General features: G+C 65.6%; 51 protein-coding genes, 2 tRNA genes and 2 pseudogenes (2 of these 55 only partly in view). 23 read left to right on the top strand and 32 right to left on the bottom strand.

From position 1 onward, the window contains the following. The 6 genes from U4012_RS22140 to U4012_RS22115 form a co-directional block, all read right to left on the bottom strand. Nucleotides 1–5840 carry the 5' portion of an SDR family oxidoreductase gene (locus tag U4012_RS22140; RefSeq protein WP_321801501.1) on the bottom strand. 205 nt of this gene lie to the left of the window's left edge, so 5840 of the gene's 6045 nt are visible here — the first part of the coding sequence; the start codon lies at nucleotides 5838–5840; its stop codon lies off the left edge, out of view. 75 nt (nucleotides 5841–5915) lie between these two features. Then, nucleotides 5916–7520: an acyltransferase domain-containing protein gene (locus tag U4012_RS22135; protein WP_321801499.1), complete on the bottom strand. Its 1605-nt coding sequence runs from the start codon at nucleotides 7518–7520 to the stop codon at nucleotides 5916–5918. Further along, entirely contained in the window at nucleotides 7502–8929 is a 1428-nt protein-coding gene (locus U4012_RS22130; protein WP_321801496.1) for a TolC family protein, read from the bottom strand. The genes U4012_RS22135 and U4012_RS22130 overlap by 19 nt, the downstream gene beginning before the upstream one ends. A gap of 3 nt (nucleotides 8930–8932) precedes the next feature. Continuing rightward, complete coding sequence (locus tag U4012_RS22125; RefSeq protein ID WP_321801494.1) at nucleotides 8933–11155, bottom strand: peptidase domain-containing ABC transporter; 2223 nt, start codon at nucleotides 11153–11155, stop codon at nucleotides 8933–8935. A gap of 11 nt (nucleotides 11156–11166) precedes the next feature. Continuing rightward, nucleotides 11167–12444 carry an HlyD family secretion protein gene (locus U4012_RS22120; RefSeq protein ID WP_321801492.1) on the bottom strand — a complete coding sequence of 426 codons (1278 nt, stop codon included), beginning with the start codon at nucleotides 12442–12444 and terminating at the stop codon, nucleotides 11167–11169. 152 nt (nucleotides 12445–12596) lie between these two features. Next, nucleotides 12597–12791, bottom strand: coding sequence for a hypothetical protein (locus U4012_RS22115; RefSeq protein ID WP_044844870.1), 195 nt, complete (start codon nucleotides 12789–12791; stop codon nucleotides 12597–12599). Between the two features lie 319 nt (nucleotides 12792–13110). Here U4012_RS22115 and U4012_RS22110 point away from each other — a divergent pair, with 319 nt between their 5' ends. Continuing rightward, nucleotides 13111–13305 (top strand): hypothetical protein, encoded by a 195-nt coding sequence (locus U4012_RS22110; protein ID WP_321801490.1) that lies wholly within the window; start codon nucleotides 13111–13113, stop codon nucleotides 13303–13305. Between the two features lie 282 nt (nucleotides 13306–13587). On the opposite strand, the gene U4012_RS22105 is transcribed toward U4012_RS22110, so the two are convergent. From U4012_RS22105 to U4012_RS22085, 5 genes and pseudogenes are all read right to left on the bottom strand, one after another. Further along, nucleotides 13588–13752 carry a hypothetical protein gene (locus tag U4012_RS22105; RefSeq protein ID WP_321801583.1) on the bottom strand — a complete coding sequence of 55 codons (165 nt, stop codon included), beginning with the start codon at nucleotides 13750–13752 and terminating at the stop codon, nucleotides 13588–13590. Between the two features lie 196 nt (nucleotides 13753–13948). Beyond that, a pseudogene (locus tag U4012_RS22100) lies at nucleotides 13949–14134 on the bottom strand (hypothetical protein); the annotation flags it as partial. An 18-nt stretch (nucleotides 14135–14152) separates the two neighbouring features. Next, nucleotides 14153–14815 carry an ABC transporter ATP-binding protein gene (locus U4012_RS22095; RefSeq protein ID WP_185735462.1) on the bottom strand — a complete coding sequence of 221 codons (663 nt, stop codon included), beginning with the start codon at nucleotides 14813–14815 and terminating at the stop codon, nucleotides 14153–14155. Between the two features lie 12 nt (nucleotides 14816–14827). Next, nucleotides 14828–15985 (bottom strand): hypothetical protein, encoded by a 1158-nt coding sequence (locus U4012_RS22090; RefSeq protein ID WP_321801487.1) that lies wholly within the window; start codon nucleotides 15983–15985, stop codon nucleotides 14828–14830. Between the two features lie 68 nt (nucleotides 15986–16053). Continuing rightward, complete coding sequence (locus U4012_RS22085) at nucleotides 16054–16266, bottom strand: MbtH family protein (protein ID WP_044844873.1); 213 nt, start codon at nucleotides 16264–16266, stop codon at nucleotides 16054–16056. 472 nt (nucleotides 16267–16738) lie between these two features. Here U4012_RS22085 and U4012_RS22080 point away from each other — a divergent pair. Further along, nucleotides 16739–16935 (top strand): annotated as a pseudogene (locus U4012_RS22080) (site-specific integrase); the annotation flags it as partial. Between the two features lie 107 nt (nucleotides 16936–17042). Here U4012_RS22080 and U4012_RS22075 read toward each other — a convergent pair. Beyond that, nucleotides 17043–17567, bottom strand: a complete 525-nt coding sequence (locus U4012_RS22075; protein WP_235879376.1) for a hypothetical protein — start codon at nucleotides 17565–17567, stop codon at nucleotides 17043–17045. Between the two features lie 422 nt (nucleotides 17568–17989). Between U4012_RS22075 and U4012_RS22070 the strand changes: the two genes are divergently transcribed. The 11 genes from U4012_RS22070 (at nucleotide 17990) to U4012_RS22020 (ending at nucleotide 26698) form a co-directional block, all read left to right on the top strand. After that, nucleotides 17990–18427: a hypothetical protein gene (locus tag U4012_RS22070; RefSeq protein ID WP_124667601.1), complete on the top strand. Its 438-nt coding sequence runs from the start codon at nucleotides 17990–17992 to the stop codon at nucleotides 18425–18427. A gap of 230 nt (nucleotides 18428–18657) precedes the next feature. After that, nucleotides 18658–20019, top strand: coding sequence for an integrase family protein (locus tag U4012_RS22065; protein ID WP_321801483.1), 1362 nt, complete (start codon nucleotides 18658–18660; stop codon nucleotides 20017–20019). A gap of 88 nt (nucleotides 20020–20107) precedes the next feature. Continuing rightward, nucleotides 20108–20971 carry a hypothetical protein gene (locus U4012_RS22060; protein ID WP_321801481.1) on the top strand — a complete coding sequence of 288 codons (864 nt, stop codon included), beginning with the start codon at nucleotides 20108–20110 and terminating at the stop codon, nucleotides 20969–20971. A 92-nt stretch (nucleotides 20972–21063) separates the two neighbouring features. Then, nucleotides 21064–21270, top strand: coding sequence for a DNA-binding protein (locus tag U4012_RS22055; RefSeq protein WP_321801479.1), 207 nt, complete (start codon nucleotides 21064–21066; stop codon nucleotides 21268–21270). 1 nt (nucleotide 21271) lies between these two features. Further along, on the top strand, nucleotides 21272–21601 hold the full coding sequence (locus U4012_RS22050; RefSeq protein WP_321801477.1) for a hypothetical protein: 330 nt from the start codon (nucleotides 21272–21274) through the stop codon (nucleotides 21599–21601). After that, entirely contained in the window at nucleotides 21598–22410 is an 813-nt protein-coding gene (locus U4012_RS22045; RefSeq protein WP_321801475.1) for a toprim domain-containing protein, read from the top strand. The genes U4012_RS22050 and U4012_RS22045 overlap by 4 nt, the downstream gene beginning before the upstream one ends. Further along, nucleotides 22397–23509, top strand: coding sequence for a helicase RepA family protein (locus tag U4012_RS22040; protein WP_321801473.1), 1113 nt, complete (start codon nucleotides 22397–22399; stop codon nucleotides 23507–23509). The genes U4012_RS22045 and U4012_RS22040 overlap by 14 nt, the downstream gene beginning before the upstream one ends. A gap of 143 nt (nucleotides 23510–23652) precedes the next feature. Continuing rightward, nucleotides 23653–24084, top strand: coding sequence for a single-stranded DNA-binding protein (locus U4012_RS22035; RefSeq protein ID WP_321801471.1), 432 nt, complete (start codon nucleotides 23653–23655; stop codon nucleotides 24082–24084). Between the two features lie 58 nt (nucleotides 24085–24142). After that, nucleotides 24143–24838 carry a hypothetical protein gene (locus U4012_RS22030; RefSeq protein ID WP_321801469.1) on the top strand — a complete coding sequence of 232 codons (696 nt, stop codon included), beginning with the start codon at nucleotides 24143–24145 and terminating at the stop codon, nucleotides 24836–24838. A gap of 279 nt (nucleotides 24839–25117) precedes the next feature. Then, on the top strand, nucleotides 25118–25993 hold the full coding sequence (locus U4012_RS22025; RefSeq protein WP_321801467.1) for a hypothetical protein: 876 nt from the start codon (nucleotides 25118–25120) through the stop codon (nucleotides 25991–25993). A gap of 240 nt (nucleotides 25994–26233) precedes the next feature. After that, nucleotides 26234–26698, top strand: a complete 465-nt coding sequence (locus U4012_RS22020) for a phage terminase small subunit P27 family (RefSeq protein ID WP_027787855.1) — start codon at nucleotides 26234–26236, stop codon at nucleotides 26696–26698. 84 nt (nucleotides 26699–26782) lie between these two features. On the opposite strand, the gene U4012_RS22015 is transcribed toward U4012_RS22020, so the two are convergent. After that, a tRNA-Arg gene (locus U4012_RS22015) sits at nucleotides 26783–26859 on the bottom strand. A 191-nt stretch (nucleotides 26860–27050) separates the two neighbouring features. Continuing rightward, on the bottom strand, nucleotides 27051–27881 hold the full coding sequence (locus U4012_RS22010; RefSeq protein WP_044844877.1) for an undecaprenyl-diphosphate phosphatase: 831 nt from the start codon (nucleotides 27879–27881) through the stop codon (nucleotides 27051–27053). A gap of 487 nt (nucleotides 27882–28368) precedes the next feature. On the opposite strand from U4012_RS22010, the gene U4012_RS22005 reads away from it, so the two are divergent. The 5 genes from U4012_RS22005 (at nucleotide 28369) to U4012_RS21985 (ending at nucleotide 33901) form a co-directional block, all read left to right on the top strand. Then, entirely contained in the window at nucleotides 28369–29280 is a 912-nt protein-coding gene (locus U4012_RS22005; protein WP_321801464.1) for an aldose epimerase, read from the top strand. Between the two features lie 133 nt (nucleotides 29281–29413). Next, nucleotides 29414–30106, top strand: coding sequence for a peptidoglycan DD-metalloendopeptidase family protein (locus U4012_RS22000; protein ID WP_044844879.1), 693 nt, complete (start codon nucleotides 29414–29416; stop codon nucleotides 30104–30106). Between the two features lie 384 nt (nucleotides 30107–30490). Further along, nucleotides 30491–32110, top strand: a complete 1620-nt coding sequence (locus tag U4012_RS21995; RefSeq protein ID WP_321801462.1) for an acyl-CoA synthetase — start codon at nucleotides 30491–30493, stop codon at nucleotides 32108–32110. 83 nt (nucleotides 32111–32193) lie between these two features. Beyond that, nucleotides 32194–32520, top strand: coding sequence for a DUF2288 domain-containing protein (locus U4012_RS21990; RefSeq protein ID WP_012363583.1), 327 nt, complete (start codon nucleotides 32194–32196; stop codon nucleotides 32518–32520). 10 nt (nucleotides 32521–32530) lie between these two features. Beyond that, entirely contained in the window at nucleotides 32531–33901 is a 1371-nt protein-coding gene (locus U4012_RS21985; protein WP_321801458.1) for an MATE family efflux transporter, read from the top strand. A 25-nt stretch (nucleotides 33902–33926) separates the two neighbouring features. Here the strand turns inward: U4012_RS21985 and U4012_RS21980 are convergent, their stop codons facing one another. Continuing rightward, nucleotides 33927–34112, bottom strand: coding sequence for a hypothetical protein (locus U4012_RS21980; protein WP_044844881.1), 186 nt, complete (start codon nucleotides 34110–34112; stop codon nucleotides 33927–33929). Between the two features lie 135 nt (nucleotides 34113–34247). On the opposite strand from U4012_RS21980, the gene U4012_RS21975 reads away from it, so the two are divergent. Next, nucleotides 34248–34418, top strand: coding sequence for a hypothetical protein (locus tag U4012_RS21975; protein ID WP_014897413.1), 171 nt, complete (start codon nucleotides 34248–34250; stop codon nucleotides 34416–34418). Nucleotides 34419–34626: 208 nt separating this feature from the next. Here the strand turns inward: U4012_RS21975 and U4012_RS21970 are convergent, their stop codons facing one another. Both U4012_RS21970 and sixA read right to left on the bottom strand, forming a co-directional pair. Further along, on the bottom strand, nucleotides 34627–35433 hold the full coding sequence (locus U4012_RS21970) for a GNAT family N-acetyltransferase (protein WP_257775169.1): 807 nt from the start codon (nucleotides 35431–35433) through the stop codon (nucleotides 34627–34629). Nucleotides 35434–35592: 159 nt separating this feature from the next. Continuing rightward, a complete protein-coding gene (gene sixA / locus U4012_RS21965; RefSeq protein ID WP_321801455.1) occupies nucleotides 35593–36054 on the bottom strand; it encodes a phosphohistidine phosphatase SixA in 462 nt (153 codons plus the stop codon). Nucleotides 36055–36217: 163 nt separating this feature from the next. On the opposite strand from sixA, the gene U4012_RS21960 reads away from it, so the two are divergent. Together U4012_RS21960 and U4012_RS21955 are read left to right on the top strand one after the other, a co-directional pair. Then, nucleotides 36218–36294, top strand: a tRNA-Pro gene (locus U4012_RS21960). Between the two features lie 154 nt (nucleotides 36295–36448). Further along, nucleotides 36449–36898: a hypothetical protein gene (locus U4012_RS21955; RefSeq protein WP_321801453.1), complete on the top strand. Its 450-nt coding sequence runs from the start codon at nucleotides 36449–36451 to the stop codon at nucleotides 36896–36898. Between the two features lie 52 nt (nucleotides 36899–36950). Here the strand turns inward: U4012_RS21955 and ppx are convergent, their stop codons facing one another. Then, nucleotides 36951–38468: an exopolyphosphatase gene (gene ppx, locus U4012_RS21950; RefSeq protein ID WP_321801451.1), complete on the bottom strand. Its 1518-nt coding sequence runs from the start codon at nucleotides 38466–38468 to the stop codon at nucleotides 36951–36953. 279 nt (nucleotides 38469–38747) lie between these two features. Between ppx and ppk1 the strand changes: the two genes are divergently transcribed. Then, nucleotides 38748–40811, top strand: coding sequence for a polyphosphate kinase 1 (ppk1, locus tag U4012_RS21945; RefSeq protein WP_044844886.1), 2064 nt, complete (start codon nucleotides 38748–38750; stop codon nucleotides 40809–40811). Between the two features lie 114 nt (nucleotides 40812–40925). On the opposite strand, the gene phoR is transcribed toward ppk1, so the two are convergent. From phoR to U4012_RS21890, 11 genes are all read right to left on the bottom strand, one after another. After that, nucleotides 40926–42245: a phosphate regulon sensor histidine kinase PhoR gene (gene phoR / locus U4012_RS21940; RefSeq protein ID WP_257775172.1), complete on the bottom strand. Its 1320-nt coding sequence runs from the start codon at nucleotides 42243–42245 to the stop codon at nucleotides 40926–40928. Nucleotides 42246–42302: 57 nt separating this feature from the next. Next, nucleotides 42303–43004 carry a phosphate regulon transcriptional regulator PhoB gene (phoB, locus tag U4012_RS21935; RefSeq protein WP_006750313.1) on the bottom strand — a complete coding sequence of 234 codons (702 nt, stop codon included), beginning with the start codon at nucleotides 43002–43004 and terminating at the stop codon, nucleotides 42303–42305. A 31-nt stretch (nucleotides 43005–43035) separates the two neighbouring features. Next, complete coding sequence (gene phoU / locus U4012_RS21930) at nucleotides 43036–43740, bottom strand: phosphate signaling complex protein PhoU (protein ID WP_044844888.1); 705 nt, start codon at nucleotides 43738–43740, stop codon at nucleotides 43036–43038. A gap of 18 nt (nucleotides 43741–43758) precedes the next feature. Further along, nucleotides 43759–44607, bottom strand: a complete 849-nt coding sequence (gene pstB, locus U4012_RS21925; RefSeq protein ID WP_039319486.1) for a phosphate ABC transporter ATP-binding protein PstB — start codon at nucleotides 44605–44607, stop codon at nucleotides 43759–43761. A 15-nt stretch (nucleotides 44608–44622) separates the two neighbouring features. Continuing rightward, complete coding sequence (gene pstA, locus U4012_RS21920; protein ID WP_321801445.1) at nucleotides 44623–45516, bottom strand: phosphate ABC transporter permease PstA; 894 nt, start codon at nucleotides 45514–45516, stop codon at nucleotides 44623–44625. Continuing rightward, on the bottom strand, nucleotides 45513–46496 hold the full coding sequence (gene pstC / locus U4012_RS21915) for a phosphate ABC transporter permease PstC (protein WP_044844890.1): 984 nt from the start codon (nucleotides 46494–46496) through the stop codon (nucleotides 45513–45515). Before pstC ends, pstA begins: the two co-directional genes overlap by 4 nt. A 94-nt stretch (nucleotides 46497–46590) precedes the next feature. After that, nucleotides 46591–47625: a phosphate ABC transporter substrate-binding protein PstS gene (gene pstS / locus U4012_RS21910; RefSeq protein WP_124523546.1), complete on the bottom strand. Its 1035-nt coding sequence runs from the start codon at nucleotides 47623–47625 to the stop codon at nucleotides 46591–46593. Between the two features lie 453 nt (nucleotides 47626–48078). Next, nucleotides 48079–49434: a phosphoglucosamine mutase gene (gene glmM / locus U4012_RS21905; protein WP_321801441.1), complete on the bottom strand. Its 1356-nt coding sequence runs from the start codon at nucleotides 49432–49434 to the stop codon at nucleotides 48079–48081. Between the two features lie 36 nt (nucleotides 49435–49470). Further along, nucleotides 49471–50412: a dihydropteroate synthase gene (gene folP, locus U4012_RS21900; RefSeq protein ID WP_321801439.1), complete on the bottom strand. Its 942-nt coding sequence runs from the start codon at nucleotides 50410–50412 to the stop codon at nucleotides 49471–49473. 28 nt (nucleotides 50413–50440) lie between these two features. Continuing rightward, a complete protein-coding gene (gene ftsH, locus U4012_RS21895; protein WP_044844894.1) occupies nucleotides 50441–52336 on the bottom strand; it encodes an ATP-dependent zinc metalloprotease FtsH in 1896 nt (631 codons plus the stop codon). 166 nt (nucleotides 52337–52502) lie between these two features. Next, nucleotides 52503–53165 (bottom strand): RlmE family RNA methyltransferase, encoded by a 663-nt coding sequence (locus tag U4012_RS21890; RefSeq protein ID WP_124487584.1) that lies wholly within the window; start codon nucleotides 53163–53165, stop codon nucleotides 52503–52505. Nucleotides 53166–53358: 193 nt separating this feature from the next. On the opposite strand from U4012_RS21890, the gene U4012_RS21885 reads away from it, so the two are divergent. Beyond that, on the top strand, nucleotides 53359–53886 hold the full coding sequence (locus U4012_RS21885) for a YhbY family RNA-binding protein (protein WP_044844896.1): 528 nt from the start codon (nucleotides 53359–53361) through the stop codon (nucleotides 53884–53886). Between the two features lie 58 nt (nucleotides 53887–53944). Here U4012_RS21885 and U4012_RS21880 read toward each other — a convergent pair whose 3' ends face one another. From U4012_RS21880 to carB, 3 genes are all read right to left on the bottom strand, one after another. Next, complete coding sequence (locus U4012_RS21880; protein ID WP_044844897.1) at nucleotides 53945–54403, bottom strand: DUF4149 domain-containing protein; 459 nt, start codon at nucleotides 54401–54403, stop codon at nucleotides 53945–53947. 14 nt (nucleotides 54404–54417) lie between these two features. Beyond that, entirely contained in the window at nucleotides 54418–54894 is a 477-nt protein-coding gene (greA, locus tag U4012_RS21875; protein ID WP_021163362.1) for a transcription elongation factor GreA, read from the bottom strand. Nucleotides 54895–55012: 118 nt separating this feature from the next. Continuing rightward, a protein-coding gene (gene carB, locus U4012_RS21870; protein ID WP_257775178.1) for a carbamoyl-phosphate synthase large subunit crosses the window boundary here: on the bottom strand, nucleotides 55013–56552 show its 3' portion. Its footprint extends 1715 nt past the window's final position; the window shows 1540 of its 3255 coding nt (coding positions 1716–3255); its start codon lies beyond the right edge, outside the window; it ends in the stop codon at nucleotides 55013–55015.

Below are 56552 nucleotides of genomic sequence, written 5' to 3'. Positions count from 1 at the left end.
GGGCTCACGCGCAGCGCGATCGACGCGTGGCGGCTCGCCAGCTCGCAGTCGTTGCCGGCTTCGTAGATATCGATGCGGCCGATCGACATCGGCGCCGCGAGCGGAATGTAGTCGCCGGCGACGTGATCGAGCGCGGCCACGCGCGCGAGCCCGTCGAGCAGGATGCTCGGCACCACGAAGCGCGAGAACACCGGGTCGCCGTCCGGCACGTTCAGCCGGAAGCGCGCCTGCTTGCCCGCGTCGCTCATGCCGGTGTCGGTCGTCGACACGAACATGCCGGTCAGCCGCACCGGCGCCGCATCGAAGTGATACGGATCGGCGACGGGCGTGAACGTCGCCATGGCCGGTTCGTGCCACACCGGCGCCGGCGCGTAGGCGTCGGCCAGGCGCACGGTGATCTCGAAGTGCGGCTTGTCGCGCACGAGCACCTGCCCGCCCGGCGCCAGCACGTCGCCGGAAATCCGCACGCGCACGTGCACCGCGTCGCCGTCGCGCGACGCGATCCACGCGTGGATGCGCTTCACGCTCGGCCGCTTCGCGTCGTACACACGCAGGAAGTGCAGGAATGCCGCGTCCGCGAAGCCGACGACCTTGAGCCCCGGCACGAGCCGCAGCGCGGCCTCGGCGGCCACTTCGGGCACGAAGGTTCCCGGCAGCGTCGGAAAACCGTTGACGACGTGATGCTGCAGGTACGCGTCGCGCTCGAGGTCGAACACGCGCTCGAACGTCACGCTGTCGTCGGTCCGCGCGCGTTCCGCGCCGAGATAGAAATCGGGATCGCGCGACGCGGCGACGGCGGCCGGCGCGCCTTCGTCGAGGTCGAAGTAACCGGGCAGGTGCGTTTCGATCGCGCGTCGCTCGGCGTCGCCGAGATGCACGGACATCGCCGCGCGCTCGCCGAGGCCGAGTTCGCGCATGAAGTGATGCTGCCCCTCCGCGGTGCGCATGCTCGTGAACAGTCCGCTCTTCTCGAGAAACGCACGCGTGACCGGGTTCGCGCCGAGCCCGACCGAGCGCCACAGCGTCCAGCCGATCGTGAATTCGTCGTGACCGAGCGCCGCGCGGTGATACGACGCCTGCGTGTTCAGGAAGTCGTTGCCCGACGCGTAGTCGGTTTCGCCCGCCTGCCCGGTCAGCCCGATGAACGAGCCGAAGTTGCACCACAGGCGCGGCTGCCGCGCGCCGAACGCGCGGCGCAGGTTCCAGTAGCCGCGTACCTTGATGTCGCGCACCGCGACGAAATCGTCCAGCGACTTCACGCGCACCGAGGCCGAACGGTTCAGTCCGGCCGCGTTGACCAGCAGGTCGACGCGCGGCTCGCGCGCGAGAATCGCGTCGATGGCCGCCTTCACGCTGTCGGGGTCGAGCACGTCGGCGCGCAGGTAGGTCACGCGGTGCGCGCCGCAGAATGCGCGCATCGCCTCGATGTTCATGCAGGCCGTGCGCGCGTCGGCACGCCGCTCGAAGGCGCGGATGATCTCGGGCAACGACCGTTGCGGATGCAGCGCCTTCTGCTGGCGGATGTAGTCCGGACGGCTCTTCGAGAACGTTTCGTCATCCATAGCGAGCAGTTCCGCGTCGATCGCGTCCAGCGCGCTGCTGCCGATCAGGTACAGCGTCGGGCGCACCTGCGCGGCGAGCGTCTTCATCAGCTCGCCGGTGATCCCGCGCGCACCGCCGACCGCGACCACGACCGAATCCTGGCCGAGCGACAGCCGCTCGTCCGCGCGCAGTTCACCCGCGTCCGCGATCACGCGCGGCGTGCGGCGCCGTCCGGCGCCCAGCGCGACGACCGGCAGCCAGTGACGGGCGCCGCTTTCCCGCTCCGCGTCGCGCAGCGCGTCCGGCAGCGCGCGCGTATCGGTCAGCACGGCAACCGGGCGCGCTTCCGGCATCTCGATCGCCAGCGCCTTCACGAGGCCCGTGAACAGGCCGGCATCCGGATGCGGCACGTCGCCCGCGAGCGCGTCGAGCAGCAATACGATCAAGCTGCCGTCGCGCTCGAGTGCCGCATGGCAGCGCTTGATCGCGAGAAACGCCAGGTCGTGCAGCGCGAGCCGCGCGGACGCAGCCGGCGCTGCGGCGCCCGGTGCGAGCGTGCCGGCGTCGAGCGACGTGAGCACGCGCACGTGGCCGATGTCGTCGGGCAGGAAATCGAGCGCCGCCGCATCGATCCGCTCGATCCAGTGCCAGCCCGGCCGGTGCGTGGCGAACGGCCGCGTCGACAGCACCACGCAGCCGGGGCCCGCATCGGCGTGTGCGGCCTGTGCGGCCAGCGCGTCCGGCATGTCGGTCACGATCACGCAGCGCGGCGCGATGAACGGCGTCGACCGGCCCGCGGGCCGCCACGGCGCGTCGCGCCATTCGATCCGGTAACGCGCGACGCCGAGCGGCTCGCCGTCGGCCGCGACGCCGGTCCGGCGCAGCGGACCGGGTATCAGGGTGCCGCGTTCAACGGGTGCGGTCGCCGCGGTTGTCGATGCGGCCGGTTCCGCGGTCGCGGCAGCCGGCGCCGTCGCATGGGCGGGCGGCACACGCAGCGCGTCGCGATGCGGCTCGTGCGGCGTGGTCCCGTGCGGGCCGGCCGGCTCGCATGCAACGTGCAGCGCGTAGCGCGCGCGCTCGCCGCCGCCGTCGCGCGTGAGCGTCGTGCCGGCATCGCGCGCGACGATTGCGCGCAGCACGTCGATCGCCGAGTCGGCCCCCGCATACGTGACCGCGCGGCCCGTCGCATCGCACGGCGCAGCCGGTTCGACAGCAGCCCTCGCGTCGCCGCCGCCCACTACCGCGAGCACCGGCAGCCCTTCGGCCTGCGCACGCCGCACCGTCGTGACGGCGAACAGCACGATGCCCTCCGCGAGCGGCAGCCCGAACGCGGGCCGCACCTCTTCCGCCGAGTTGCCGTTGATGCCGCCAACGATCGCCATGTCGAGTTCGCCGCTGCACAGGAAACGCTCGGCCGCCTCGAATGCCGCGAGCGTCGACGCGTGGCCCGCATCGACCGTCATGTTCATTCCGTGCAGGTCGTGATAGTTCGCGACGCGCGCCGGGATCACGTTCGGCATCATTCCCGGAAACGAATTCTCGGTCGTCGGCGCGACGAGTTGCTTCGTCGCCTCGCGCAAGCCGTCCAGCACGCGTTCGGTCGCCGCGCGTTGGTCCGGCCGCGTCGCGTCGAGCACCGCGGCCGCGATGTCGTCGAGATAGCAGCGGCTCGCGTAGAGCGCCGCATTGCGCGTGGGCCCCATGTGCCCCATCACGAGTCCGATCGTGTCCGCATGCGCGTGCCAGAACGTGCCGAGGCGTTCGCGCAGGTCGTGCGCGGCGTCGAGTGCCATCAGCTGGCAGCGATCGAGCGCGCGCAGCACCGCCGGCGGCATCTTCACGCGCGCGAAGCTCGGCAGCGGGTAGCCGGTTCCGAAGCTCGCGTCGGGCGCACGGCCTTCGCCGCGCAGCCACGCGGCGACCTGGGCATCGCCGTCGAGGCCCGGAAACTTCGCGGACCAGCCGACGATCGCGAGCGGCTCGCGCGCGAACCGCCCGCTCGCCTCGCCGGCAGGTAGATCCGCGCGGTATTCCGACACGATCAGGTGACCGTTCGTGCCGCCGAAGCCGAACCCGGACACCGCCGCGACGCGTGCCGATTCACGCCGGACCGGCCACGATACCGGCGCCACCGGAATCCGCAGGTTCGTGCCGGCGATGTCGAACTCAGGCGGCGGCTCGCTGAAGCGGTGCTGCGGCGGGATCACCTGATGCCGCAACCCGAGCAGCACCTGGATCACCGACACGACGCCGGCCGCCCACCCCGTATGCCCGACCAGCGACTTGTTCGACGTCACCTGCACCGGGCGGTCGCGCCGGATCGCGTCGCGCAGGCTCTGGAATTCCGCGAGATCGCCGGCCGGCGTGCCCGTTGCATGCGCAACGACCCAGTCGACGTCGGCCGGCACCGTCGCGGTGCGCGCATACGCGCGGTCGATCGCGATGCGCTGGCCGGCCGAATTCGGCGCGTAGATCGCCTTGCCCTTGCCGTCGGACGACGAGCCGAACGATTTCAGCACGCCGAGGATGCGGTCGCCGTCCGCACGCGCCCGCGCGACGCGCTTCAGGATCACGACGCCCGCGCCGTCCGCGAACAGCACGCCGTCGCAGTCGCGATCGAGCGGCCGCACCTCGCCGCTGCGCGACAGCCCGTGCAGCTTCGAGAACAGGACCGAGCCGCGCGGCGCGAGCGCGAAGGCGCCGCCGCACGCGACCACGTCCTGCTTGCCGAGCAGCAGCGCCTTGATTCCGAGATCGATCGAATACAGCGACGACGAACACGCGGTGTCGACCATCATGCATTGCGCGTCGTCCGGCAGCACGCCCTGCATCGCGTTCAGGCCGACCCGGTGCGGGAAGAACGACGCGAGATCGCCGGCGCCGCGCGCATAGCGCGCGCTCAGCACCGCATCGATCGCGGCCACGCGCCGCTCGCGCTCGACCGCGTCCACGCCCGCCTCGATCAGCACCGCGTTCAGGCGTTCGCGCGCGGCGGCCAGCACCATCCCCTCCTCGAGATGCTGGCTGCCGTCCGCCGTGTAGCCGACGAGGAACGCCACGCGATCGGCGTCACGCAGCGTCACGCCGTCGAGCGACTGGCACAGCGCGTGACGCAGCCACAGCGTCGTCAGCTCGTGCGGCGCGGTGCCCGCGTCGAGTTCGGCGCGCACCGTCGGGCACGGCTCGAACTGCTCGATGAAGACCGAGCGCGACTGATAGCTCTTGTCCTCGGCCGACGTGTCGGGCGAATAGAACGAGCGGTAATCCCAGCGATCCGGCGGCACGTTGCCGAACAGTTCGGGGCCGTCGAGCAGCGCGCGCCAGAACGCGTCGGGGTCGCTCGCGCCGGGCAACGCGAGACCCATGCCGACCACGGCGATGTCGTCGCTGTCCGGCGCGTCGTCCGGCGGCGTGGCGAGACCATCGGCCCGCTGCGCGTTCACGGAGACGGGCGGCGCCGCCGCCGGCGCCGCCTCGCCCGCGCCCTCGGCACGCGCCGCGGCCGCCCATTCCGCGCGCGGCGACAACCCTTCGCTGCACAGCGACAGCCCGCCGTCCGCGACGACCACCTGCCCCGTGATCCAGCGCGCCGCATCCGACGCGAGAAACACGACGAGATCGGCGAGGTCCTCCGCGCGTGCGAGCCGCTTCAGCGGCGTCGCCGCGATGCTCGAGCGCTTCGTGTTCTCCGGGTCCGGAAACTGCGCGGCGACGTCGCCGTCGATCAGCGTCGACGACGCGCCGTTCACGCGAATGTCGCGCCCCGCGTATTCGACCGCGAGATAACGCGTCAGCGATTCGAGCGCTGCCTTCGCGGTGCCGACGACCAGGTAGTTCGCCGGCACGAGCGTCGCGCCCACCGACGACACGTTGACGATCGCGCCGCCGCCCGAGCGCGCCATCAGCGCCGCGGCACGACGCGCGCACCAGAACGCGCCCTTCAGGTTGGTATCGAGCGCGCGATCGAAATGCTCGGCGCCGATCTCGTCGACGCCGAGCAGCGCACCGGACGCCGCATTGTTGACGAGCACGTCGAGCCGGCCGTAGCGCCGTTCGATCTCGTCGAACATCCGGTCGACCTGCGCCTGCTGCGCGACCGACGCACGGATCACGTCGACCGTCGCGCCGAGCGCGCGCAGTTCGTCGGCCGTCTGCTTCGACGCGTCGAGCGAGTGGAAGAAATTCAGGATCACGTGCGCGCCCTGCTCGGCGAAACGCCTGCAGATCGCCTTGCCCACGTTTTTCGCGCCGCCCGTCACGAGGACGAGCTTGCCGCGCATGCTGGTATTCGACATGGATCGCCTGCCTATCGAGAACTTGTCATTACGGGCAGGGCCCCCCCTGCCGACCAACGTTTCAGCCCACGGCCGTCAGGCGGCCGCCTTCCCCTGGTTCTCGTAGACGAAATCGACGATCTGCCCCATCGCCTTGAAATCGCCGCTGCGGAAATTGGCCGGCAGCGGCGGCAGCGCGTAGCGCGCGGTGATGCGCTGGATGATCTCGGTCTGCTTGACCGAATCGATGCCGAGCTCGGCTTCGAGCTCGATCGTTTCGGAGAACACCTCGGCCGGATACTCCATCGCTTGCGCGTAGATATCGACGAGCTCCGTGAACAGCCGCTCGCGCGGCACGTGGGCGGGCTTCGCCGCCGCGAGCGGCTCGTGAGGCGCCGACGGCGCCGGCACCGCCGTCAGGGTCGGCGCGGCCACGGCCACCGCTGCCAGGCGCGGCGCCGACGCGACGAGCGGCTCGGCCTGCGGTGCCAATGCGGCGAGCGTCGGTGCCGCGACCGGCGCGGCGCCGGCCGGCGCCGTGCTCGCCGCATCGAACGCGTGACGCAGCTCGCCCTTGAGCCAGTCGACGATCTGCGGTCCGCGCGCATGCCAGAACGCGTCGAACCCGGAGCCGGCGTTGCCGATGCGAATATCGTCCTTCATGATGCTGTCCTCCTGGAAATAACGGGTGATGGTCGTGACGACGCTCGATTCCTCGGTCGCGTTCGACGGGCCGCCGAACGTCCTGACCGTGCCGGGCCCCGCGATGCGCACGACGATGCGCGCCAGCGCGTTGAGCGCGCCGCATTCGACGTAGCGCCCGATGCCGTCCGCGCACGCCGCGCGAATCGCATCGGCGAACCGCACCGGCAGCACGAAATGCGACGCGAGCCGCGCGCCCGGATCGTCGGCGCCGCTGTAGCGGCGGCCGAGGATCGGCGAATACACCGGAATCGCGAGCGGGCCGTGCCGATACGCGGCGAGCCGCGCGGCGAACTGTTCGCGCGCGCCGGCCAGATCCGGGTGATGAAATCCATACGGAGACCTGAGCTTCCGTGCGGTCACGCCGCGTGCCACGCATGCCGCGACGAAGCGCTCCAGCGCGTCGCGCGGGCCGGACACGACGGTCTGCGACGGATGGTTCTCGACCGCGACGCACACGTTGCGCACCGCGTGCGTGACGGCGCTCGCGCCGATCAGCTCGCGCGTCGCGTCGGCACCCGCGGCGATCGCGGCCATCATCCCGTCGGCCGGCGCCGCCGCCTGCAACGACGCTATCCGGTCGCAGACGATCCGCGCGCCCTGCTCGATCGAATACATGCCGCCGCACACCAGCGCCGCGATCTCGCCGAAGCTGTGTCCGATCAGCACGTCGGGCGTCACGCCGCGCTCGCGCAGCACGCCGAACATCCCGACCGACGCGCCGTAAATCCCGAGCTGCAGCAGATCGGGCGCTTCGTGCAGCCAGACGTCGAGCCCGGCATCGTCACGCCACAGCGCGCCCGTCAGCGGGCGGCCGAGGCGCTCGCTCGCGACCGCGTCGAGCAGGTCGAGCGTCAGCCGCACGCTCGAGTGTTCGCGGCCCAGCTGCCGCAGCGCGCCCGCATAGAACGCGCCCTGTCCCGGGAACAGGAACGCGCAGCCGCGCGCTTGCGCGCCGCTCGCGTCCGGCCCGGCGCCGTTCAGCCCGCGTCGTTCCATAATCCCAACCTCCCAAGGCTCTCCGCCAGTTTCAGTCTCGCGATCCGCCACTTCGACACCGCGAGCACGCGCTGCCGGCGCGCATCCGCGAGCGCCGACTGCGCGTTCAGCAATTCCGTGAACGTGCCGACGCCGGCCTTGTAGCGGCCACGTGCGATGTCGAGCGAATGCAGCGCGGTATCGAGCAGATGCCGCGAGTTGTCCAGGTTCGTCGTATCGGTCTGCAGGCTCTGGTAGCTCTTCCATACGTCGAGCGACACCTTCAGTTCGGTATTGCGCACGTCGGCTTCCTGTGCGTCCGCTTGCGCCTTCGCTTGCGCGACCCGGTAGCCCGACGCGAACCCTTCGAACAGCGGAATCGAGACCTGGATGCCGATCGAGTTGCTGTGACTGCTCTGCAGCTGAAGAAACGACGCCTGCTGCTGGTAAGACGGGTTGTTGCGCGCGACGCTGCCCGTCAGCGAGATCGTCGGCAACGACTGCGCGCGCACTGCCCGCACCTCGTCGCGCGCCGCTTCGAGCTTTTCGCGCGCGGCGATCAGCTTCGGATGATGGCGCTTGGCTTCGGCGATCAGGTCGGCGACACCGCGCGTGAAGTCGTCGCGATCGGGCGACGGTTCCGCGTCGGCGATGCGCAGCGGCGTATCGGCGTCGGCGCCCAGCGTCGTCGCGAGCGTGCCGATCGCGCTCTGCAGGTCGCCCTCCGCGCTCACGCGATCGAGCAGCGCCTTGCGGTAGGTGGTCTGCGCCTGCAATGCGTCGCCGAGCGTGCCCGCGCCGCCGTCGTGCCGCGCGCTCGCCTCGGCGAGGCTCTCCTGCGCCGCGTGCTCGACCGCCCGCGCGGCGGCGAGCGCCGCCTGCGCGTCGCGCAGCGCGTAGAACGCCTGCGCCGCGTCGTAGAAAACGCTCTGCAGCGCATCGTCGTGCGCCGCGTTGGCCGCGCGCAGCAGCGCGCGCGCACGGTCGAGCGTCGCGCCGCGCTTGCCGAAATCGAACAGCACCCAGCTCAGGTTGAGCATGCCGTAGCGGCTGGTGCTGCGCTGGTCCTGCGAGTAGCCGCCGCTGTAGTTCGTCGTCAGGTTGTCGCGCTCGATACCCGCCGTCGCATTGAGCGTCGGCCAGTACGCGGCCTTCGACACGCCGACCTCGGCCGCCGCCGCGCGCGCATCCGACCATGTCCGGCTCAGTTGCGGATGCGAGCAGATCGCCAGCAGGATCGCGTCCTCGAGCGCGAGCGGCCGCGCGTCGACAGGCTGTGCGCCGCACGCGGTGGCCGACGCCATCGCCCCGGCCGGCGTGGCCGCGACGTCATTGCGCGTGCCGTACACGTCGAGCAGCTGCGCGCGTGCCGGCGGCGCGGACCCCGCGAGCGCGACGACAGCCAGCACGGTAGCGAGGGGACGCTTCATCGCTCAGCGCCCCGCGACCGGTTCCGCCGCGCCGGCGTCATGCGTCGCCGGCTGCGGCGCGACGGGTGCAGCGGCGGACGTCCTTGCCGCCATCGCCGCGCGCATCGCGGCGGTCGACTGGTCGAGCACGACCTTGCCGCCCTGCAGCATGATGACGCGCTGCGCGGACGCGATCGTCTCCGGCCGGTGCGCGACGATCAGCCGCGTCATCGCGAGCTGCGTGACGGCCGCGTTGACCTGCATCTCGCGCTGGATGTCGAGATGGCTCGTCGCTTCGTCGAGCACCAGAATGCCCGGCCGCTTGTACAGTGCACGCGCGAGCAGCACGCGCTGCTTCTGCCCGCCGGACAGCACCGTGCCCATGTCGCCGACCAGCGTGTTGTAGCCCATCGGCATCGCGGCGATGTCATCGTGCACGGCTGCGACGCGCGCGCATTCGGCGACCCAGCGCGGGTCCGCGTCCGGGTCGAAGAAACTGATGTTGTCCGCGATCGAGCCCGCGAACAGCACGTCGTCCTGCAGCACCGTGCCGACCAGCGCGCGCAGCCGCTCGATGCCGAGCCGGCCGACGTCGAGCCCGCCGATCCGCACCGTGCCGCCCGTCGGTTCGTGGATGCCGAGCAGCACGCCGATCAGCGTCGTCTTGCCGCAACCCGACGGCCCGACGATCGCGACCGACTCGCCCGCCGCGATCGTCGCGCTCACGCCGTCCAGCACGAGCGGCTCGCCTTCCGCGTAGCGGAACGACAAAGCGTCGATCTCGATGCTCGCGTCGAGCGCGTCGGCCTCGCCCGGCACGTTGCGCAGGCTAGCGTCCGGCTCGCTTGCCGCGAACACGATGTCGGCCAGCCGTTCGCCCTGGAGCTGCAGCATCCTGACTTCGAAGTACTTGTCGATCAGGCTGCCGACCCGGCTGTCGAACTGGTTCTTGTACGCGTTGAACGCCATCAGCACGCCGACCGTGAACTGGCCGTCCATCACCATGCGCGCGCCGAGCCAGATGATCAGCACGTTCTCGATGCCGAACAGCAGGCCGTTGAGCTGCTGGTAGAAGATCTGCAGCTTCTGCACGTGCAGGCTCGCATTGACCTGCTCGACCAGCAGCGTGATCCAGCTCGCGCGGCGCTCCGTCTGGCGGTTGAACAGCTTGATCGTCTTCACGCCGCGCACCGTTTCGAGGAAATGGCTCTGCTGCTTGGCCGCGTGCACGATCTGGTCCTCGGTCGCACGCCGCAGCGGGCCGTACCACAGCCACCGGATGAGCGCGTACAGCGCCATCGTCGCCAGCGCGACCAGGCCGAGCACGCGGCTGTACACGAACATCATCGCGAGCGTCACGATCGTCATCAGCCCGTCGATCACCGCGCCGAGAAACGACGTGGTCAGCGTCTGCTGGATCGTGTCGATCGAACCGAAGCGCGACACGACGTCGCCGAGATGGCGCCGCTCGTAGTAGCGCACCGGCAGGCTCAGCAGGTGCGTGAACACGTTCGCGCGCCACTGGATGTTCAGCGTGACGCCGACGTACATCAGCGCCCACGCGCGAATCGTGCCGGTCGCCTGCTGCATCAGCAGCAACAGGCCGAAACCGAGCGCCAGCACCGTCAGCAGGTCGCGATCGGCGCTGACGATCACCTCGTCGATCACCCACTGCAGGAAGAACGGCTGCACCAGCATGAAGACTTCGAGCGCGATCGCGAGTGCGAGGATCTGCGCGAGCGAGCGCGAAAGCCCCGACACCGGGCCGAGCAGCTCGCGCAGCTTCACCGCCGGCCGTGCCGCGCGCGGCGCGAACCCGGCGGCCGGCCACAGTTCGAGCGCGACGCCGGTGAAGGCGCGCGACACTTCGGCGAGCGGCACCTTGCGGATGCCGTGCGACGGGTCATGAATCGTCGCGGTCTTGCCGCTCACTTCCTTCAGCACCACGAAGTGGTTGAAATTCCAGTGCAGCAGGCACGGCAGGCGAAGCTGGCCGAGCTGCGCCAGGTCGAGCTTCACCGCGCGCGTGCCGAGCGCGAGGCGCTGCGCGACCTCGATCACGCGCCCGAGCCCCGCGCCCTTCAGCGAGACGGGGAATTGCCCGCGCAGCGTCGCGAGATCCACGTGATGGCCGTGATAGCCGGCCACCATCGCGAGACACGCGAGCCCGCATTCCGCGGCCTCCGTCTGCAGGATCATCGGCAGCTGGCGGCCGAGGCCGAACGAGAGTCGATCGAGTAGTGCCATGCGCGACCTCGTCAGAGTTTGCCGGTCAGGCTGTAAAGCGGCTCCAGCACCCATTCGTACAGGCGCCTGCGCTCCTGCAGGATGTCTGCCTGCAGCGTCATGCCCGCCTGCAACGGTTGCTGCGCGCCATACGCGGTGACATGCTGCGCATCGAGCGCGACGACCACGCGATAGAAGGTCGCATCGCGCCCCTCGCCCGGCGTCGCCGCCGGGCCGCCGTCGTTCGCGAGTTCGGCCGCCGACAGCGCCGTGCGCGCGATCGACACGACCTCGGCGCGATACTGGCCGAATTTCTGGTACGGAAATGCCTGGTAGCGGACCAGCACCGGCTCGCCGACCCGCACGAAGCCGATCGCCGTGCTCGGCACGAACAGGTGCGCCTGCCAGCGCGCGCCGCCCGGCACCACGCTCGCGAGCGGCCGGGACGTATCGACCGACTGGCCGACGTCGGCGATCGCCGCCGTCACGACGCCCGCTTCCGGTGCGGTGACGACGATCCGGCGCTTCGCCTCGCTTTCGATCAGGTTCTGGTCGACGTCGATCACGTTGCGGTCGATCTGCGCGAGCTGGTTCTGCTGCTTGAGGTCGAGGCCGGCCAGCTGGTTGTTCGCTTCCGTCAGCGACTGCGCCGTCGACGCACGCTCGCGCAGCAGCCCGTTCAGCTTCGACTGCTGGTCGAGCAGGTCGGCTTCGCGCTGCTGCGCCTGATCCTTCGAGATGTAGTCCTGGGCCAGCAGGCCGCGATAGCGTTTCGCGCCGTCAGCCGCGATCGACGTGCGCAACCGCTGCGCCGCGAGCTGATCGTCGATCTGCGCAAGCTCGCCGCCCAGGCTCGCGATCTTCGCGCGCACCGTTGCGCGTTCGTCCTGCTGCAGGCTGCGCGTCTTGTCCATTTCCGTGAGCAGCGACGCCTTGCGTTGCCGCGCCTGCGCGATCAGCGCGGCCTGCGTCGCGCCTTGCGCCGCGCTCTGCAGGTCGGTGGACACCGTATAGAGCGTCTGCCCGCGTGCGACGTGCTGCCCTTCCTTCACGTCGCGCGCGACGACGATCCCCGGCTGCAGCGCATAGACCTTCACCAGCCCCGCATCCGGCATCACGACGCCGCTGACCGTCGTGCGACGCGTGTAGGTGCCGAACGTGAAGAACAGCAGCACGCACGCGGCCATCGCGACCGCGGCGGCCGCCAGCAGCGTCAGCGACACGGGGCGCACCAGCACGATCTCGCCCAGCGCGCCGGCGCGCTGCGCCTGTTGTGCTTCGTGCCGGAAGAGAGAAGTCGGGTTCGTCAAGATACGGGATGACTGACTGTCAATTGGGTTCGACGGGATGCGTTCCGGTTGCCCGGGAAGATCGCCGCGGCACCCCGCTCCGGTGCCGCGGCGGTCCGCGATTCACGCGATGGCGGCGCAGCGCGCGCCATCGCACGGAAATCGCGTTCGGCTTACGCGTGCTGACCGCCCAGCAGGCCGAGCAGTGCGTTGCCCGTGCCCACGACAGCCGTCGTCAGCGCTTCGCCGACGTTGTAGAGCGTCTGGCCGTACAGCTCGACCACGTTGCCCAGCGTGTCGAAAATCGAGCCGCCGCCGTAGTAGCCGCCGGAAACTTGTGCGATTTCCTGCTGATTCAGTTCTTGCATTGCGTTTCTCCAGATTGAGAATGCTAGATAACCCATCTAGCGGGGCATCGAACCACGCCGCGAATCGCGACGCAGATCAATACGTTAAATATGTTAAATTTATGAACGAAACGACTCCATCGCCCATTTATATTTCACCGATCATTCCAGCCAGATGGCGTGCGACGTCCCATCGGATCGAATATCGCGATGAATTCTTTCGCAACGCCCTCACGATCGATCAGCATTCGACAAACCGGCTGTTTGTCGATATGCAATTAATCCTCGCGCCGCCCGGCATCCGGTTCGACGACTTCAATCTGCAGACGAGCAGACACCCGTGCGTGGACCTCACGGCACCATGCACGTCGCGGAACAAAAGAATGAAAACGCGAATGAATACTTGCCCGATAATCAGCAAAAAATCAGATACGCACCGATTACCAGCCGCCCAATCGACCCTCAAGAAATGATTGAGCCGCGTCAGGTTTTGCTCAATGAATTTCTTACAAAAAATGAATTCACGGGCCAATGATCCGACACTTTCCGGCCCCTCTTTGTACGATACCGCACCATCGGGCAAACCCGATGTCAGAGGGCTATTGATTCTATTTTCAGGTGGAATTCGGGGCGTAAATGTCGAGATTGAATTCCCGCAGTTGATGCCGGAAAGCGATTGTCGTGGCGGCCGATCGGCCCGATGGAATCCGTCGAATTGATATGCAAACAGAGTGCATGAACAGGTCGCACGCAACGGCGAGCGCGCGAGCGGATATACGCACCGGGCCTTGCAGACGGCCCGGCGCGCAGCGCCGCGTCACCCCGCTTTCGGCTTCGCGAGCTGGTCCGCGACGGGCAGGCTGCGGATGCGCGTGCCCGTCGCCGCGAAGATCGCGTTGGTCAGCGCCGGTGCGACCGGCGGCAGCCCCGGCTCGCCGACGCCGCCGAGCGGCGTCGCATAGTCGTCCGGTGTCCGCGGCATCGATCATGCAGGGATCGGTGTGGCGTCCGCGGATGCGGAACGTGTATGGCCGTCAGTATCCGTGGCCGACGCCGTGTCGCGGAAGGGCCATTCCGCGAAAACACTTTGGAATCCGGGAGGACATTCGCATTTTCTGCAGAATGTGCAACGCACCGGGAGCGCAGGTGTATCCCGTGACGCGACAGGAGAAACGGCAGATCTTCGCGAACGCCGTGCTCGTGGTCTGCTTCAGCAGGTACTTGCGCTGCGACGACAGCGGCGTCTCGCCGAACCAGCACGGGGCCGCCGATTCGATCCTGCCGATGTAGCCGCGAAAGTCGTCGTCCGAGCAGCCATCCTGGCGTGCGGCCCACGGCGCCAGGAAGCGCAGCGCATCATGCGCGTCGCGCCGGTCCCGTCATCACTGCTCGACATGCATTGCAACGTTCGACGGTCTCGACAGGACGATACCGTGTGCCGTCAGTTCGAGGATGCGCGCGCGGGTCGCGGCGACCAGTTCCGCGTCGTGGGTCGACATCAGCACGACCGACGTCGGCGCCGCGGCCGCAATCATCCGGCACAGCTGCGCATGTGCGGCGGCATCGAGTGCATTGCTCGGTTCGTCGAGCAGTATCAAGGCCGGAGGGCCCATGAACGCACCGACCAGAAATACCTTGCGGCGCGTTCCCTGCGACAGCGCGCCAAGCGGTTCGTCGGCGTATCGCGTCAACCCAAGGCGGTCGGCCGTCACCAGACCCTGCTCGAGATTCGTCCCCCGCGCATCGGCAATCAGCCGCCATACCGACGATGGTGTCACGAAATCGTAGAACTCCTCACTGTCCGGCATGTAGCCAGTACAGGCCTTGGCCTTGTCCGCTGCACGGTCGATCGCGTGACCGCCCACTTCGACGACGCCCTCGTCGGGCCGGACCACGCCTGCCAGCAATTTCAGCAACGTCGATTTGCCGCTGCCGTTCTTGCCCCTCAGTGCATAGACGCCTGCCTGCAGTTCCAATTGGACGTCGCTGAAGATCGTCCGTCCGGCGTATCGCTTGCCCAGCCCCGCTACTCTCAGGATGCTCATGTCGTTTTCCATCTATTTCAACATGCCGTAGCAAGCGATCGCACAACCCGCCGTCAGAAACGTATCGACGATGCGAGACGCCCGCGCGCCCCACCAGCGACACGCCGCCAATGCAACGGCGAGGCCGGCGTAGCATGCAAAGACGATGGCGTAGCGACGGCCTTCGTCGGTTGCAATTGCGAACGGAACGCAAATCGCCAGCACATAGGCACTCGACAGCCCCACGATGCTCATCGCCGCCGCCCGATTGAAGCGGGCAATCGCGCGAGGCAAGCTGCCCAGCCAACTGGTCAGCCGGCCTGATTCGTCGCGCATCCACCCATGCAGGATCGCGATCTGGTACAGCGCGAACGGCAGCACCACGTTCACGATGCCCCAATGTCGCGACAGATAGTCGGGCATCGAGACGATCCATCCGCAGATCATCGCCAGCACGGCCAGCATCAAGCCGCCCAGCCGCAGTGAATGACCGTAGACGTTCACCATCACCGCACGAACGAGTTCGAACGGATTCCCACCGCGGAGCAACGTCGCTCCGTGCTGTTCGCGCTCGACGAACGCGTCAAGCCGCGCGCGCCACAGTGCGACAACGCCGCACGCCAGGGCAAGTGCCGCGCAGGCGGTGCCTGCGACGCCGAAGCGAAGGACGATCCATAACAATGCGTTGGCCGCGAACACCGCCGTCAACGCCGCGCGCGACCGCGCAAGCAGCGCGAGCGGCGCGCCCGTCCAGGCGAGCGCAAGCGTCGCGACGACCAGCGCAAAGGTTGCGCCGGTCACCGTGTCGCGCGCGCCCAGCACGTGTCGCGCAATCGCGGCAGCGAGCATGATCCAGAACGGCCACAGAGCAGCGCCCGTCACGATGAGATCGGCCGCACGATGCGCGCGGATCCCGCCTGGCAAACTCGCGCTCCAGCGGCGCGCGGCGCCACCGAACACCGTATCGCCCTGCACGGCCACGGACGCGGCAGCCAGCATCGACAAGGTCGCCAGCACCGATGCCACGCCGAGTCCGGTTGCGTGTTCGGCCAGCAACACTTTCATCGGCATGCCGAGCAGGTCGAGTTGCGCATTCAACGGCAGCCCGAACACGAAGATGCCGACGATGATCGCCAGCGTCTTCGCATGACGCGCGACAGCCTGTGCGACCATACGCGAATAGGCCTTCATGCGCCAACCTATCAGCGTCCTCGATGCCCGCACGTTCGCGGCCGGCAAGCCGGCCTGCCTCGCGGCGTTCACGCGGCTCCCTCGCCTGCCATCGCCTGACGCACGCTCAGCGGACGCATGTCGGTCCAGGCGCTTCGAATGTGGTCGAGACATGGTTCCCGGGTGCCGCCGAATTCGGCCTTTTTCCAGCCGGACGGAATCTCCGTAGAAGTCGGCCAGATCGAATACTGCCCCTCCTGATTCGTCACGGCCTCATGGCGCTGGCTTTCGATTTCCTTCATGCTGCGTTTCTCTTTGTTCTCTCGGAAAACTGTTCTCGTTTTTGAACAAAGATTATTTCACGCCTGAATGGCAACTGTACGGCCCGGGTGTGCATCGGGCTCGCTTTCTCCGCTCTTTTCGAGATCGGACAACCCTAACCTCAGGTTCAGGCATTTCCATAATGCGCGCGCACATTTGCCACGCGATGTCATATGGCGCTCGATAATGGCCCGCATTTTCTTTATCTTGAAAAATTGCATGCCTACGGACATGCAGCACCACCATGCTGCCCGTTATTCTCGCCTTCAGGCGAAAGTAAGAACTCGATGAGTCAACGCCGCCGACGGATGCCGCAATGCTCGACAAAGTTGCAGCGATGGTCACTAACGCCAAGGACCAAGTAGCGGCTCTTTCCATGCAACTTTGGTGGAATGACATCATCCTCGGCGGACTTGTACTTCGGCACCGGTGAGAAACTGCCTCGTCAAGCGGCTAACCGCTAACGCGTTCGGGCGGGCTTTCCGTCGGCCCACGCAGCGGGCACGCGCCCGGTACGAAGCGACAAGCCGTTTTTTGAACACGGACTGAACATCATGGAAGTTGCCAGTATCACCGGGCACAAGACGCTTGCCATGCTGCGGCGGTATATGCACCTGCGAGCCGACGACTTCGCTCTGAGGCTAGACTGACAGACTCCGAGCAAGGGGCGGGACGGGGATACGTTTCCCGTCACCGCCCGAAGCCTCAATTGGCGCAACCGCGATCTATCAATCAAGAGGGATCGCAAGTCGAATGGCTATTTGCTCGCCGTCGTTGACGAATCGAGGATTCCGGTATTGATGACCTTGTCCACGAAATTCTCCATCGCATTCGCGATTGCCTTCTGTCCGGCGTCCGCCAACGCGTCTGCACCTACGCCGCAAGACCCATCTTGACTCGAATGTCCCTGTCCGCGAAACGTCGTCGCAATCAGTTCCTTACCCGCCTTATCAGATACGCGGGCGCGAATTGCTATGTCTACGTTCGCATCTGCTGTCGGGACGAAGAAGCCGGGGGTAAAACGGACGCGCGGATCGAACTCAGCGAGGTCGAACTTGAAAACCAGTCCGTCACCCAATGTGGGAATTGCACCGCCGTTCCTGACCGCGTGAGGAAAGGCCGCTTCAACCGTCTTCGACAAGGAATTTTCGAGGGTCTCTCCGATATACATGGGGTATCGGTGAGCGCCGCACTGGAACCCCGGCTTCACCTCCTTCCCGGCAGTCGCTAGGTTGTCACTGAACACCACATACGCCTTGTCCTGCTTGACCTTGGTGCTCATTACTTCAGCAGCCCCTGATTGGGACGACACTTGCACGTTATAAGCGCAACCCGAACACAGACTAACCACTGCAAGAGCGGTTAGTGATTTGATCCATCGCATAGCATTCCCCGTAACTCATTCATTTTGTAAGCCATCCCGCTAAAGGAGATAGCTCGAATAGGTTAACGGCAGCAGTAGCTTCAATCTATAGGTGTCGCCGAACATCGGCCCCCTGCAGCGCGCCTCACAATTTCAAATCAACACAATAACGACATCTCGGGGAAGCATGAGGACAATGACATTGGCGTGTGTAGCCATTGGACTATTGACTGAGTGCGGGAAATCCGACCAGCGGACCACGGGAACACCAGTGTCCAATACGAATGCGCCGACAGTCGTCGCGCTTTCGTTCACCATCGAAGGTGCATCGTTGATGCGATATGTTTCAGAACAACCTCAAGTTCGCCAAGGTACAGGTCGGCGTGAATGGCGGAGCGGCGGTGCAATGGTCCGCAACCTCGATTGCGATAGCCGAGAAGGTCGCGACGTTCGGCGCGGATTCGGTCGAAGTGTCGGTGCGTCGCAATGAGGTGCTCCAATCGCACGGCGGCAGATTCCGGGAAGTCGCACACGCGTACTACAGCCAGAATCCCAACCATTCAGAGGTCAGCCTACCAAGCATCCACGCCTCGATCTTGTCGTGCGACCGGCTCGGCATTTCAGCTTACGACGCCGTCAAAAATGCTTGTCAGAGTGAGCCGCCGGTCTCACATGGATTGGTTGCGATCGTGGTTGACTACAAACACCTACATGCTGCCCACACGAGCGCGCCGACAGAGGATGAGAAATTTGAAAATAAATATCAGCTAACGCACTGATTCCATTGGCCCGCCCTACACGACTCGAACGTGTGACCTACGGCTTAGAAGGCCGAAAAAGTGGACATTTATTGACGTTGACGAACGTTGCCAAAAATCCCTCAAACCTAATCCGGATAAGGATTTCATCAAAAAATCACCTCGCCTGCCCGTTGACACGAGTTGACCAAAATTGCCAGAATCGGGTTCCGGATGGGTTCCGGAATCTGCCCTAAGTGAGGGAGGCGACAATGGCAAAGGTCAATTTCACGGCGGGCAAGATAGCGGCACACACCTGCCCCGATGGCAAATCCGAAGCCTTCCTGTGGGACAGCGGCGCGCCCGGTCTTGGCCTCCGCGCAAACGCAGGCGGCACAAAACGGTACGTGCTCCAAGCGAAGTTGCGCGGCTCGCTTGTGCGCATCTCGATTGGAGACCCATCCGCGTGGAGCATCGAGAAAGCACGCGTTGAAGCACGCCGCCTGAAGACGCTTCTCGACAGTGGCGTAGATCCGCGTGAACAGGCGGCAGAACAGGCCGCCGCCTACAAAGCGCGAAAAGCCGAAGCCAAGCGACAAGATGTAACCATGCGCGAAGCGTGGGCGGCTTATCTTGACGCAAACCGGTCGCGATGGAGCGACCGCCATCTATTCGACCATGAGAATCTGGCCCACGCTGGCGGCGAGCCGCGAAAGCGCGGAAAAGGCGTGACGGTTGCCGGGCCGCTCGCCGCGCTCATGGAGTTGAAGCTGTCGCACCTGACCGCTGAGGCCATCGCGTCATGGCTCGAAACCGAGGCGCAGACGCGCCCGACGAACGCGGAGCAAAGCTACCGCAAGCTGCGTGCCTTCATCCGTTGGTGCGGCGACAAGCCGGAATATTCCGGGCTGATTGCATCGAACGCATACGCCGCTCGCGCCGTGCGCGCCGCCGTGCCGCGCACCAAGGCGAAAGATGACTGCCTGCAACGGGAGCAGCTATCAGCTTGGTTCGACGCCGTCCGCACGCTAGGCAACCCGGTCATCGCGACATATCTGCAAGCGCTGCTCATTACGGGTTCACGCCGAGAGGAAATGGCCGCGCTCAAATGGGTCGACGTGGATTTCCAGTGGCGCAGCCTGTCCATCGCCGACAAGGTCGAAGGTTCGCGCGTCATCCCTCTCACGCCGTACCTCGCGAGCATCCTACGGGAACTCAAACGCTTGAACGACACGCCGCCGAACGTCCGTCAAATGCGTGACCTGACCGCCAAAGGCGAATCATGGTCGCCCTCCCCGTGGGTTTTCGCGAGCAAAAAATCGGCGGACGGAAAAATCGCCGAGCCGCGCATCGCGCATAACCAAGCACTCGCGGTAGCCGGCCTTCCTCATCTGAGCCTGCACGGCCTTCGGCGTTCATTCGGGACGCTGGCCGAGTGGGTCGAGGTTCCGGTCGGTGTCATCGCCCAAATTCAAGGTCACAAGCCGTCCGCCATCGCGGAAAAGCACTACCGTCGCCGCCCGCTCGACCTGCTCCGCAAGTGGCACGACAAAATCGAAGCGTGGTTGTTAGAACAGGCCGCCGTCGAATTCGACGCGAGCGCCGCGCAACCGGGCTTGCATGCCCTGAAGTAAGAGCCATTAGAATCAGGCTTGACGGCGGGAACGATGTTGACGCACCGGACCCGCCTAACCACGAACGGCCTTCAGGGAGGCGCGCAGCATGGCTACGTTCGATTTTACAAGCGACACGCGTACGCTCGATAAGGTATTGCGCTGGAATACGCTCGACGATGCCGCGTCGTTGCTTTCGGCTCTGACGGGCGAAGCATGGACGCCGCGCCGCATCCTGAGCGACGTACTAGACGGGTATCGCGTTCCGCAAGGCAAGACCCAGCCGCCGACCTGCCTGCGATGCGCGCCGCCGCGCAGTACCAAGTTCGCCCGGTACAAATGGGATACCGAGAACGGGACGCCGAGTAATCCGTTCGTGTATGTGTGTGCCGCGCCGTATCAAACCGTGGCCCTCTATCCGGCTCAGGTGGACGAGCTGCTGAAAACGGGCGAAGCCGCTATTTCGATAGCGGAACGCCCCGAAGACGATTACGGACGGCCGGGCGAATATGTGTTCATCGAACCGCCAGAGGAAGCGCTAACAGTCGCTTTGCCATCGATCGGCATGAGCGCGGCCGGCCTGCAAGAGTTCGCCGCGCGCGTCATGGCTGAGTGCCCCAAAGTGACGAGCGCTACGCCGCCGCCCGACTCCCGCGTCAAAGTGGAGGATGCAGCACCCGCCGCCGTCGAAAATCGGTCCGTGACAAAGCACTCCATCAAAGCGCGCCGCAACGTGCTGGACTGGTTGATCGACCGGGCGGTAGCGAGCGTCGGAAGCGAAGATACTCAGGCCGTGTTTCTGGTGCTCAAAGAGGCTGCGTTGGCTGCCGAGACGCCGTTCACCGGCGAAGTAAAGGGCGGGAAACTGTTCTACACGACCCTTGATGATGAACTCGACTACCTGAACTCGGAAAGGTTGCGTCACCGGCTCAAGCCCCGTAAGCGGGCGGCAACGGGCGGAAACGGGCAATAGCGGGCGGTTGCGGGCGCATCTATCGGTCAACTCGGAAACCTGCAAAAAAATCTGTATCGCCTTAACTCAAGCCGAACGGCAAGGTGATACAGATGACGATGCAGCAATTTTCTGCGACTCAAGCCCGCCGCCCGATGACTACCGAGGAGTTGGCGGAACTCCTCTCGCTTCGCCCGCAGTCCATCCGCAAGCGCTATTGCCAAACGGGTGCGTACTTCACGCTCCGCCCCGTCAAGCTGCCGAACGGTCGCCTCATGTGGCCCGCCGATGCCCTCGAAAAGCTGGCGGAGGGCATCTAAGATGAGCAAAAAAAATCGCCCGACCAATAACAATCAGTCGAGCGCGAACCAACGCCGCAAGTTTACCGGAACGAAAAATCACCGTCACCTGCGCGCGCTGACCGTGCTGCAACGCCGCCCGATGTCGCGTGAAGAACTCGACCATTTCGCCGGCTGCTCGAACTCCCCCGCTCTCATCGCAAGCCTGCGCGCGAAGGGCCTCGTGCTGCCGTGCGAGCGCGTCCAGTACATCGACCGCGACGGCCGCGAAGTGCGGCGAGGCGTGTATCGCCTCACGACCACCGACCGCCGCAAGGTCGCTCGCTGGCTCAAAGCGCGGGAGGTCGCATGAGCGCGATTGCATGGAGCCACTACGCGACCGGCAACTACCGCGTGAGTTGCCCCGTTTGCGGACGCGGCGAACGCGATAAGACGCTCGGGTTGACCATCGCCGCAAGCGGCGCGGGCGTCGCGCACTGTTTCCGATGCGACATCACGGAAACGTACCGCCCCGAACGCCGCGTGTGCGGCTCTGCGCATAGCATGGCGCGCATTCCGGCCGTTACGCCGTTCGCGAAGCATTGCGTCCTGTCTAACTACGGGTTCGACCTTTGGAACGCGTGTCGCGCCATTTCCGGCGACGCGCTGGCCTATCTCGACGCTCGGCACTGCCGCATCCCGCCCGCCGATGGCGATTTGCGCTGGCATCCCTCGCTGAAGCATCCGACCGGCTATGTCGGCCCGGCGCTTGTCGGACTCGTGACGCACGCGGTAACGCGCGAATTCATGACCTTGCACAAAACTTGGATTCGGACCGATGGCCGCAAGGCTGACGTTGACCCGCCGCGTCTGCTGCTCGGCGGGCATCGCAAGGCGGGCGGCGTCATTCGCTTGTGGCCCGACGAGGCCGTAACGAGCGGGCTCGGCGTCGCGGAAGGCATTGAATCGGCGCTTTCGCTCGCATGGGGTTATGCGCCGGTTTGGGCGCTCATCGACGCCGGCAATCTCACGGCGTTCCCGCACCTGTCCGGCGTCGAAAGCCTCGTTATCGGCGCGGACAATGACCCGGCCGGAGTAACAGCCGGGCATGCGTGTGCAGAGCGGTGGGCGCTCGCTGATCGAGAGGTTACGCTTGTGGAGGTCGGTCATGACGGGGCGTGATTTGAACGATGTGGCGGCCAAAGGCGGCGCGGATGCTGTACGCGTTGCTGTTGCGAACGGCAGGCACGTCCCGAAGCAATCCGAGCGTGAGGCGATTTCGGTGGGCGATGAATTGCCCCTCAACGTTGCCTTTGCGGATGAATTGCCGGTCGATTACGAACCGCCCGACGAATTGATCGAAGGTGTGCTCACGGCAGACGGCGGGAGTGTGTTATACGGCGATACCAACTGCGGCAAGACGTTCTTTTGCATCGACGTGGCTGCGGCCGTTGCGCGCGGCGTGCCTTGGATGGGACGCCAAACGGAACAGGGCCTCGTCGTGTTCCTGGCGGTCGAATCTCCCGCATCGGTTTGCGCCCGGCTTCAGGCGTACCAAAAATATTACGGCCTGCGCGTCCCTAACTTCGCCATCATCCAAAGCCCGGTGAACCTGTTCGAAAGCGACTTCGATGCATCGGCAATCATCGCGACCGTGAAACGCTTGGAGGCTGAACGAGGAATGAAAGTTCGCCTGATTGTGGGCGACACCCTCGCTCGCCTGAGTGCCGGTGCGAACGAGAACGCAGGGCAAGATATGGGCCTCGTCATCAAGCGCTTCGACCGCATCCGTACGGAGTGCGAAGCCCATTTCATGCTGATTCACCACAGCGGCAAAAACGCCGCCGCCGGCGCGCGCGGATGGTCCGGTGTGCGCGCGGCCGTCGATACCGAAATTGAGGTAACGGACGGTGCAGGCGGCCGTTGTGCCGAAATTACAAAACAGCGCGACTTGCCGACCAAGGGTGAGCGTATCGGCTTTCGACTCGACGTTGTAGGGCTCGGCACGACGAAATGGGGGAAGCTCGCGACGAGTTGCGTCGTGGTTCCGGCCAATGCACCCGAGAAGCCCAAAAGCGAGAAGCGTTACGGGGCTGTTGAGGGGGCAGTCTTGGAATTCCTCGCTTCGCATAAGGTTGGGATCAAAAAAAGCAACGTGGTTAAACACCTCGCTGGCCGATACAAAAGCGGTCCGGTTTATCGCGCGATGCAAACCTTGGTTGAGGTGAATGCCATTCACGAGGCAGCCGGGATTGTCTGCATCGCGAATGCGGCCAAGTAAGGGCAGTACGCGAAGGTACGTTTAGGTACGCGTACCTGTCGGGTACCTAACCCGATAGGTACGTTTAGGTACACCCCCCTTAAGGGGGGTACCACGCGTACCTAGCTGTGCCGAGCGCGGTTGATAAAAACAGGAGGCGCAAAATGATTGATGGTTTGGTTAGCGGGAAGCTGCACGGCAAGCCGGCAGAGCGCATGGGCGCGAGCGGTCGCTCGTTCGTGACGGCGAAGGTACGCGCTGCCGTTAGCGACAGCGAAGCGCTGTTCGTGAACGTGATTGCGTTCTCGGACGGCGCGAAGGCGGGTCTGTTGGCGCTCGATGACGGCGATTCGGTCGCGCTGGCCGGCACGCTGACGCCGAAGGTTTGGACCGACCGAAACGGCGACGCTAAACCGGCGCTCGACATGGTCGCGCACGCGGTGCTGACCGCTTACCACGTGAAGCGCAAGCGGGTCGCTATGCGAGGTTCGAACGACGGCAACGAACGCGGGAGCGGACGGCCGGCTATGGATGGGTCCGGACAAGCAACGGCCTTCTACGGCGGCGACACGTCGGATATGCAGGACGATTTTTAGGCGCGGGGGAACCCGCATTGTGAAGGTGTTTTACTTCAGTAAATAGGAGTACAAAATCATGATGAAACGCTCCCTTTCCGAGCGCATGGAAATCCTCGACGCGCTCGTCGCCGATACCGGCCTCGCCGACGAACTCACGGCGAAGCAACGGGCGAAGCTCGATGCGCGTCGCGCCGAACTGGCGCGCGAACTGAAGGCGGTGCCGAATCCCGAACGCGAGCTTTCCGCCTCGGCGAAGGAAGCGACGCGGACGGAATCCGATTTCATCAAGGCCGAAATGGCTTACCGCGATGCCGAACGCGCGATGGTGGACGCGCGTACCCGGCACGTTGTTATGTCGCAGATGCACGAGGGGAAGCGGCAGCGCATCTTGACTGAACTCGAACGCACCGCGCCGCCGGAAGTCGGCGAGGCGCTCGACGAATTGTCGAGCGCCGATGATTTGTTGCGCGCCGCAGTTCGGACCGACGTATTCACGGAGAAAAACTGGCTGGGCGCTCGCGTCGGCAACGTTACGACGAACATGCCCCAAATCAAGGCGGCTCGCGCGAAAATCGCCGAGGCACAACGCGACGTTCGCGCGCTTGTTCATGACGGGTCAATTCCACGCGACGAACTGGTATCGCGTGCGCGGATGCTCGTAGATGCGGCGCTGGAACCGCTGTTCAGCTTCGTGCCGCGTCAGAAGTGGGAAACTCGCCGTTCGCGGCCGCACGGCGACCTGTTGAGCGAAGTCGCGGGTTATCAAAGCTAAGCGTGCGTTCGGCGGCGTGCATCGGCGGTGCGTGCCGTTGCTGCACGCCGCCTGCCGTTCTTCTATGGTCGAACCGGATAGTTGTGGCAGGATATATCACCTCAAAATGCGGCACCCCACTATGAAGAAAACGAAGCCAATTTCATATGAGCATGTATTGGAATTTAAGCGTTGCACTAGAGATGGCGACGAGCATGGTGGAATCATTGACCCACTAATCGAAAATTTTTGGCACAAGGCACCCGAAGCGCTGCGCCAGCGCGAATATGAGCATAACGGATGTACCATCAGGGTTGGCAGCGCTTGGCGAACCGAATTCGCAGCTTTAATGAGGCTTGGCGTCCTGCATCGACAGGAGGCCTTCCGCCGAATAATAGCGTGCACCAAAGGGTTTCCCGCCCATTAAAAATACCAGCGAAAGTCACGGTTTCTGGTGAAAACGATACCTCGTCATATCAATGGTACCCATCTTTTTTCGCCGAAACATTTGTCCATGAGGTATTTCTTGTTGCCAACCTAGCGGTACCGGGGTCGGCCAATTTCTATAGCCTGTCGATTTCAAGACATGAAGATCGATCGCCAATCGAAGTAAGACTTTCTCAATACGCATTCGAATGTGCATGGGTAGATTCATTAGACGGAAATTGGCCGAATGTGCAGGCTTTGCCAAGAGAGGATGTATGCGAGTGGTTCAAGGCGCTGGACATCGGCTATAAACAACGAGCCGGCACGGGAATCGAAAAGGCGTTGTATGTGCTATTGCACATGGCCAACGGCGAGACGCGGATCGACTCAGTTGCATGGATATTCCATGGACTTGAAGCTTTGGTCTCGACAAGAGTCGGCGAGAGTGTGTCCGGAATGGTTCGACGTCTAGGGGTGGTGCTCGACTTGGACACGCGAACGCAGAAAATACTGAATCAACGGCTGCGAAAACTTTACGATTTGCGTAGTTCGTTTGTGCATGGAGGGTATGCAGTTCCACACCCAATTAATAGTGAAGTAATCGATCGTAGTTTGGACGATCACATGCGCGACTTTTACGAGCTTATTCAGTTCGGCGCCGCCTTGCTCATAACGACAATTCAGGCTTTGATTAAGAAGAGGATCATCAAATTGGGGTTTGATGAATTGATCGTGACGACGACGATTTAGTGAGCCGCGTAGCCGGATCGCGTGCTTGGATCATGCGACGCTCTGGGGTGCATTACGCGACAACAGCGTGTCGCGATTCAACTCGATTGTAGGCAATCAGAGCGGCCGGTATGACGGGTCTGCGAGGCATCCGATCATACCCCAGGGGGCATTCAATCCCGGCCGCCGCCGTGCCGGTGATCGTTGCGCAACGCGAATTTTTGCAACGCCAGCGCCAAAACCATTTTTCGGGAGCGAATCATGCCGCAGAAATCGAACGCCGCGAAGGCACTTTCGGGTACGTTGCGTGCCGACCGGCTTAAGGGCATCGCGGCCGATCAATTGACCGTCGCGCCGCCACCGCCTGACGGCATGTCATCGCGTGCGGCTGCGGAATGGGTCCGCGTCGCGCCGCTCGTCGTGAGCTTAGGTCTATTGAGCGCGTCCGACCTACGCGCGCTCGAACTGCTTGCCGAAACTTTGGCAACGGAGGCGCAGTTGCGCGAGACGCTGGACCGTGAAGGGTTGACGATTGCGACCGGGACGGGCGGAAGCAAGGCACATCCGGCGCTGCGCGCGTTGAGCGATGCGCGCGCCCAAGCGGCCCGGCTACTGGATGCGTTCGGCCTGAGTCCGCGCGGACGGCAAGCTATCGACGCGCCGCCGCCATTGCCCGCTGAAAATCCCTATGCCGCGTTCGTGAAGTCGGTTCGACCGCAACGTTGAGCGAACTAGGTTCCGGATTGGTTCCGGCCATCCGCAGAAGCAAAAAGCCCGGCCATAAAAATCGGGCTAGCGCATTGATTTCACTGGCCCGCCCTACACGATTCGAACGTGTGACCTACGGCTTAGAAGGCCGTTGCTCTATCCAACTGAGCTAAGGGCGGTCGAGGGGAAAAGACACGGCGACAAGACAAAACCCGGACCGCATTCCACGCGAAAGGCTTCGAGCGCCACCACCACACCCCAAAACTCGAAACCCCGAAACGAAACGGGCCCGGCATGAAGCCGAGCCCGAAATTATACCCGATCATCGCGTCACATCACGCGCGACGCGCGACCGGCGGCACCGCAACCCTCAAACCGGCTGCGGATGCAGCATGAACCAGCCGAGACAGAACACCCCGGCAATCACGCAATACACGCCGAACGAAGCCAGCCGCCCGCGCCCTTCGAAATAGCGCATCAGGAACCGTACGCTCAGATAAGCCGCGATCGCCGTCAGCACGCCGCCGAGCAGCGCATCGGCGAGCTGGTCGCGCGCATGGAACAGCTTCGGCAGTTCGAGCACGCCTGCGGCAAAAATGATCGGCGTGCCGAGCAGGAACGAAAACTCCGCCGCCTTCTCCGCCGTCAGCCCGGCCACGTTGCCGGCGATCATCGTCAGCCCGCTGCGCGAGAAACCCGGGATCAGCGCGCCGATCTGCGCCAGGCCCACGAAGAACGCCTGCTTGAACGTCATCTTCTCCGGCGGTTGATGCGCACGGCTGCGCTGGATCCGGTCGCCGATCCACAGCAGCACGCCGTTGACGATCAGCGCGATCGCGACGATCCGCAGGTCGTGGAACACGCGCTCGATGCGCTTCTCGAGCAGCAGGCCGACGATCCCGGTCGGGATCGTGCCGATGATCAGCGCCCACATCAGGTGCCCGTCGTCGTTCTTGCGGCCGCCGAGCTGCGCGAAGAAGCCGCTGATCAGCGCGATCCAGCGTGCACGGAAATACCACAGCAGCGCGAGCGCGGTGCCGAGGTGCAGCGCGACGAGGAACGGCAGCAACTGCGGCGCATGCTTGTCGATGTGCATGCCGAACAGCGCGGGCACGAGCAGCGTGTGGCCGAGACTGCTGACGGGGAAGAGTTCGGTAACGCCCTGCAGGACGCTCAGGAATACCAGAAACCAGAGACTCACGCGTCGGTCCTTTTGGTGGTGATCAGTCGGGAAGAGGAGCGGACGACGCATCGCGCGTCCGAAAAAAACGCGCCCCGATTATGCCCAGCCAAGATTACTGCGCCAAGGCATTTGGCAGCTTATTGCGGCAATGCACACAAACGCTTGCAATTTGTAAGCGCGCAGAAAGCAAAAAGCCCGCCATTTGCATGGCGGGCCTTGCGATTCCGGCAGGAATTGCCGTCAGCGGCCGAGCTGATAGAAAAACAATACCGTGCTGCCGGTGAACATGCCGAACAGTGCGATTCCCATTGCCATTGCCAGATCCATGGCCCCCTCCACGAAGTGTCATGACCCGGCAACATCACCGGTTTAGAGGCATTATCCAGACCGTCGGCAGGTTGAAAAACTCGCAATTTCCCCGAGAAGGGTTTTCCCCGACCGCCTCGCAACCCGATAATGGAGCGCGCCATCGCGCACCCCGCCCACCCGTTCATACCGATTCGCCATGCCGATCTTCCAGCAGCACGACATTCATGAACTCCACGCCGGCCCGTCGCTCGTTCGGGTCGCCCCGCAATTCGGCGGCCGCCTGCTGTCGTGGCACGTCGACGGCGAGCCGGTCATCTTCTGGCCGGAAACGGCCGACTGGAGCAACCTCGCGCGCGTGCGCGGCGGCAATCCGCTGCTGTTTCCGTTCCTCGGCCGCCATCGCGTCGACGGCGAACTGGGCCGCTGGCGCGATGCCGCCGGCGTGGTCCGCGACCTGCCGATGCACGGCTTCGCGCGCGACCTGCCGTTCGCGGCACACCCGTCGGCCGACGGCGCCGCGCTGTCGATGACGCTCGACGCGAACGACGCGCTGCGCGACAGCTATCCGTTCGATTTCCGGTTCGAGACGACCTACCGGCTCGCCGATGCGCACACGCTCGACGTCGCGCTCACCACGACCAACCGCGGCGACACGCCGCTGCCCTACTACGCGGGCCATCATTTCTATTTCGCGCTGCCGCACGGCGAGCGCGCGGCAACCACGCTCGAGCTGCCGCCGACGCGCCGCTGCATGCAGCGCGCCGACGGCTCGATCAGCCCGCTCGAGCCCGGCGCAGCGTCGTACAGCCTCGGCGATCCGGACATCCTCGACCGCTTCCACTGTCTCGACGGCGCGCCGTCCACGCCGGTACGCATCGTGATGCCGGGCCGCCGCCGCACGATCGAGATCGCGCTCGACGTACCGGGCTCGATCCCGTGGTACGCGGTCACGACCTGGACGGAAAAACCGGAATCGGACTTCTACTGCGTCGAGCCTTGGCTCGGCCTGCCGGACGCGATCCACAACGGCCTCGGGCTGCGCATGCTCGCGCCGGGCGCGACGGAAACGGCCACGCTGCGGATTCGCGTGCTGCCGCTCGCCGGCTGACATCGGCCGCGCCGAACCGGTGCGTGCCAGCCGCGCCCGCGGCCCGAAACTGCGGTGCGCGGGTCGAACCCGTTAAAATCGGACGTTTTGTATCGCCTGCCGCGTCGCGCGCGGCAGGGTTTTGCGAGGTTCAATGATCGGAACAACAACGAAGCGGCTCGTCGCGGCCGCCTGCGCCGCGCTGCTCGTCGCGTGCGGCTCCGCTCCCGTCGGCCCGGGTTACTACCGCGTCGAGCGCGGCGACACGCTCTACAAGATCGCACGCGAGAATCGCACGTCGACGGCCAACATCGTGCGCTGGAACCAGATCACGAACCCCGACGCGATCGAGGTCGGCCAGGTGCTGCGGGTCGCGCCGCCGCCCGGCACGACGACCGCGTCGACCACCGGCACCGGCAGCGCGGGCCGCAGCCGCCCCGCGCCTTCCGCGCCGGTCGAATCGGCGGTCAAGCCGGCCAGCAGCATCGCGCTGATCTGGCCGGCCGCCGGCAACGTGGTGCGCAGCTTCGACGGCTCGAAATCCAAGGGCATCGATATCGCGAACGCTGCGGGCACGCCGGTGCTGGCCGCCGCGCCGGGCACCGTCGTCTATGCGGGCAACGGATTGCGCGGCTACGGCAACCTGATCATCCTCAAGCACAACGCCGATTACCTGACGGCCTACGCGCACAACCGTGCGCTGCTCGTGAAGGAAGGCCAGCCGGTCACGCAGGGGCAGACGATCGCGGAGATGGGCAACAGCGACAGCGATCGCACCGCGCTGCACTTCGAGCTGCGCTACGGTGGCCGCTCGATCGATCCGGCACGCTACCTGCCGGCGCGCTGAGCGCGCCAGCGTCGACGGCAGGCGACGGACGACACGCGATGCCGGCACGCATCGCATGTCGTCGCGAGGGAGAACGGGAAGGTTGTGTCAGCGCTTGCGCAGACGGCCGGTGAACCGGCCGGACAGCGGATCGACGCGGCTGGCGAACGCCACCAGCGCCCCGATTCCGAAGAGGCTGAACCCCGCAGCTATCAGAAGCAAATCCATGGTCATATCACTGTTTTGTCGTGATCTTATGCGTCATGACGGAATCGTGCACTGAGCCGCACCGGTTGCACGAGTCCGCACATTCCCTATCTATCAGACGCCATTGTGGTTTCGGTCGCGTGAAATGCCGATGTAATCCATCGACCGATGCCGACGATCGACGCCAAGGAGACTCGCATGCTGCCCGCCGCCGACCGCTACGACGACCTGCTCGCCCGCTTCCGGTGGGACGTTCCGGCCCGTTACAACATCGGCGTGGACGTCTGCGACAAGTGGGCCGACGGCAGCGGACGGCTCGCGCTGATCCACGAAACGGCGCAAGGCGACGTGTCGCGCCTCACGTTCGACGACCTGAAGAATGCTTCTAACCGTTTCGCGAACAGCCTCGCGCGGGCGGGTTTGCAACGCGGCGACCGGATCGCGATCTTCCTCGCACAGGGTCCGGAAACAGCGATCGCGCATCTCGCCGCGTACAAGCTCGGCGCGATCGCGGTGCCGCTGTTCACGCTGTTCGGCGCCGACGCACTCGAATACCGGCTCGCGAACAGCGAAGCCGCCGCGCTCGTCACCGACGCAGCCGGTTACGCGAAGATCGCGTCGCTGCGCGCGCAACTGCCGATGCTGCGCACGTGCTACTGCATCGGCGACGATGCACCCGACGCCCCCGGCGTGCTGCGCTTCGACGCCGCGCTCGCCGCCGAATCGCCGGACTTCGTGCCGGCGGACACCGCGGCCGACGATCCGGCGGTGATCATCTACACGTCCGGGACGACCGGCAAGCCGAAAGGCGCGCTCCATGCGCATCGCGTGCTGCTGGGCCATCTGCCGGGCGTCGAGATGTCGCAGCAATGCTTCCCGCGCGACGCACGCCTGTTCTGGACGCCCGCCGACTGGGCCTGGATCGGCGGGCTGCTCGACGTGCTGCTGCCGTCATGGCATCACGGCGTGCCCGTGCTCGCGCGCCGCTTCGAGAAGTTCGACGGCGAAGCCGCGTTCGCGCTGATGGCGCGGCACGGCGTGACCCACGCGTTCCTGCCGCCCACCGCGCTGAAGCTGATGCGCGCGGTGCCGGCGCCGCGCGAGCGCCACGCGCTGGCGCTGAAATCGGTCGCGAGCGGTGGAGAATCGCTCGGCGCCGGGCTGACGGCCTGGGGGCGCGACGCGCTCGGCGTGACGATCAACGAGTTCTACGGACAGACCGAGTGCAACATGGTGCTGTCGTCGTGCGCGGCGCTGTTCGATGCGCAGCCCGGTGCGATCGGCAAGGCCGTGCCCGGCCACGTGGTCGCGATCGTCGACGAGCACGGCACGCCGCTGCCGCCCGGCGTCGAGGGGCGCATCGCGGTGCGCCGCCCCGACCCGGTGATGTTTATCGAATACTGGCGCAATCCCGCCGCCACGCGCGACAAGTTCGCGGGCGACTACCTGCTCACCGGCGACACCGGCACGATCGACGCCGACGGCTTCGTGCGCTTCGTCGGCCGCGACGACGACGTGATCACGAGCGCCGGCTACCGGATCGGCCCAGGGCCGATCGAGGACTGCCTGCTCACGCATCCGGCGGTACGGATGGCGGCCGTCGTCGGCGTGCCCGATCCGACGCGCACCGAGATCGTCAAGGCGTTCGTCGTGCTGAACCCCGGCCACGTCGGCGACGACGCGCTCGTCCAGGCGCTGCAGGCGCACGTGCGCACGCGCCTGGCCGCGCACGAGTACCCGCGCGCGATCGCGTTCGTCGACGGCCTGCCGATGACGGCGACCGGCAAGATCGTGCGGCGCGCGTTGCGCGACACTTGAAACGGTCGTGGCCGTACCGGGCGGCCGGCCGCGCGCCCGGATGGTTTATAGTGGCGCCACGCAGTCTTTCCAGCACACAACCGATGTCCTCCCACCAACACGAATCCGCCGCGGGCGCGTCGCACAGCCCGCTTTACGCCAAACTCCTGGGCGAAACCGCCAAGATCGACTGGTGCGATCTCGAACGCTTCTTCGCACAGGGCAAGCTGCTGTCGGTCGCACGCGATCTCGATCTCGTGAGCGTCGCGGAAGCGATCGCCGGCGACGACGCGCAACAGGTCACGCGCTGGCTGTCGTCCGGCCTCGTCGCACGCATGCCGGCGGAAACCGCCGCCGACTTCGCGGCGCGCAATCCGGAGCTGTGGGCGGTCGTCGTGTCGCCGTGGGTCTGCGTGCAGGAACGCGCCTGACGCGTTCGCCATGTCCGAATCCGCATTACCGCACGGGGCCGGCACCGGGTCGGCCGCCGTCTCGCACCGGCGCGTCCTCGCGCTCGCCTTCCCGATCGTCCTCGCAAACCTGACCCAGCCGATCCTCGGCGCGGTCGACACGGCCGTCGCCGGCCACCTCGACGGCGCCCAGTATCTCGGCGGCGTCGCACTCGGCGGGCTGTTCTTCAATTTCGTGTTCTGGGGCTTCGGCTTCCTGCGCATGGGCACGACCGGCCTCGTCGCGCAGGCGCACGGCGCCGGCGACGCCGCCGGCATCCGGCTGAACGTGCTGCGCGCGCTGATCGTCGCGTTCGCGCTCGGCACCGCCGTGCTCGCGCTGCAGGTGCCGCTGCTGTCGTTCGCGCTGACCGCGCTGGGCGGCAGCGAGGCCGTGCGCACGACGGCGCTGGCCTATGGCCACGCACGGATCTGGAGCGCGCCGTTCGCGCTCGCCAACTACGTCGTGCTCGGCTACCTGCTCGGCGTGCAACGCGTACGGCTCGCGCTCGTCGCGCAGGTCTTCATCAATGCGGTGAATATCGGGGCCGTGCTGCTCTACGTGTACGGCTTCGGCTGGGGCATCGCCGGAATCGGTGCGGCGACCGCGACCGCCGACGCATGCGGCTTCGCGCTCGGCGCCTGGATGCTGTGGCGGCTGCGGCCGCGCGGCCTCGCGCCGCTGGCCGCGCGGGCGCTCGCGGACCGTGCGGCACTCAAGCGGCTGATCGCGCTCAATCGCGACATCTTCCTGCGCACGCTGTGCCTGCTCTGCGCGTTCGGCTGGTTCGCGCATCTCGGCGCCAGACAGGGCGACGCGACGCTCGCGGCCAACGCACTGCTGCTGAATTTCCAGACCTTCATGGCCTACGGACTCGACGGTTTCGCGCATGCGGCCGAGGCGCTCGTCGGCGCCGCCGCCGGCGCGCGCGACCGCGCCGCCTTCCGGCAGGCCGTGCGCGTCACGCTGCTGTGGTCCGCGCTCGGCGCGCTGCTGTTCGCGCTCGTCTACTGGGTCGCGGGCGGCTGGATCGTCGCGCGGCTGACCGACCAGGCCGAGATCCGCGCGGTCGCGCTGCGCTACCTGCCCTGGGCGGCGGTCTCGCCGATCGTGTCCGTGTGGGGATTCCTGCTCGACGGCGTGTTCATCGGCGCAACGCAGACGCAATCGCTGATGCGTGCGATGGTCGCGTCGTTCGCGATCTTCATCGCCGCGACGCTGGCGGCCGTCGGCCCGTTCGGCAATCACGGGCTGTGGTTCGCGCTGCTGCTGTTCATGGTCGCGCGCGGCGCGACGCTCGCGCGCTACCTGCCGGCGCTGACGCGGCGGATCGGCGCCGACGCGGCCGCGGCCGGCACCTGACGACCGCGAAGGCCTGCCGCTATCGTCACTGCACGGCTGCGGGTGCCGACGACGCCGGCTCGCCGAGCATCGACGGCGGCGTCATGTCGGTCGGCACACCGTGGTAATCGGCCGGATCTTGCGGCGGGTGGCCACGACGGGCCTGGCGGGGATCGCTGGCACAGCCGGCAAGAATGGACGCGGCCAGCACGGCCAGCATGAAACGGGTCATCGGGAAGGCTCCGTAAGACGGCGCGCCCATCGCGCGCCAGGACCGCGCCGAGTCTAGCGGAATTCCGGGTTAGGGATCGTCCCGCGCGTGTCCTAATATGAATCCATGGCGCTGTGCCGTTGAAAGGAGGCAGCCATGTCGTCTGAAGAGATTGCCGGCCTGATCGGCCTGTTCATCGGCCTGATGGTGCTCGTCGCCCTGTCCTATTTCGAGTCGCGCGAATACAAGCGCAACCATGGCGGCGAAGGGATGATCCATCACTGGATGGCCGAACACCATCTGCTCGACTGGCGGCGCAAGCACTAGGCAAGCCCGCCGTGTCGTCCGGGCCGCCGCGCGCGGGGCCCGCTCCGAACGTGCGTCCACCCGCACGGTGGTCGGCGCATATCGCTCGAATTAACAGGGTCGGATAAGACAACATCCCCGGAATGGTCGAACGCCGTCGCGCGACAACCTGCCGCGCGACGGCGTTCGCTTGCGCGCGCCTGGATCAGCGCGCCGCGATCGGGATGGCTCAGCCCAGGAAGTGCCGGGCGTAGCGGGCGTTGATGTCCGACAGCCGGAACAGCGTCAGGAAGTCCGCGCAGTTGAAATCGGGATCCCACGCCGGCGCGCCGCAAATCTTCGCGCCGAGACGCAGATAGCCCTTGATCAGCGGCGGCGGCGCGACGACGGTGCCCGTCTGCAGTTCGTCGACCGGCAGCGCCGTGTGCGGGAACGCGCGGTATTCCGGCGCCGTCAGCGAATTCGCCGGCAGCGACTGATACAGGTTCGCCGCGTAATGGCCGCCGTCGGCCATCGATACGCTCGCGCAGCCGAGCATCGTCTCGTAGCCGTTTTGCATCATGTATGCGCCCAGACCGCCCCACAGCGCCATGATGACGGCGCCGCTGCGGTAGTCGCTGTGCACGCACGAGCGGCCGACCTCGACCATCTTGCCGCGCAGGTGCGTGAGGCGCGACAGGTCGAATTCGCCCTCGGCATACAGGCGGCCGACCCGCGCGGCCTCGTGCGGCGGCAGCACGCGGTACGTACCGACCACCTTCAGCGTGTCGAGATCGCGCACCAGCAGGTGGTCGCAGTAGGCATCGAACGGATCGACGTCGAGACCGGACGGACCGCTGACCTGCGCGCCCATCTCTTCGGCGAACACGGTGTAGCGCAGGCGTTGGGCCTCGCGCAGTTCGTCTTCCGTGCGCGCCCAGGCGGCACGCAGACGGTACTCGGATGTGACGGTTTCAGCAGCGCGCGGCAGGTGACGCCGCGTCGTGTCGAGGGGAAGCGAGGCAAAAGGGAGCGTAGGCGTCGGCAGTTCTCGCATTAGGCTTTCCTGATCGTAAGGAATAGGACGACATGCCAGCCAATGTAGTAACCGGTCGTTACCGTTCTGTGGCACGACCGTGTCCTTTCAATGACGTGTCGCCGAATTGACTTTAGCAGAAAGCTTGCGAAACCGTATGATCAAAGCCCGCAAACCCCTTCAGGCCAGCTCCGGCGTCAATACCGCGCGCAGCACGGCCTGATGGTTGCCGTCGCGCGTGCGGCTCGCGAGCCACACGATGCCGCCCTTCTTGATGCTCCAGCTGTCGTCGTTGCCGGCCATCAATTGCGCCGCAACGCTGCCGAGCGTCGGCTGGTGTCCGACGATCACGACCGTCGGCGCGATGCCGTCCGGCCAGCCGGCGGCGGCCAGCACGTCGTCGACGCTACCGCCCGGCGCGAGCGGATCGACGGTCCGGTACTGGTCGGTCAGCGCCTCGACCGTCTGCACGGTGCGCGCCGCCGGGCTCGCGAGGATCACGCTGTTCGACTCGAGCCGGCTGCGCAGCCATTTGGCCATGGCCTGCGCTTCCTTGCGCCCGCGGGCCGTCAACTGGCGTGCGAGGTCGTTTGCCGCGTAGTCTTCGGCTTCGGCGTGGCGCCACAGGATCAGGTTCATCATGATGTCTCTCTCCATGCTTCGACGAATGGTTCGGCCGACCACCCGCGGGCCGGACGATCACACTTCGAATTGTCGCCAATCGCGAGCGGTTCGTGACGACGTGCGCCGTATGCAAAACGTGATTGACCCGGCCACCCATTAGACGATAGAATCTTTGGCTCGTCGGAGCGTAGCGCAGCCTGGTAGCGCATCTGATTTGGGATCAGAGGGTCGAAGGTTCGAATCCTTTCGCTCCGACCACGATACACGATAAGGGTTGCAAGCCATCGCGCTTGCAGCCCTTTTTCGTTTGCTCCGCCGTGCGTCTTCTCAACCGCTGCCGCCCCATGCAGAGCCCGCGCACGAATCTTGCGGGAACACGCGATAATGTCCGCGACCCAACCCGCAACCGCGCATGAAAAAAACCGTTTTCAAGACCGCCCTGCTCGGCGCGCTGCTCGCAATCGGCGCATTCGGCACCCTCGGCGCGTCCGGCGCCGCGTCGGCCAAGTCGCTCGACGACGCGCTCGACTGCCATTCGAACGGCCACAAGTTCGTCGCGCCGCTGCTCGCGGCCGGCGACATCGAGTCGGAGCCGATGCACGTCGAAGCGAATTCGGTGAACGCGTTCCGCACGAACCATCCGCTGACCGCCTACGGCTTCGGCGTCTACGTCGTGCTCGGCTACCAGGCGAACGATCCGATCTTCCAGCCGGGCGACGGCACGCCGATCGGCAAATGGGCGTACGGCGTCGTGGTACGCGGCACGAAGAGTGCAGTCGAACAGGCCGTTCGCAATGCCGGCAGCGACGCAACCGTCAAGCAGGCGTTCCCGTTCCTGACCGCGATCGTGTGCTCCGACTGAGCACACCGCGAGGCAAGCGGCGCGAGCGCGCCGCGCCCTCGATGGCGTCTCGTCACGCGCCCGTATAAACCACGCGATACGGAATCCCGACCTTCTCCCACTCGGCCGCTTCCTGGCTGAGGCTGTAGTCGGTCAATGGGTTCTGCTCGACCCACGCGCTCGGCAGGCGCACTTCATACCCGCCCTTCTTCATCTGCGACACGGAAATGTCCGGCAGCCCGGCATCGGTCCGGCGCCGGCACAGCAGCGCGGCGAGCCGCAGGCAAAACAGCAGCGGCCATTCGACGTCGCGCGCCTGCGACAGCTTGCCGAGCTTGCCCGCATGCCCGAGCACGAGCGCGGCGAGGCGCGCCTGGTCGGTGCGCGAGAAGCCCGGCATGTCGGCGTTGCTGGCGATATACGCGGAATGCTTGTGATACGAGCTGTGCGAGATCGACAGGCCGATCTCGTGCAGCGCGGCGGCCCAGCCGAGGAACATCCGGCCTTCCTCGCGCGCTTCTTCGTCGTCGGACGCCTCGAGCTCGTCGTAGAACCGCACCGCCAGTGCGGCGATCCGCCCGGCCTGCGCGCGATCGACGCCGTAGCGGCGCATGAAACCCTCGACGGTCACCGCACGCATGTCCTCGTGCTGGGCCCGGCCGAGCAGGTCGTACAGCACGCCGAGACGCAGCGCGCCGTCGGTGGTGTCGACGTAGTCGACACCCAGTTCCTCGAATACCGCGAGCATGATCGCGAGGCCGCCGGCAAGCACCGGCACGCGATCGGGCTTCAGCGCGATCAGCTTCAGCCGGTTCACGTTCTCGGCCTTGATCAGCGCGCGCTTCAGGCGTTCGAGGCCGCCGCGCGAAATGCCGTGCGTAATGCCGGCGTCGTTGAAGCCGTTCGCCTCGACGAGCTCCGCGAGCGCACGCGCGGTACCCGACGAACCGATCGCCTGGTCCCATCCGGCCTTCTTGTACTCGCTGGAAATGATCTGGATCTCGCGCTTGGCCGCGAGTTCGGCCTGCCGCATCGTGTATTCGTCGACGTTGCCGGCCGGGAAGAACGCCCGGCTATGGCTCACGCAGCCGATGTAGAGACTCTCCATCACGAGCGGCGTGTAGTGCGAGCCGATGATGAATTCGGTCGAGCCGCCGCCGATGTCGACGACGAGCCGCTTGCCCGCGCTCGCCGGCACCGAATGCGCGGCACCCGCATAGATCAGGCGCGCCTCTTCGCGACCCGCGATCACTTCGATCGGAAAACCGAGCGCCGCTTCGGCTTCGCCGAGGAATTCGCCCGCGTTCTTCGCGACGCGCAGCGTGTTGGTCGCCACCGCGCGCACATGATCGGGATGGAAATCGCGCAGGCGCTCGCCGAACCGCTTGAGCGCCTCCCAGCCACGTTCCTGCGACGCGCGATCGAGCATCTTGTCGCTCGACAGCCCCGCGGCCAGTCGAACCGGCTCGCGCAGCGCATCGACGGGATAGATCTGGCTGCCCGCCGGCGTTTCCTCGACGCGCCCGACGATCAGCCGGAAGCTGTTCGAGCCGAGATCCACGGCAGCCAGCAAGTGGGGGGATGTAACCATCAGAAGGGGGCTCCGTGCGCGTTCGCCCGCGGCAGCCGCTCCGGCCTCGCTGGACGATCAATCAAAGGCGATATTTTAAGCGTGGAACGCTTGCCATTGCCACGCTTCACGGGCATGTACTCGGGTAGAAAGTATATGGCCGAAACATTTATGAGACGAATCGGTTCAAGCGTAGAATTTCCCGATATAAATACATTATTGTCATCAGCACGTCATCGTACCGTGAGAGTTTCCGAGCGTCCTTTCGAATCATCGCCCGAATCACCCCCTACTCTGCCGATGTCAGTCCGCTATCCGCTTCTCAATCGTGAACTCGGCATCCTCGGCTTCAACGAGCGCGTGCTGGCCCAGGCAGCCGACCCGCACATTCCGTTGCTCGAGCGACTGCGCTTCATCTGCATCACCAGCAGCAACCTCGACGAGTTCTTCGAAGTCCGGATGGCCGGCCTCCAGGAACAGATCCGCGACAACCCGGGCGCCCTGACGCCCGACGGCATGTCGCTGCAGCACGCTTACGATCTCGTCGTCGAGCGCGCGCAACGGCTCGTGCACCGCCAGTACACGATGCTGCACGAAACCGTGCTCCCCGCGCTCGAACAGGAAGGCATCTACTTCCACGCGAGCGACTCGTGGAACGACGAGCAGCTCGAATGGGCGCGCCGCTACTTCCTCGACGAACTGCTGCCGGTGCTGACGCCGATCGGCCTCGATCCCGCGCATCCGTTCCCGCGCGTGCTGAACAAGAGCCTGAACTTCGTCGTCGAGCTCGAAGGCCGCGACGCGTTCGGCCGCCAGGCGGTGATGGGCATCGTGCAGGCGCCGCGCGCGCTGCCGCGCGTCGTGCGCATGCCGCAGGCGCTGTCGGGCTTCGAGCACGGCTTCGTGCTGCTCAGCTCGTTCATGCAGCGCTTCGTCGGCGAACTGTTCCCGCAACTGGTCGTGAAGAGCTGCAACCAGTTCCGCATCACGCGCAACAGCGAACTGTTCGTCGACGAGGACGAAATCACCAACCTGCGCGTCGCGCTGCAGGGCGAACTGCCCGCGCGCCACCTCGGCAATGCGGTACGGCTCGAAGTGTCGGCCGATACGCCCGCGCATATCGTGCGACGCCTGCTCGAGGAAAGCCTGCTCGGCGAGAAGGACTGCTACCGCGTGTCCGGCTCCGTGAACCTCGTGCGGCTGATGCAGATCCCCGATCTCGTCGATCGACCCGACCTGAAGTTCGCGCCGTTCACCGCATCGATCCCCCCCGCGATCGCGAACGCGCCGACGATGTTCGACGCGATCGACGACGGCGACATCCTGCTGCATCACCCGTACGAGAGCTTCCAGCCGGTGCTCGAATTGCTGCAGCAGGCCGCGAAGGACCCGAGCGTCGTCGCGATCAAGCAGACGATCTATCGCACCGGCACCGATTCGCCGCTGATGGACGCGCTGATGGAAGCCGCGCGCAACGGCAAGGAAGTGACCGTCGTCGTCGAGCTGCTCGCGCGCTTCGACGAGGAAACCAACATCAACTGGGCGTCGCAGCTCGAAGCCGTCGGCGCGCACGTCGTGTACGGCGTGGTCGGCCACAAGTGCCACGCGAAGATGATGCTGATCGTGCGGCGCGTCGTGCAGAACGGCAAGGCGTCGCTGCGCCGCTACGTGCACCTCGGCACCGGCAACTATCACCCGCGCACCGCCCGCCTCTACACCGACTTCGGGCTGATGACGGCCGACCAGAAGATCTGCGAGGACGTCCATCACGTGTTCCAGCAGCTGACCGGGATCGGCGGCGAGCTCACGCTGCACGAGCTGTGGCAGTCGCCGTTCACGCTGCATCCGCGCATCATCGAATCGATCCGCGCGGAGATCGACAATGCACGCGCCGGCAAGCGCGCGCGCGTGGTCGCGAAGATGAACGCGCTGCTGGAGCCGTCGGTGATCGCCGCGCTGTACGAAGCGTCGCAGGCCGGCGTGAAGGTCGACCTGATCGTGCGCGGCGTGTGCGCGCTGAAGCCGGGCGTGCCGGGGCTGTCGGACAACATCACGGTGCGCTCGATCGTCGGGCGCTTCCTCGAACACCACCGCATCTACTATTTCCACGCGGGCGGCGCCGAGGACGTGTATCTGTCGAGCGCCGACTGGATGGACCGCAACCTGTTCCGCCGCGTCGAAGTCGCGTTCCCGATCCGCGAGCGCAAGCTGAAGCGCCGCGTGATCGCCGAGGGGCTGTCGGTCTGTCTCGGCGACAACCAGTCGGCCTGGCAGATGCTCAGCGACGGCCACTACCGCCGGCGGCGCGCGGGCAAGACGATCCGCAACGCACAGCTCGGGCTGCTCGCGAAGTTCTGTTCGTAGGCACCGGCGCACGGTTTCGCGTGCCGCGCACCAAACGAAAAAGCACAGCCCGAGGGCTGTGCTTTTTTCATTCCGCCGGGGTGCCGACGTGAGGCACCGCTTCGCGTGACGCGCTCACGCCTCGAACGCGGCCGGCCGGATCGCGATGATCCGCGAGCCCGGGAAGCGCGCGGTGAACGTGCTCCCGCGCCCTTCCTCGCTCTGCACGTACAAGTGCGAGTCGTGCCGCTGCAGCACGTGCTTGACGATCGCGAGGCCGAGCCCCGTGCCGCCCGTATCGCGCGAGCGGCTGCGGTCCACGCGGTAGAAGCGTTCGGTCAGCCGTGGCAGGTCGGCGGCCGGAATGCCGAAGCCGCTGTCGGTGACGGAGAACACACCCTGCGCGCCCTCGCGCCGCCACGACACGAAAATCTTGCCGCCGTCCGGCGTATAGCGGATCGCGTTGGTCACGAGGTTCGCGAACGCACTGAACACTTCGGTCTGCGCGCCCGTGACGCCGAGCGTCTCGTCGATCGCGAACGCGATCTCGTGATGCCCGTTCGACAGCGTCTGCGCATCTTCCTTCAGATGGTCGAACACGGCACGCATGTCGATCGCGTGATCCATCGGCGGCTTGCTTTCGCCCTCGAGCTTCGCGAGCACCAGCAGGTCGGTGACGATGTGCCGCATCCGCGACGCCTGCTGCTCCATCATCTCGAGATAGCGCGCGCGATCTTCCTCGTTCAGCGGCAGTTCGCGCATCGTCTCGAGGAAGCCCGACAGCACGGTCAGCGGCGTCTTCAGTTCGTGCGACACGTTCGCGACGAAGTCGCGCCGCATCGCGTCGGTCCGCTCGAGCTCCGTGATGTCCTGCGTGAGCAGCAGCTTGCGGTTCTCGCCGTATGGGAAAACCTGCACTTCCAGCACGTTCTGCCGCGAGTCGCCCATCCCGCGCATCACGAGCGTCTCGTCGTAATGCTGCGCGTTCAGGTAACGGACGAACTCCGGATGACGGACCAGGTTCGTGATGTGCTGGCGCAGGTCGCGCTTCGCATCGAGGCCGAAGTGCACCTCGGCGATCGCGTTGCACCACTCGATCTGGTCATGGTCGTCGAGCATCGCGACGCCGTTCGGCGACGCCTGGATCGCCTGGATGAAGCGCGAATGCTGCTGCTCGACCTGGCGCACCTGCGCATGCCACTGCTTCGCGAGCTTGTGCAGCCGGTAGTAGATTTCGCCCCAGATGCCCGGTGCGCTCGGCACCTCGCCGTAGACGGGCGCATCGAGCAGACGCCACAGGCGTTGCGTATGGAAGGTGCTGAAGAAGCCCTGCGCGACCAGCATCACGGCCGCGAACCCGAGGGCCGCGGTCGGGCCGGCGAATACGCCGACCAATACGCTGATCAGCACGAGCAGCACGAGCGACACCAGAAAGCGCGCCCAGATGATGTTCATGATTCAGCGTCCGAAAGAATGAACGGCATGCCGTGGCACACGGCATGTCCGGATACGTTACGCGTGCTTGGCGAGCCGGTAGCCGCTGCCGCGTACGGTCTCGATCATCGCATCGCAGCCGGCCGGTTTCAAGGCCGCGCGCAATCGTTTGATATGGACGTCGACGGTACGTTCCTCGACGAACACATGATCGCCCCAGACCTGGTCGAGCAGTTGCGTGCGGCTGTGCACGCGCTCCGGATGCGTCATGAAGAAATGCAGCAGGCGGAATTCGGTCGGGCCGAGATCGAGCTTGATCTCGCTGCCGTCGCCGTGCGCGGCGACCCGATGCGTGGCCGGATCGAGGCGCAGCCCGTTGATCGACACGACGTCCTCGGTCAGCTGCGGCGCGCGGCGGCGCAGCACGGCCTTGATGCGCGCCATCAGTTCCTTCGGCGAGAACGGCTTCGTCACGTAGTCGTCCGCGCCGATCTCGAGGCCGAGCACCTTGTCCTGCTCGTCGCCGCGCGCGGTCAGCATGATGATCGGGATGTGCTTGGTCCGTTCATTGTTGCGCAGGTCGCGCGCGAACGCGATGCCGGACTTGCCCGGCAGCATCCAGTCGAGCAGCACGAGATCGGGCAGCACGTCGCTGATCAGGTTCTGCGCCTGCTCCGCGTTGTACGCGCGGATCGGGCAGTGACCGGCATGCTGGAGATTCACCGAGATCAGTTCGGAAATCGCTGGCTCATCTTCGACGACGAGAATGTTGCTGGGCATCGGCACCTCTGTTCTTCCTATACGGAGTCGATTAACTGTTGGCTTCGCGATCGAGCGTGTCGCGCGGCTGGTGCCGCACGTCGGTGCCCTTCACGATGTAGATGATGAATTCGGCGATGTTCTTCGCGTGGTCGCCGATCCGTTCGATCGCCTTCGCGATGAACAGATACTCGAGGCCGACCGAGATCGTGCGCGGATCTTCCTGCATGTACGACACGAGCTTGCGCACGAACGCGCGGAATTCGAGGTCGATTTCCTTGTCGTCCTTGACGATCTGCGCGGCCGCCACCGTATCGAGGCGCGCGAACGCGTCGAGCGCGCGGCGCAGGATCGTCACGGCCATCTCGCCCGACACCTTGATCTCGGCGATGTTCACCGCACGCGCGGCCGGTTCTTCGATCAGGCGGCGCACGCGCTTCGCGATCTTCTCGGCCTCGTCGCCGGCGCGCTCGAGGTTCGTAATCGTTTTCGAAATCGACATCAGAAGACGCAGGTCGCGCGCGGCCGGCTGCCTCCGCGCGATGATGTTGCCGCACTCCTGGTCGATGTCGACTTCCATCGCGTTCAGCGTTTCCTCGGCCGCGATCACCTTCTCGGCCGCATCGCGGTCGAATTCGTTCAGCGCGTGCATCGCGCCGACGATCTGCGACTCGACGAGCCCGCCCATTTCCAGCACTTTCGACGACACGGCATTCAGGTCCGCGTCGAACTGGCTCGACAGATGTTTATCCGACATGGTTGTGATTCTCCGTCATCAGCCGAAACGGCCGGTGATGTAGTCTTCCGTTTCCTTGCGCACCGGCTTGATGAAGATCTTTTCGGTTTCGCCGAATTCGATCAGCTCGCCCAGGTACATGTAGGCCGTGAAGTCCGAGCAGCGTGCGGCCTGCTGCATGTTGTGCGTGACGATCACGACCGTGTAGTCGCTCTTCAGCTCCGCGATCAGTTCCTCGATGCGGCCCGTCGAGATCGGGTCGAGCGCCGAGCACGGCTCGTCGAGCAGCAGCACTTCCGGACGGATCGCGATGCCGCGCGCGATGCACAGACGCTGCTGCTGGCCGCCCGACAGACCGTAGCCGCTCTGGTTCAGCTTGTCCTTCACTTCGTTCCACAGCGCGGCCTTCGTCAGCGCCCACTCGACGCGATCGTCCATCTCCGAGCGCGTGAGCTTTTCGAACATCTTCACGCCGAACGCGATGTTGTCGTAGATCGACATCGGGAACGGGGTCGGCTTCTGGAACACCATGCCGATCCGCGCACGCAGCAGCGAGATGTCGCGCTTGGTGGTCAGCAGGTTCTCGCCGTCCATCAGGATTTCGCCTTCGGCGCGCTGCTCCGGATAGAGCGCGAACATCTTGTTGAACGTGCGCAAGAGCGTCGACTTGCCGCAGCCCGACGGGCCGATGAACGCCGTCACCTTCCCTTCGGGAATGCGCAGGTTGATGTTCTTCAGCGCGTGGAACTTGTTGTAGAAGAAGTTGAGGTTGTTGACCTCGATCTTCGCGTTCAGCGGCGCCAGCGGACGGCCATGCGCCGCATCGTGCGTGCCGGCGGGCGCAGCGGTGCGCTCGACGGGATTCAGGTGGCTTTCTGCCATATTCATCGGATTGCTCCGCCGTTACTTTTTCGAGAAGATCGAGCGCGCCAGGATGTTGAGTCCGAGCACCCCGAGCGTGATCAGGAACACGCCCGCCCATGCGAGCGACTGCCATTCGGCGAACGGGCTCATCGCGAACTTGTAGATCGTGACGGGCAGGTTGGCCATCGGCTGGCTCATGTCGACCGAGAAGAACTGGTTCGACAGTGCCGTGAACAGCAGCGGCGCCGTTTCGCCGGCGATCCGCGCGATCGCGAGCAGCACGCCCGTCACGATCCCGCCGACCGACGCGCGCAGCGTGATCTTCAGCACCATGCGCCACTTCGGCGTGCCGAGCGCGACGGCTGCTTCGCGCAGCGCGTTCGGCACGAGCTTCAACATGTTCTCGGTCGTGCGGATCACGATCGGAATCTGCAGCAGCGCGAGCGCGATCACGCCGGCCCAGCCCGAGAAGCGCCCCGACTTCGCGACGACGATCGCGTACACGAACAGGCCGATCACGATCGACGGCGCCGACAGCAGGATGTCGTTGATGAAGCGGATCGTGCTCGCCAGCAGGTTCTTCTGGCCGTATTCGGCGAGATAGACGCCCGCGAGAATGCCGATCGGCGTGCCGACCAGCGTGCCGAAACCGCACAGCAGCAGGCTGCCGACGATCGCGTTCGCCAGGCCGCCGCCTTCGGTATTCGGTGCCGGCGTCGATTCGGTGAACAGCTGCAGCGACAGGCCGCCGACACCGAGATGCACCGTCGTGTAGAGAATCCACACGAGCCACAGCAGGCCGAATGCCATCGCGGCGAGCGACGCGGTCAGCGCGATCGCGTTGGTCACCTTGCGCTTGCGCTGCAGGCGGTTGCGCATCGCGTCGAGCGCGGCGCCGTTCGGCCCCGGGAAATTCATGATGGGCTCGCTCATTTCTTGCCCTCTCCCTTCTCGAGACGAAGCAGCAGCAGTTTGGAGATGGACAGCACGATGAACGTGATCACGAACAGGATCAGGCCCAGTTCCATCAGGGCGGACGTATGCAGGCCCGGTTGCGCTTCCGCAAATTCGTTCGCGAGCGCCGACGTGATGCTGTTGCCCGGTGCGAACAGCGACACGCTGTCGAGCAGGTTCGTGTTGCCGATCACGAAGGTCACGGCCATCGTTTCGCCGAGCGCGCGGCCGAGGCCGAGCATCACGCCGCCGATCACGCCGGTCTTCGTATAGGGCAGCACGACCTTCCACATCACTTCCCACGTCGTGCAGCCGATCCCGTACGCCGATTCCTTCAGCAGCACGGGCGTAACTTCGAACACGTCGCGCATCACCGATGCGATGTACGGGATGATCATGATCGCGAGGATCACGCCGGCCGCGAGAATGCCGATGCCGATCGGCGCGCCGGCCGTCAGCGGACCGAGCACCCACACGTCCTTGAAGAGATGGCCGATCGGTTTCTGGAAGTATTCGGCGAAGATCGGCGCGAACACGAGCAGGCCCCACATGCCGTACACGATCGACGGAATCGCGGCGAGCAGCTCGATCGCGATGCCGAGCGGGCGGCGCAGCCACACGGGCGACAGTTCGGTGAGGAACAGCGCGATGCCGAAACTGACCGGCACCGCGATGACGAGTGCAATCAACGACGTCACGATCGTGCCGTAGATCGGCACGACTGCGCCGTAGACATCCGAGTTCGGATCCCACTCGGATTGCCACAGGAAGCCGAGGCCGAACTTCTGGATGGTCGGCAGCGACGCAATGATGAGGGAAACGATGATCCCGCCCAGCAGCAGCAGGGTCACGATCGCGGCGAGCCGTGCGAGGCCGCCGAACAGAACGTCTCCGAGACGGCTCGGCGCGCGTTGCTGCGCGGCATCGGACCGGGAGGACGTGTACGAAATATCAGACATGGGCGCCTGTTCTGGATCGCCGGGCGCCGTAACGCCCGGCCTTACCGCACACACTGCCCGGCCGGCACGACCGGGCAGCGAACCGCTGGATGGCTTACTCTGCGGCGACCGGCTTGCCCGATGCGTCCGTCACCTTCGTCTTCCACTGCTTGCGGATTTCCGTCTCGACCGATGCCGGCAGCGAGATGTAGTCGAGGCTGTCGGCGGCCTTCTCGCCGTTCTTGAACGCCCAGCTGAAGAACTTCAGCGTTTCGGCGCCCTGCTCCGGCTTGTCCTGCTTCGCGTGCAGCAGCACGAACGTCGCGCCGACGACCGGCCATGCTTCCTTGCCCGGCTGGTTCGTCAGGATCTGGTAGAACGACTTCGACCAGTTCGCGCCTGCAGCAGCGGCCTTGAACGTTTCGGTCTTCGGCTCGACCACCGTGCCCGTCGAGTTCTTCAGGGCCGTGTAGATCATGTTGTTCTTCTTCGCGTACGCCCACTCGACGTAGCCGATCGCGCCCGGCAGGCGCTGCACGAACGCCGCGACGCCGTCGTTGCCCTTGCCGCCCGTACCCGTCGGCCAGTTGACCGTCGTGCCTTCGCCGATCTTCGACTTCCATTCGTCGTTGACCTTCGACAGGTAGTTCGTCCAGATGAAGCTCGTGCCCGAGCCGTCAGCGCGGCGAACGACCGCGATGTCCGTATCCGGCAGCTTGACCTTCGGGTTCAGCGCGGCGATCGCCGGGTCGTTCCACTTCTTGATCTTGCCGAGATAGATGTCGCCGAGCACCGGGCCCGACAGCGTCAGTTCGCCAGCCTTCACGCCCGGCACGTTGATCACCGGCACCACGCCGCCGACCACCGTCGGGAACTGGAACAGGCCTTCCTTCGCGAGCTCTTCATCCTTCAGCGGCGCGTCCGAACCGGCAAAATCGACCGTCTTCGCGACGATCTGCTTCAGGCCGCCCGACGAGCCGATACCCTGGTAGTTCACCTTCGCGCCGCCGGACTGCTGGTAGTCCGCAGCCCATTTCGTATAGATCGGCATCGCGAACGTGCTGCCTGCGCCCGTGATGTCGGCAGCTTGCGCGGCGACTGCGAAAAGCGCGCCAGCCAGGCCGGCAATCGCGGTTTGCATCAATTTCATGAGACCTCCAGTGTGTGAGCGGATGACTACGGCACCGCGAAGGTTAGGGGCTCCTCATGACGATAATGTGACAATCGATGAAACTGGCGTGACAGTAACATGACTGGTTGAAAGGGTGTAGCGGGCCCGGTTCGGGCAGCCGCACAAGCGCGGCGTGGCGGGGTTGGCGGCAAGAATTGCCGGCCGGGAAGAGGCAGATCGGCACCGCCGATGCGGGATGCGAGCGAATCGTATCGCAGCGCACGCGGGCCGGAAAGCCCCGTTGCCGCGGCTGTCGCGATTCAGGTCGGATGGTTTCTTTGATCAGACGAAATCCGCGTCGAAAGCGCCTTCTATCTAATAGCGCAAACCTTTGCGTCTGACGAATTGCGGCGCCCGCAGGCGCCGCATGTCGAATCACCGGGGCGGCGGCGCGCATACGGCCGGACCGTCGCGCGCCGTTGCCGACCCGGTTCAGGCCGTCGCCGCGCGCACCGCGTCGGCGATTGCTTCCGCGTGACGCGTCGCGTCGGCCGCATGCCGGGCCTCGACCATCACGCGCAGCACGGGCTCGGTCCCCGACGCGCGGATCAGCACGCGGCCGTGACCGGCCAGCGCGCCTTCGGCCGCGTCGATCGCCGCACGAATCGATGCGTTGCCCTTCCAGTCGGCACCCGGTTTCATCCGCACGTTGATCAGCTTCTGCGGGAACAGCGTGACGCCGTCGAGCATCTGCGCGAGCGTGCGGCCGCTGCGCCTGAGCGCGGCCAGCACGAGCAGCGCCGACACGATGCCGTCGCCGGTCGAATGGCGGTCGAGCGACAGGATGTGGCCCGAGCCTTCCGCGCCGAGCTGCCAGCCGCGCTCGCGCAATTGTTCGAGCACATAGCGGTCGCCGACCGCCGCGCGCACGAACTCGACGCCCTCACGCTGCAGCGCAACTTCGACCGCGAGGTTCGTCATCAGCGTGCCGACCGCGCCGTCGACCTTGCCGACGGTCGCGATGCGGTCCTTCACGAGCACGTAGAGCAGCTCGTCGCCGTTGTACAGCCGGCCGGTCGAATCGACGACCTGCAGGCGGTCCGCATCGCCGTCGAGCGCGATGCCGAGGTCCGCATGGTTCGCCCGCACCGCGCGCATCAGCGCGTCGGGCGCCGTCGCGCCGACCCCGTCGTTGATGTTGAAGCCGTTCGGCGCGACGCCGACCGGAATCACGTCCGCGCCGAGCTCGTGGAACACGTGCGGTGCGATCTGGTACGCGGCGCCGTGCGCGCAGTCGATCACGAGCTTCAGCCCGCGCAGATCGTAGGCGGCCGGGAACGTGCTCTTGCAGAACTCGATGTAGCGGCCGGCCGCATCGTCGAGGCGGCGCGCCTTGCCGAGCCGGTCCGACGATGCGCATTCGAGCGGTTTGTCGAGCCATGCCTCGATTTCGGCTTCCGTTTCGTCGGGCAGCTTGTTGCCGTCGGCGGAGAAGAACTTGATCCCGTTGTCCTGGTACGGGTTGTGCGATGCGCTGATCACGACGCCGGCCGACAGGCGCAGCGCGCGCGTGAGATACGCGACACCCGGCGTCGGCATCGGGCCGGCCAGCATCACGTCGACGCCGGCCGCCGAGAAGCCGGCCTCGAGCGCGGCCTCGAGCATGTAGCCCGACACGCGCGTGTCCTTGCCGATCAGTACCGTCGGCCGTGCACCGGCCGCGACGTCGGCCGCACCGGCCAGTACCTTGCCGGCTGCATAGCCGAGACGCAACACGAAATCAGGCGTGATGGGCGCCTCGCCCACCGTGCCGCGAATGCCGTCCGTGCCGAAATATCGACGTCCCATGGCGAACCTTCCTCCTTCGTCTTTCTGATTTCTGACTTATCGTTGCCGCGCGGCTTCGCGCACGGCGTTCCAGACCTTCAACGCATCGACCGTCGCCGCGACGTCGTGCACGCGCACGATCGCAGCTCCACGCTCGACCGCGCACAACGCGGCCGCCACGCTCGCCGCGACGCGTTCCATCGGCGGCTTGCCGCCGATCACCGCGCCGAGCATCGACTTGCGCGACATGCCCGCGAGAATCGGATACGCGCGCCCGTCGGGCCGCGCCGGCGCCGTGTCCGGCAGCGCGGCCAGCAGCGCGTAGTTGTCGTCGACCACCGCCTTGCCGAACCCGAAGCCCGGATCGACGCAGATCCGTTCCGGCGCGACGCCCGCGTCGCGCAGCGCCTGCGCGCGCGCGGCGAGAAAATCGCGCACGTCGCTCACGACGTCGCCGTAATCGGGCTCGCCGACCTGCATCGTCTGCGGCTCGCCGAGCATGTGCATCGCGCACAGCCCGCTGTTACCCTCGCGCACCGCATCGATCGCGCCCGGCTGACGGAAACCCCAGATGTCGTTGATCAAGTCCGCGCCGGCAGCGAGCGCCGCGCGCATCACGACCGGCTTGTAGGTGTCGATCGACAGCGGCACGTTCAGCGGCCGCAACGCTTCGACCAGCGGGATCACGCGCGCGAGTTCCTCGTCGAGCGGCACGGGCGGCGCGCCGGGACGCGTCGACTCGCCACCGATGTCGATCAGGTCGACGCCTTCGGCGATCATCCGCTCGGCCTGGCGCAGCGCATCGTCGCGCGCGAGGAAGCGGCCGCCGTCGGAGAACGAATCGGGGGTGGCGTTCAGAATGCCCATCACGAGCGGGCGCTCGAACGTCAGGGAGAAACGGCCGCACTGCAGCGGCGCGGGAATGGATGCTGAAACAGCGGAATCGGGCACGGGCGGGAGGCGTTGATGAATGCAAAACGGGCCGGTGTGAAGCCACACCAGCCCGTGAACGGTGCTACGACGAAGGTCAGGCCGGCGAAGCAGGCGCCGGCGCGTTGCCGGGCTTCACTTCGGCGGTGGTGCCGCCGCCCGACGAATCGCCGCCGACAGCCGGCGAACTCTTCGGCGAGCGCGGCGGACGCCCTTCCATGATGTCGTTGATCTGATCGGCGTCGATCGTTTCCCACTCCATCAGCGCGGCCGTCATTGCCTCCACCTTGTCGCGGTTCTCTTCGAGCAGGCGGCGTGCAAGGCCGTACTGTTCGTCGAGCACGCGGCGGATTTCGCCGTCGACCTTCTGCTGCGTCGCTTCCGAGATCGTGCGCGTGAAGCCTCGGCCGAACGGGCCGTTGTCGCTCTCGTCGTCGACGTAGACCATCGGCCCGAGCGCGTCGGTCATGCCGAAACGGGCCACCATCGCGCGTGCCGTCTGCGTCGCCTTGTTGAAGTCGTCCGACGCGCCGGTGCTGATCAGGTTCAGGAACAGCTCCTCGGCCACGCGGCCGCCGAACAGGATCGCCAGGCGGTCGAGCAGGTAATCCTTCGAATACGTCTCGTTGTCGTGCTCCGGCAGCTGCCACGTGACGCCCAGCGCGCGACCGCGCGGGATGATCGTGACCTTGTGCACCGGGTCGGCCTTCGGCAGCAGCTTCGCGATCACCGCGTGGCCCGACTCGTGGTAAGCCGTCGCGCGCTTCGCTTCCTCGCGAATCACCGCCGACTTGCGCTCCGGACCCATGAAGATCTTGTCCTTCGCGTCCTCGAAATCCTGCATCTCGACGATGCGCTTGCCGCGGCGGGCGGCGAACAGCGCCGCTTCGTTCACGAGGTTCGCGAGATCGGCGCCCGAGAAGCCCGGCGTGCCGCGCGCGATCACCGCTGCGTCGACGTCGTTCGCGATCGGCACCTTGCGCAGGTGCACGCGCATGATCTGCTCGCGGCCGCGGATGTCCGGCAGGCCGACATAGACCTGGCGGTCGAAACGGCCCGGACGCAGCAGCGCCTTGTCGAGCACGTCGGAACGGTTGGTGGCGGCGATCACGATCACGCCCGAGTTCGCTTCGAAGCCGTCCATCTCGACCAGCATCTGGTTCAGCGTCTGCTCGCGCTCGTCGTTGCCGCCGCCCATGCCGGCGCCGCGATGACGGCCGACCGCGTCGATTTCGTCGATGAACACGATGCACGGTGCGTGCTTCTTCGCCTGTTCGAACATGTCGCGCACACGGGCCGCGCCGACGCCGACGAACATTTCGACGAAGTCGGAACCCGAGATGCTGAAGAACGGCACCTTCGCTTCACCGGCGATCGCGCGGGCGAGCAGCGTCTTGCCGGTACCCGGAGGGCCGACGAGCAGCACGCCGCGCGGAATGCGACCGCCCAGCTTCTGGAATTTCTGCGGGTCGCGCAGGAAGTCGACGAGCTCGGACACTTCTTCCTTCGCTTCGTCGCAGCCCGCGACGTCGGAGAAGTTCACCGCGTTGTTGTTCTCGTCGATCAGCCGCGCACGCGATTTCCCGAACGAGAATGCGCCGCCTTTGCCGCCTCCCTGCATCTGCCTCATCATGTAGAACCAGAACACGATGATCAGGATCGTCGGCCCGAGGTAGTACAGCGCGGACATCAGCGCGTTCGGCTCGTCGTCGGCCTTGCCGCTGACCTGCACGCCGTACTTCATCAGATCGCCGACCATCCAGATGTCGCCGGGCGACACGATCTGGTATTTCTGGCCATCAGCCGGAGTGACGGTGAGGTTGCGCCCCTGAACGATGACGTTCTTGACCTTGCCGTTCTTGGCGTCGTCCATGAACTGCGAATAGGACACACCTTCCTGGACGCGGGGCTTGTCGAACTGCTTGAACACCGTAAACAGCACCAGTGCGATCACCAGCCACACTGCTGCCTTCGAAAACATATTGTTGTTCAAAGCACCACTCCTTCACTCGTAGACGAGCGCCTACATTTTCCTTGCGGCGCTCCTCGGTCATTCTAATCCAGTCCGACCACCCCTGCCATAAGGATTGACAACCGCCGCGATAGCGCTTCGCTTGTCTGGCAAGGGCCGGAGCCCGTTTGCGGCACCCCGCTCCGCGTCACCGCGGATGCTTCAGATGCCGACCCAAAATGAACGTTTCGGACGATTTGTCGCGGGACGCCTTCGGCTTGCGCGGCGCGACAGTCTTAAACTGCTGTTTGAACTTTTCGACGATCTGGCTGTAGCCGCTGCCGTGAAAACACTTCACGAGCAGCGCACCGTCCGGCTTCAGATGATTCTGCGCGAATTCGAGCGCCAGATCGCACAGATGCTCGATGCGCGCCGCGTCCGCCGAGGCCACGCCGGAGAGGTTGGGGGCCATGTCGGAAATAACAAGGTCCACCGCGCGACCTTCGAGCACTTCTTCGAGCCGGTGGAGGACGTCGTCCTCGCGGAAATCGCCTTGCAGGAAGTGGACGTCCGCGATCGGCTCCATCGGCAGGATGTCGAGCGCCACGATCGTGCCGTCGATGCCGCCTTCGCGCTCCGCGTCGCGCTTCTTGCCCTGCGCGAGCTTGTTGCGGGCATACTGGCTCCAGCTGCCCGGCGTCGCGCCGAGGTCGACGATCACCTGGCCCGGACGGATCAGCTTGTCCTGCTCGTCGATTTCCTTCAGCTTGTACGCGGCGCGCGCGCGATAGCCCTCCCGCTGCGCCATTTTGACGTACGGGTCGTTGATGTGGTCGTGCAGCCAGTGCTGGTTAAAGCGGTTTTTTGCCATTCGAGAGAGAGATTGCTGCTATTTGCTTCGTGAAGCCGTGCTTTTGGCGGATAATACGCGTCTTCTTCGCGCGGCTGCGGCCCCTTCCGGGCCCAAGCCGCGATTTTACGTGGTTTCGGCGCGCGGCTGATGCGGTAACTTCCCGCGATTCGCTTCTGACGCAGCGCGCCCCTATTTAGATTTCGACATTTCCATGCCCGCCCTTTCGCTTTCCCCCGCCGAGCGCTCCGCGCTGCGCTCCCAGGCCCATGCGCTCAAGCCCGTCGTGCTGATCGGCGCCGAAGGGCTCACCGACGCCGTGCTGAAGGAAATCAAGGTGCACCTCGCTGCGCACCAGTTGATCAAGATCCGTGTGTTCGGTGACGAGCGCGACGAGCGCGTCGCCATTTACGACGAGATCTGCGACCGCCTGAACGCGGCGCCGATCCAGCACATCGGCAAGCTGCTGGTGATCTGGAAGCCCGAGGCTGCCGTGGCGGCCCCGGCCCGCGGCCGTCGTGCCGGCGCGCTGCCGAGCGCGGCCGAAGCCGTCGACGACAAGAAAGGCCGTGCACCGCGCACCGTCAAGGTCGTCAAGGTGTCGCCGAACGCGAGCCCGGTGCGCCGTCCGCGGCCGGTGAAGGTCACGGTGCGCGGCAACGAGCGCGTGACGGCAGGCGGCACGGTGAAGCGCGCGAAAAAGCGTCAGGCCAGCACCAAGCGGCCGCACCAGGGCAAGTAATCCTGCCGCGCGGCACGGGGCACCCCGTGCCGCGTTGCCCGCGCGGCGCTCAGGCCATTCAGGCGTCTTGCGCCGGCAGACGCCAGATCAGCATCAGCCCCAGCACGCTCTCGACGAGATAGAACAGGCTCGAGACGCCGTGCAGCATCCCGAAGCGGCTCGCATACGGCGAGTTCGCGATATCGGTGCCCGCCTCCATCGCGGCCACCCGCAGCGCGTTCATGAACGGCTGCAACGCAAAATACCCGACCAGCACGCACGCGACCATCGCCGCGACGATCCAGCGCACGCGACGATAATCGCCGCTGCCGCGCCGCACCTGCTGGTTCGACAGCGCGAGCAGCAGCACGCCGCATACGACACCGAGGATCGCCTCGATGCGGAACAGCTGGGCGGCGACCGAGCCGGCCGTCATCCGCTCCAGCGTCCTGAACAGCACGGGCGCGACCGCATACCCGATCGTCAACAGGCTGCCGACCCACACGGCCGACAGCAGGCGGAACACGCGATGCGGCATCACGTCGCCCCGCTTCAGATATAGCTGACCGAGATGATTTCGTACTCGCGCACGCCGCTCGGCGCCTGCACGGCCGCGACGTCGCCTTCGGACTTGCCGATCAGCGCGCGCGCGATCGGCGAGCTGACCGAGATCAGGCCGTGATCGATATCGGCTTCGTCGTCGCCGACGATCTGGTACTTGACGGTGTCGCCGGACTCGAGATCCTCGAGTTCGACTGTCGATGCGAAGACCACGCGGCCTTCGGCGTCGAGCACGGTGGGATCGATGACCTGCGCGGCCGACAGCTTCGATTCGATTTCCGCGATGCGACCCTCGATGAAGCCCTGTTTTTCTTTCGCAGCGTCGTATTCGGCGTTTTCGGACAGATCGCCCTGTGCGCGGGCCTCCGCGATCGCGTTGATCACGGCCGGCCGCTCGACGGACTTGAGACGCTGCAATTCATCGCGCAGTTGCTCTGCGCCACGCTTTGTCAACGGAATGGTGCTCATAAACGGCTCAATCGCTAAAAACGGCTATAAAAAAAATCACCGCGATTAAACGTATTTCCGGTGAACCGGAAACACCGCTTAATCGCGGCACGTGTTGCTTCGACAGGTAACTGACTGCTTAGTTTAGGCGAGCGTGAAGACCTTGTAAATCATAGACTTCCAGATCCTTCAGGTAGCGCAGGCCTTCGACGGCCGCGCGCGCGCCGGACATCGTCGTGTAGTACGTGACCTTGTGCGCCTGCGCGCTCATGCGGATCGAACGCGAATCGGCGATCGCCTGGCGCGTCTCGTCGACCGTCGTGAACACGAGTGCGATCTCGCCGTTCTTGATCATGTCGACGATGTGCGGACGGCCGTCCTTCACCTTGTTCACGACCTTCACCGGCACGCCGGCCGCTTCGATCGCGGCAGCCGTGCCCTTGGTCGCGACGATCGGGTAGCCGAGGTCGTGCAGCATGCGCGCGACTTCGACCGCCTTCGGCTTGTCGGCATCCATCACGGTGAGCAGCACCGTGCCCGACTCCGGCAAGCGCGAACCGGCCGCGAGCTGCGACTTGAACAGCGCTTCGCCGAAGGTCTGGCCGACGCCCATCACTTCGCCGGTCGAACGCATTTCAGGCCCGAGGACCGGATCGACGGTCGGGAACTTGACGAACGGGAACACCGCTTCCTTCACGCTGAAGTACGGCGGCTCGACTTCCTTCGTCACGCCCTGCTGCGCGAGCTTCTGGCCGACCATCGCGCGCGCCGCGATCTTCGCGAGCGGCAGGCTGGTCGCCTTCGACACGTACGGCACCGTGCGCGACGCGCGCGGGTTCACTTCGAGCACGTAGATGATGTCCTGCTTCGAACCGTCCGCCTGCGGCACCTGCTGGATCGCGAACTGCACGTTCATCAGGCCGACCACGTTCAGCGCCTTCGCCATCGCGCCCGTCTGGCGCTTCAGCTCGGCCACAGTTTCCTTCGACAGCGAGTACGGCGGCAGCGAGCATGCCGAGTCGCCCGAATGGACACCCGCCTGCTCGATGTGCTCCATCACGCCGCCGATGAACACCGACTCGCCGTCGCAGATGCAGTCGACGTCGCATTCGATCGCGTCGTTCAGGAAGCGGTCGAGCAGCACCGGCGAATCGTTCGACACCTTCACGGCCTCGCGCATGTAGCGCTCGAGGTCGCGCGGCTCGTGGACGATTTCCATCGCGCGGCCACCGAGCACGTACGACGGACGCACGACGAGCGGGTAGCCGATTTCGGCCGCCAGCGCGAGCGCTTCTTCTTCGGCGCGCGCGGTGCGGTTCGGCGGCTGGCGCAGGCCGAGGTCCTGCAGTAGCTTCTGGAAGCGTTCGCGGTCTTCGGCCGCGTCGATCATGTCCGGCGACGTGCCGACGATCGGCACACCGTGCGCCTCGAGGTCGAGCGCGAGCTTCAGCGGCGTCTGGCCGCCGTACTGGACGATCACGCCGACCGGCTTTTCCTTGTCGACGATCTCGAGCACGTCTTCCAGCGTCAGCGGCTCGAAGTACAGGCGGTCGGACGTGTCATAGTCGGTCGACACCGTTTCCGGGTTGCAGTTGACCATGATCGTTTCGTAGCCGTCCTCGCGCATCGCGAGGGCCGCGTGCACGCAGCAGTAGTCGAACTCGATGCCCTGGCCGATC

The sequence above is a fragment of the Burkholderia sp. BCC1988 genome (genome assembly GCF_905339895.1).
GTDB lineage: Bacteria > Pseudomonadota > Gammaproteobacteria > Burkholderiales > Burkholderiaceae > Burkholderia.
The sequence above is the reverse complement of the archived record's forward strand: the minus strand, read 5'-3'. Positions and strand labels throughout refer to the sequence as shown.

Excerpts from the sequence above, each read along its gene's own strand:
- U4012_RS22135 (WP_321801499.1), bottom strand. The coding sequence starts at position 7,520 with ATGGAACGACGCGGGCTGAACGGCGCCGGGCCGGACGCGAGCGGCGCG.
- U4012_RS22130 (WP_321801496.1), bottom strand. The coding sequence starts at position 8,929 with ATGAAGCGTCCCCTCGCTACCGTGCTGGCTGTCGTCGCGCTCGCGGGG.
- U4012_RS22125 (WP_321801494.1), bottom strand. The coding sequence starts at position 11,155 with ATGGCACTACTCGATCGACTCTCGTTCGGCCTCGGCCGCCAGCTGCCG.
- U4012_RS22115 (WP_044844870.1), bottom strand. The coding sequence starts at position 12,791 with ATGCAAGAACTGAATCAGCAGGAAATCGCACAAGTTTCCGGCGGCTAC.
- U4012_RS22105 (WP_321801583.1), bottom strand. The coding sequence starts at position 13,752 with ATGCCGCGGACACCGGACGACTATGCGACGCCGCTCGGCGGCGTCGGC.
- U4012_RS22095 (WP_185735462.1), bottom strand. The coding sequence starts at position 14,815 with ATGAGCATCCTGAGAGTAGCGGGGCTGGGCAAGCGATACGCCGGACGG.
- U4012_RS22090 (WP_321801487.1), bottom strand. The coding sequence starts at position 15,985 with ATGAAGGCCTATTCGCGTATGGTCGCACAGGCTGTCGCGCGTCATGCG.
- U4012_RS22085 (WP_044844873.1), bottom strand. The coding sequence starts at position 16,266 with ATGAAGGAAATCGAAAGCCAGCGCCATGAGGCCGTGACGAATCAGGAG.
- U4012_RS22075 (WP_235879376.1), bottom strand. The coding sequence starts at position 17,567 with ATGAGCACCAAGGTCAAGCAGGACAAGGCGTATGTGGTGTTCAGTGAC.
- U4012_RS22070 (WP_124667601.1), top strand. The coding sequence starts at position 17,990 with ATGTTTCAGAACAACCTCAAGTTCGCCAAGGTACAGGTCGGCGTGAAT.
- U4012_RS22065 (WP_321801483.1), top strand. The coding sequence starts at position 18,658 with ATGGCAAAGGTCAATTTCACGGCGGGCAAGATAGCGGCACACACCTGC.
- U4012_RS22060 (WP_321801481.1), top strand. The coding sequence starts at position 20,108 with ATGGCTACGTTCGATTTTACAAGCGACACGCGTACGCTCGATAAGGTA.
- U4012_RS22055 (WP_321801479.1), top strand. The coding sequence starts at position 21,064 with ATGACGATGCAGCAATTTTCTGCGACTCAAGCCCGCCGCCCGATGACT.
- U4012_RS22050 (WP_321801477.1), top strand. The coding sequence starts at position 21,272 with ATGAGCAAAAAAAATCGCCCGACCAATAACAATCAGTCGAGCGCGAAC.
- U4012_RS22045 (WP_321801475.1), top strand. The coding sequence starts at position 21,598 with ATGAGCGCGATTGCATGGAGCCACTACGCGACCGGCAACTACCGCGTG.
- U4012_RS22040 (WP_321801473.1), top strand. The coding sequence starts at position 22,397 with ATGACGGGGCGTGATTTGAACGATGTGGCGGCCAAAGGCGGCGCGGAT.
- U4012_RS22035 (WP_321801471.1), top strand. The coding sequence starts at position 23,653 with ATGATTGATGGTTTGGTTAGCGGGAAGCTGCACGGCAAGCCGGCAGAG.
- U4012_RS22030 (WP_321801469.1), top strand. The coding sequence starts at position 24,143 with ATGATGAAACGCTCCCTTTCCGAGCGCATGGAAATCCTCGACGCGCTC.
- U4012_RS22025 (WP_321801467.1), top strand. The coding sequence starts at position 25,118 with ATGTACCATCAGGGTTGGCAGCGCTTGGCGAACCGAATTCGCAGCTTT.
- U4012_RS22020 (WP_027787855.1), top strand. The coding sequence starts at position 26,234 with ATGCCGCAGAAATCGAACGCCGCGAAGGCACTTTCGGGTACGTTGCGT.
- U4012_RS22005 (WP_321801464.1), top strand. The coding sequence starts at position 28,369 with ATGCCGATCTTCCAGCAGCACGACATTCATGAACTCCACGCCGGCCCG.
- U4012_RS22000 (WP_044844879.1), top strand. The coding sequence starts at position 29,414 with ATGATCGGAACAACAACGAAGCGGCTCGTCGCGGCCGCCTGCGCCGCG.
- U4012_RS21995 (WP_321801462.1), top strand. The coding sequence starts at position 30,491 with ATGCTGCCCGCCGCCGACCGCTACGACGACCTGCTCGCCCGCTTCCGG.
- U4012_RS21990 (WP_012363583.1), top strand. The coding sequence starts at position 32,194 with ATGTCCTCCCACCAACACGAATCCGCCGCGGGCGCGTCGCACAGCCCG.
- U4012_RS21985 (WP_321801458.1), top strand. The coding sequence starts at position 32,531 with ATGTCCGAATCCGCATTACCGCACGGGGCCGGCACCGGGTCGGCCGCC.
- U4012_RS21980 (WP_044844881.1), bottom strand. The coding sequence starts at position 34,112 with ATGACCCGTTTCATGCTGGCCGTGCTGGCCGCGTCCATTCTTGCCGGC.
- U4012_RS21975 (WP_014897413.1), top strand. The coding sequence starts at position 34,248 with ATGTCGTCTGAAGAGATTGCCGGCCTGATCGGCCTGTTCATCGGCCTG.
- U4012_RS21970 (WP_257775169.1), bottom strand. The coding sequence starts at position 35,433 with ATGCGAGAACTGCCGACGCCTACGCTCCCTTTTGCCTCGCTTCCCCTC.
- sixA (WP_321801455.1), bottom strand. The coding sequence starts at position 36,054 with ATGATGAACCTGATCCTGTGGCGCCACGCCGAAGCCGAAGACTACGCG.
- U4012_RS21955 (WP_321801453.1), top strand. The coding sequence starts at position 36,449 with ATGAAAAAAACCGTTTTCAAGACCGCCCTGCTCGGCGCGCTGCTCGCA.
- ppx (WP_321801451.1), bottom strand. The coding sequence starts at position 38,468 with ATGGTTACATCCCCCCACTTGCTGGCTGCCGTGGATCTCGGCTCGAAC.
- ppk1 (WP_044844886.1), top strand. The coding sequence starts at position 38,748 with ATGTCAGTCCGCTATCCGCTTCTCAATCGTGAACTCGGCATCCTCGGC.
- phoR (WP_257775172.1), bottom strand. The coding sequence starts at position 42,245 with ATGAACATCATCTGGGCGCGCTTTCTGGTGTCGCTCGTGCTGCTCGTG.
- phoB (WP_006750313.1), bottom strand. The coding sequence starts at position 43,004 with ATGCCCAGCAACATTCTCGTCGTCGAAGATGAGCCAGCGATTTCCGAA.
- phoU (WP_044844888.1), bottom strand. The coding sequence starts at position 43,740 with ATGTCGGATAAACATCTGTCGAGCCAGTTCGACGCGGACCTGAATGCC.
- pstB (WP_039319486.1), bottom strand. The coding sequence starts at position 44,607 with ATGAATATGGCAGAAAGCCACCTGAATCCCGTCGAGCGCACCGCTGCG.
- pstA (WP_321801445.1), bottom strand. The coding sequence starts at position 45,516 with ATGAGCGAGCCCATCATGAATTTCCCGGGGCCGAACGGCGCCGCGCTC.
- pstC (WP_044844890.1), bottom strand. The coding sequence starts at position 46,496 with ATGTCTGATATTTCGTACACGTCCTCCCGGTCCGATGCCGCGCAGCAA.
- pstS (WP_124523546.1), bottom strand. The coding sequence starts at position 47,625 with ATGAAATTGATGCAAACCGCGATTGCCGGCCTGGCTGGCGCGCTTTTC.
- glmM (WP_321801441.1), bottom strand. The coding sequence starts at position 49,434 with ATGGGACGTCGATATTTCGGCACGGACGGCATTCGCGGCACGGTGGGC.
- U4012_RS21890 (WP_124487584.1), bottom strand. The coding sequence starts at position 53,165 with ATGGCAAAAAACCGCTTTAACCAGCACTGGCTGCACGACCACATCAAC.
- U4012_RS21885 (WP_044844896.1), top strand. The coding sequence starts at position 53,359 with ATGCCCGCCCTTTCGCTTTCCCCCGCCGAGCGCTCCGCGCTGCGCTCC.
- U4012_RS21880 (WP_044844897.1), bottom strand. The coding sequence starts at position 54,403 with ATGCCGCATCGCGTGTTCCGCCTGCTGTCGGCCGTGTGGGTCGGCAGC.
- greA (WP_021163362.1), bottom strand. The coding sequence starts at position 54,894 with ATGAGCACCATTCCGTTGACAAAGCGTGGCGCAGAGCAACTGCGCGAT.